Annotated in this window: 51 protein-coding genes (2 of these 51 running past the window's edge); 28 read left to right on the top strand and 23 right to left on the bottom strand. The window is 74.2% G+C overall.

Annotation, left to right across the window (positions count from 1 at the left end; genetic code table 11):
- A protein-coding gene (locus IEY37_RS10585) for an ABC transporter permease (protein WP_188941455.1) crosses the window boundary here: on the bottom strand, positions 1 to 427 show its 5' end (the start). 434 nt of this gene lie to the left of the window's left edge; only the first 427 of its 861 coding nucleotides appear in the window; its start codon is at positions 425 to 427; its stop codon lies off the left edge, out of view.
- Positions 424 to 1,413, bottom strand: coding sequence for an ATP-binding cassette domain-containing protein (locus IEY37_RS10580; RefSeq protein ID WP_188941454.1), 990 nt, complete (start codon positions 1,411 to 1,413; stop codon positions 424 to 426). The genes IEY37_RS10585 and IEY37_RS10580 overlap by 4 nt, the downstream gene beginning before the upstream one ends.
- 257 nt (positions 1,414 to 1,670) lie before the next feature.
- Between IEY37_RS10580 and IEY37_RS10575 the strand changes: the two genes are divergently transcribed.
- From IEY37_RS10575 to IEY37_RS10565, 3 genes are all read left to right on the top strand, one after another.
- Entirely contained in the window at positions 1,671 to 2,762 is a 1,092-nt protein-coding gene (locus IEY37_RS10575; RefSeq protein WP_188941554.1) for an LLM class flavin-dependent oxidoreductase, read from the top strand.
- A gap of 87 nt (positions 2,763 to 2,849) precedes the next feature.
- A complete protein-coding gene (locus tag IEY37_RS10570) occupies positions 2,850 to 3,326 on the top strand; it encodes a hypothetical protein (protein WP_188941453.1) in 477 nt (158 codons plus the stop codon).
- Positions 3,323 to 3,880 (top strand): hypothetical protein, encoded by a 558-nt coding sequence (locus IEY37_RS10565; protein WP_188941452.1) that lies wholly within the window; start codon positions 3,323 to 3,325, stop codon positions 3,878 to 3,880. Before IEY37_RS10570 ends, IEY37_RS10565 begins: the two co-directional genes overlap by 4 nt.
- Before the next feature lie 9 nt (positions 3,881 to 3,889).
- Here IEY37_RS10565 and IEY37_RS10560 read toward each other — a convergent pair whose 3' ends face one another.
- Positions 3,890 to 4,504 carry a sigma-70 family RNA polymerase sigma factor gene (locus IEY37_RS10560; RefSeq protein ID WP_188941451.1) on the bottom strand — a complete coding sequence of 205 codons (615 nt, stop codon included), beginning with the start codon at positions 4,502 to 4,504 and terminating at the stop codon, positions 3,890 to 3,892.
- Positions 4,505 to 4,775: 271 nt separating this feature from the next.
- Between IEY37_RS10560 and IEY37_RS10555 the strand changes: the two genes are divergently transcribed.
- On the top strand, positions 4,776 to 5,702 hold the full coding sequence (locus IEY37_RS10555) for a phosphotransferase (protein WP_188941450.1): 927 nt from the start codon (positions 4,776 to 4,778) through the stop codon (positions 5,700 to 5,702).
- Between the two features lie 90 nt (positions 5,703 to 5,792).
- Here the strand turns inward: IEY37_RS10555 and malQ are convergent, their stop codons facing one another.
- The 3 genes from malQ to IEY37_RS10540 all read right to left on the bottom strand — a co-directional run bounded on the left by malQ (position 5,793) and on the right by IEY37_RS10540 (position 9,794).
- Positions 5,793 to 7,979, bottom strand: coding sequence for a 4-alpha-glucanotransferase (gene malQ, locus IEY37_RS10550; RefSeq protein WP_188941449.1), 2,187 nt, complete (start codon positions 7,977 to 7,979; stop codon positions 5,793 to 5,795).
- Positions 7,980 to 8,139: 160 nt separating this feature from the next.
- Entirely contained in the window at positions 8,140 to 9,468 is a 1,329-nt protein-coding gene (locus tag IEY37_RS10545) for an AI-2E family transporter (RefSeq protein WP_188941448.1), read from the bottom strand.
- Positions 9,465 to 9,794 carry a GNAT family N-acetyltransferase gene (locus IEY37_RS10540; protein ID WP_188941447.1) on the bottom strand — a complete coding sequence of 110 codons (330 nt, stop codon included), beginning with the start codon at positions 9,792 to 9,794 and terminating at the stop codon, positions 9,465 to 9,467. The genes IEY37_RS10545 and IEY37_RS10540 overlap by 4 nt, the downstream gene beginning before the upstream one ends.
- 295 nt (positions 9,795 to 10,089) lie before the next feature.
- Between IEY37_RS10540 and IEY37_RS22070 the strand changes: the two genes are divergently transcribed.
- From IEY37_RS22070 to IEY37_RS10515, 6 genes are all read left to right on the top strand, one after another.
- On the top strand, positions 10,090 to 11,193 hold the full coding sequence (locus IEY37_RS22070; protein ID WP_229674266.1) for an ABC transporter substrate-binding protein: 1,104 nt from the start codon (positions 10,090 to 10,092) through the stop codon (positions 11,191 to 11,193).
- An 11-nt stretch (positions 11,194 to 11,204) separates the two neighbouring features.
- Complete coding sequence (locus IEY37_RS22065; protein ID WP_229674265.1) at positions 11,205 to 12,083, top strand: amino acid ABC transporter permease; 879 nt, start codon at positions 11,205 to 11,207, stop codon at positions 12,081 to 12,083.
- Positions 12,080 to 12,841 carry an amino acid ABC transporter ATP-binding protein gene (locus IEY37_RS10530; RefSeq protein ID WP_188941446.1) on the top strand — a complete coding sequence of 254 codons (762 nt, stop codon included), beginning with the start codon at positions 12,080 to 12,082 and terminating at the stop codon, positions 12,839 to 12,841. The genes IEY37_RS22065 and IEY37_RS10530 overlap by 4 nt, the downstream gene beginning before the upstream one ends.
- Positions 12,842 to 12,919: 78 nt before the next feature.
- On the top strand, positions 12,920 to 14,011 hold the full coding sequence (locus IEY37_RS10525) for a spore photoproduct lyase family protein (protein ID WP_188941445.1): 1,092 nt from the start codon (positions 12,920 to 12,922) through the stop codon (positions 14,009 to 14,011).
- Between the two features lie 169 nt (positions 14,012 to 14,180).
- Positions 14,181 to 14,777, top strand: coding sequence for a FluC/FEX family fluoride channel (locus tag IEY37_RS10520; RefSeq protein ID WP_229674264.1), 597 nt, complete (start codon positions 14,181 to 14,183; stop codon positions 14,775 to 14,777).
- Positions 14,774 to 15,145 carry a fluoride efflux transporter FluC gene (locus tag IEY37_RS10515; protein ID WP_188941444.1) on the top strand — a complete coding sequence of 124 codons (372 nt, stop codon included), beginning with the start codon at positions 14,774 to 14,776 and terminating at the stop codon, positions 15,143 to 15,145. The genes IEY37_RS10520 and IEY37_RS10515 overlap by 4 nt, the downstream gene beginning before the upstream one ends.
- A gap of 67 nt (positions 15,146 to 15,212) precedes the next feature.
- On the opposite strand, the gene gnd is transcribed toward IEY37_RS10515, so the two are convergent.
- Positions 15,213 to 16,292, bottom strand: a complete 1,080-nt coding sequence (gene gnd, locus IEY37_RS10510) for a phosphogluconate dehydrogenase (NAD(+)-dependent, decarboxylating) (protein WP_188941443.1) — start codon at positions 16,290 to 16,292, stop codon at positions 15,213 to 15,215.
- A 293-nt stretch (positions 16,293 to 16,585) separates the two neighbouring features.
- On the opposite strand from gnd, the gene IEY37_RS10505 reads away from it, so the two are divergent.
- Positions 16,586 to 18,250, top strand: coding sequence for an FAD-binding dehydrogenase (locus tag IEY37_RS10505; protein ID WP_188941442.1), 1,665 nt, complete (start codon positions 16,586 to 16,588; stop codon positions 18,248 to 18,250).
- Positions 18,251 to 18,420: 170 nt separating this feature from the next.
- Positions 18,421 to 19,545, top strand: a complete 1,125-nt coding sequence (locus tag IEY37_RS10500) for a sugar kinase (RefSeq protein ID WP_188941441.1) — start codon at positions 18,421 to 18,423, stop codon at positions 19,543 to 19,545.
- A 77-nt stretch (positions 19,546 to 19,622) separates the two neighbouring features.
- Here the strand turns inward: IEY37_RS10500 and IEY37_RS10495 are convergent, their stop codons facing one another.
- The gene (locus IEY37_RS10495; protein WP_188941440.1) at positions 19,623 to 20,825 is read right to left on the bottom strand and encodes an acyltransferase family protein; all 1,203 of its coding nucleotides are present in this window, start codon (positions 20,823 to 20,825) and stop codon (positions 19,623 to 19,625) included.
- Between the two features lie 296 nt (positions 20,826 to 21,121).
- On the opposite strand from IEY37_RS10495, the gene IEY37_RS10490 reads away from it, so the two are divergent.
- From IEY37_RS10490 to IEY37_RS10475, 4 genes are all read left to right on the top strand, one after another.
- A complete protein-coding gene (locus IEY37_RS10490; protein ID WP_373298305.1) occupies positions 21,122 to 22,222 on the top strand; it encodes a DMT family transporter in 1,101 nt (366 codons plus the stop codon).
- Positions 22,223 to 22,521: 299 nt separating this feature from the next.
- Positions 22,522 to 23,313: an LLM class F420-dependent oxidoreductase gene (locus IEY37_RS10485; RefSeq protein WP_188941439.1), complete on the top strand. Its 792-nt coding sequence runs from the start codon at positions 22,522 to 22,524 to the stop codon at positions 23,311 to 23,313.
- Between the two features lie 351 nt (positions 23,314 to 23,664).
- The gene (locus IEY37_RS10480) at positions 23,665 to 24,597 is read left to right on the top strand and encodes an alpha/beta hydrolase (RefSeq protein WP_188941438.1); all 933 of its coding nucleotides are present in this window, start codon (positions 23,665 to 23,667) and stop codon (positions 24,595 to 24,597) included.
- A gap of 44 nt (positions 24,598 to 24,641) precedes the next feature.
- Positions 24,642 to 25,136: a GNAT family N-acetyltransferase gene (locus tag IEY37_RS10475; RefSeq protein WP_188941551.1), complete on the top strand. Its 495-nt coding sequence runs from the start codon at positions 24,642 to 24,644 to the stop codon at positions 25,134 to 25,136.
- Positions 25,137 to 25,214: 78 nt separating this feature from the next.
- Here the strand turns inward: IEY37_RS10475 and IEY37_RS10470 are convergent, their stop codons facing one another.
- Positions 25,215 to 26,651, bottom strand: a complete 1,437-nt coding sequence (locus IEY37_RS10470; RefSeq protein ID WP_229674261.1) for a GH1 family beta-glucosidase — start codon at positions 26,649 to 26,651, stop codon at positions 25,215 to 25,217.
- 183 nt (positions 26,652 to 26,834) lie between these two features.
- On the opposite strand from IEY37_RS10470, the gene IEY37_RS10465 reads away from it, so the two are divergent.
- Positions 26,835 to 27,410 (top strand): GNAT family N-acetyltransferase, encoded by a 576-nt coding sequence (locus IEY37_RS10465; protein WP_188941436.1) that lies wholly within the window; start codon positions 26,835 to 26,837, stop codon positions 27,408 to 27,410.
- Between the two features lie 85 nt (positions 27,411 to 27,495).
- Entirely contained in the window at positions 27,496 to 28,596 is a 1,101-nt protein-coding gene (locus IEY37_RS10460) for a DNA glycosylase AlkZ-like family protein (protein WP_188941435.1), read from the top strand.
- A 28-nt stretch (positions 28,597 to 28,624) separates the two neighbouring features.
- Here the strand turns inward: IEY37_RS10460 and IEY37_RS10455 are convergent, their stop codons facing one another.
- Complete coding sequence (locus IEY37_RS10455) at positions 28,625 to 29,590, bottom strand: class I SAM-dependent methyltransferase (protein WP_188941434.1); 966 nt, start codon at positions 29,588 to 29,590, stop codon at positions 28,625 to 28,627.
- Between the two features lie 48 nt (positions 29,591 to 29,638).
- Here IEY37_RS10455 and IEY37_RS10450 point away from each other — a divergent pair, with 48 nt between their 5' ends.
- On the top strand, positions 29,639 to 30,208 hold the full coding sequence (locus IEY37_RS10450; RefSeq protein WP_188941433.1) for a helix-turn-helix domain-containing protein: 570 nt from the start codon (positions 29,639 to 29,641) through the stop codon (positions 30,206 to 30,208).
- A 102-nt stretch (positions 30,209 to 30,310) separates the two neighbouring features.
- Here IEY37_RS10450 and IEY37_RS10445 read toward each other — a convergent pair whose 3' ends face one another.
- Positions 30,311 to 31,036: a type 1 glutamine amidotransferase family protein gene (locus IEY37_RS10445; protein ID WP_188941432.1), complete on the bottom strand. Its 726-nt coding sequence runs from the start codon at positions 31,034 to 31,036 to the stop codon at positions 30,311 to 30,313.
- Between the two features lie 272 nt (positions 31,037 to 31,308).
- On the bottom strand, positions 31,309 to 31,749 hold the full coding sequence (locus tag IEY37_RS10440; protein WP_188941431.1) for a TIGR03618 family F420-dependent PPOX class oxidoreductase: 441 nt from the start codon (positions 31,747 to 31,749) through the stop codon (positions 31,309 to 31,311).
- 285 nt (positions 31,750 to 32,034) lie between these two features.
- On the opposite strand from IEY37_RS10440, the gene IEY37_RS10435 reads away from it, so the two are divergent.
- The 4 genes from IEY37_RS10435 to IEY37_RS10420 all read left to right on the top strand — a co-directional run bounded on the left by IEY37_RS10435 (position 32,035) and on the right by IEY37_RS10420 (position 37,782).
- The gene (locus IEY37_RS10435; RefSeq protein WP_188941430.1) at positions 32,035 to 32,571 is read left to right on the top strand and encodes a MarR family winged helix-turn-helix transcriptional regulator; all 537 of its coding nucleotides are present in this window, start codon (positions 32,035 to 32,037) and stop codon (positions 32,569 to 32,571) included.
- 119 nt (positions 32,572 to 32,690) lie between these two features.
- On the top strand, positions 32,691 to 35,405 hold the full coding sequence (locus tag IEY37_RS10430; RefSeq protein ID WP_188941550.1) for an MFS transporter: 2,715 nt from the start codon (positions 32,691 to 32,693) through the stop codon (positions 35,403 to 35,405).
- Positions 35,406 to 35,461: 56 nt separating this feature from the next.
- A complete protein-coding gene (locus IEY37_RS10425; protein WP_188941429.1) occupies positions 35,462 to 36,346 on the top strand; it encodes a YceI family protein in 885 nt (294 codons plus the stop codon).
- A gap of 62 nt (positions 36,347 to 36,408) precedes the next feature.
- Positions 36,409 to 37,782: an MATE family efflux transporter gene (locus tag IEY37_RS10420; RefSeq protein WP_229674259.1), complete on the top strand. Its 1,374-nt coding sequence runs from the start codon at positions 36,409 to 36,411 to the stop codon at positions 37,780 to 37,782.
- A gap of 111 nt (positions 37,783 to 37,893) precedes the next feature.
- On the opposite strand, the gene IEY37_RS10415 is transcribed toward IEY37_RS10420, so the two are convergent.
- A complete protein-coding gene (locus IEY37_RS10415) occupies positions 37,894 to 38,412 on the bottom strand; it encodes a hypothetical protein (protein WP_188941428.1) in 519 nt (172 codons plus the stop codon).
- A 4-nt stretch (positions 38,413 to 38,416) separates the two neighbouring features.
- Between IEY37_RS10415 and IEY37_RS10410 the strand changes: the two genes are divergently transcribed.
- Entirely contained in the window at positions 38,417 to 38,695 is a 279-nt protein-coding gene (locus tag IEY37_RS10410) for a hypothetical protein (RefSeq protein WP_188941427.1), read from the top strand.
- A gap of 113 nt (positions 38,696 to 38,808) precedes the next feature.
- Here IEY37_RS10410 and IEY37_RS10405 read toward each other — a convergent pair whose 3' ends face one another.
- Entirely contained in the window at positions 38,809 to 39,789 is a 981-nt protein-coding gene (locus tag IEY37_RS10405; RefSeq protein WP_188941426.1) for an aldo/keto reductase, read from the bottom strand.
- Positions 39,790 to 39,952: 163 nt separating this feature from the next.
- On the opposite strand from IEY37_RS10405, the gene IEY37_RS10400 reads away from it, so the two are divergent.
- Together IEY37_RS10400 and IEY37_RS10395 are read left to right on the top strand one after the other, a co-directional pair.
- The gene (locus IEY37_RS10400) at positions 39,953 to 40,516 is read left to right on the top strand and encodes a TIGR03086 family metal-binding protein (RefSeq protein ID WP_188941425.1); all 564 of its coding nucleotides are present in this window, start codon (positions 39,953 to 39,955) and stop codon (positions 40,514 to 40,516) included.
- Positions 40,517 to 40,606: 90 nt separating this feature from the next.
- Positions 40,607 to 41,572: a hypothetical protein gene (locus tag IEY37_RS10395; RefSeq protein WP_188941424.1), complete on the top strand. Its 966-nt coding sequence runs from the start codon at positions 40,607 to 40,609 to the stop codon at positions 41,570 to 41,572.
- 8 nt (positions 41,573 to 41,580) lie between these two features.
- On the opposite strand, the gene IEY37_RS10390 is transcribed toward IEY37_RS10395, so the two are convergent.
- Positions 41,581 to 44,103 (bottom strand): ATP-dependent DNA ligase, encoded by a 2,523-nt coding sequence (locus tag IEY37_RS10390; RefSeq protein WP_188941548.1) that lies wholly within the window; start codon positions 44,101 to 44,103, stop codon positions 41,581 to 41,583.
- A 93-nt stretch (positions 44,104 to 44,196) separates the two neighbouring features.
- Here IEY37_RS10390 and ku point away from each other — a divergent pair, with 93 nt between their 5' ends.
- Positions 44,197 to 45,276, top strand: a complete 1,080-nt coding sequence (ku, locus tag IEY37_RS10385) for a non-homologous end joining protein Ku (protein WP_188941423.1) — start codon at positions 44,197 to 44,199, stop codon at positions 45,274 to 45,276.
- 100 nt (positions 45,277 to 45,376) lie between these two features.
- Here the strand turns inward: ku and pepD are convergent, their stop codons facing one another.
- The 8 genes from pepD to IEY37_RS10345 all read right to left on the bottom strand — a co-directional run bounded on the left by pepD (position 45,377) and on the right by IEY37_RS10345 (position 56,527).
- Complete coding sequence (gene pepD, locus IEY37_RS10380; protein WP_188941422.1) at positions 45,377 to 46,840, bottom strand: beta-Ala-His dipeptidase; 1,464 nt, start codon at positions 46,838 to 46,840, stop codon at positions 45,377 to 45,379.
- A gap of 63 nt (positions 46,841 to 46,903) precedes the next feature.
- Positions 46,904 to 47,914 (bottom strand): ABC transporter permease, encoded by a 1,011-nt coding sequence (locus IEY37_RS10375; RefSeq protein WP_188941421.1) that lies wholly within the window; start codon positions 47,912 to 47,914, stop codon positions 46,904 to 46,906.
- Positions 47,915 to 47,919: 5 nt separating this feature from the next.
- A complete protein-coding gene (locus IEY37_RS10370) occupies positions 47,920 to 49,467 on the bottom strand; it encodes a sugar ABC transporter ATP-binding protein (RefSeq protein WP_188941420.1) in 1,548 nt (515 codons plus the stop codon).
- Positions 49,464 to 50,534 carry an ABC transporter permease gene (locus IEY37_RS10365; protein ID WP_188941419.1) on the bottom strand — a complete coding sequence of 357 codons (1,071 nt, stop codon included), beginning with the start codon at positions 50,532 to 50,534 and terminating at the stop codon, positions 49,464 to 49,466. The genes IEY37_RS10370 and IEY37_RS10365 overlap by 4 nt, the downstream gene beginning before the upstream one ends.
- A gap of 113 nt (positions 50,535 to 50,647) precedes the next feature.
- A complete protein-coding gene (locus tag IEY37_RS10360) occupies positions 50,648 to 51,799 on the bottom strand; it encodes a sugar ABC transporter substrate-binding protein (RefSeq protein WP_188941418.1) in 1,152 nt (383 codons plus the stop codon).
- Positions 51,800 to 52,038: 239 nt separating this feature from the next.
- Positions 52,039 to 53,277, bottom strand: coding sequence for an epoxide hydrolase family protein (locus IEY37_RS10355; RefSeq protein ID WP_188941417.1), 1,239 nt, complete (start codon positions 53,275 to 53,277; stop codon positions 52,039 to 52,041).
- 613 nt (positions 53,278 to 53,890) lie between these two features.
- A complete protein-coding gene (locus IEY37_RS10350) occupies positions 53,891 to 54,985 on the bottom strand; it encodes a carboxylate-amine ligase (RefSeq protein WP_229674258.1) in 1,095 nt (364 codons plus the stop codon).
- A 42-nt stretch (positions 54,986 to 55,027) separates the two neighbouring features.
- Positions 55,028 to 56,527 carry a purine-cytosine permease family protein gene (locus IEY37_RS10345; protein ID WP_188941416.1) on the bottom strand — a complete coding sequence of 500 codons (1,500 nt, stop codon included), beginning with the start codon at positions 56,525 to 56,527 and terminating at the stop codon, positions 55,028 to 55,030.
- A 260-nt stretch (positions 56,528 to 56,787) separates the two neighbouring features.
- On the opposite strand from IEY37_RS10345, the gene IEY37_RS10340 reads away from it, so the two are divergent.
- Positions 56,788 to 57,235, top strand: the 5' portion of a protein-coding gene (locus tag IEY37_RS10340; protein ID WP_188941415.1) for a glycoside hydrolase domain-containing protein. 413 nt of this gene lie beyond the right edge of the window; only the first 448 of its 861 coding nucleotides appear in the window; it begins with the start codon at positions 56,788 to 56,790; the stop codon falls past the right edge of the window.

Here is a 57,235-nt window from a genome sequence, read left to right as displayed (position 1 = left end):
CCGCGACCACCGCGCCGACCAGCGGCGCCGACCGGGCGATGGGCAGCGACCGGAACCTGTCGAACACCCCCTTGCCGATGTCGGCGTTCAGGTTCTGGCCCAGCGCCACCCCGGCCATGGCGATGGACTGGCCGAGCAGGCCGGGCAGCAGGAACTGCAGGTACTGGTGCTGGGACCCGCCGGCGATGGCGCCGCCGAAGATGTAGGTGAACAGCGCCAGGAAGATGACCGGTTGCACGGTGACGTCGATGAGCGCCTCGGGCGTCCGCCAGGTCTTGATCAGGCTGCGGCGAGCCAGCGCCAGCACGTGCCGGACGAACCGCATCGGCCCGGCACCCGGTGCGGCGGTGACCGTCCCGGCCGGGACGGGGTCGCCGCCGTCGGGCCGGCGAAGCGGCGCGGCGGTCGCCGGCGTGGTGGTGGTCATGCTGCGTCCTCCTCGGACTGCACGTCCGCCGACGGTGCGGCGGGGGACGGGTCCCGGGCGGGCTTGCCGGTGAGGGTCAGGAAGACCTCGTCCAGGGTGGGCAGGTGCAGGGACAGCTCGAGCACGGAGATGGCGCGGCCGGCGAGCGCGGCGACGACCTCGGCCAACGCGGACTCGTCGAGGACCGGCACCGTGAGGGCGTGCCGGGAGCTGACCTCGGGAGCGCCCCGGCCGACCGCCGCCAGTACCGCGGCGACGTCCGCCGTGCGGTCCGGATCCGCCGGGCGCACCCGGATCCGCAGGCCGCCGACGACACGCTTGAGCCCGTCCGGGGTGTCGTGGGCGATGACCCGGCCGTGGTCGATGACGCTGATGCGGTCGGCCAGCGCGTCGGCCTCCTCCAGGTACTGCGTGGTGAGCAGCACCGTGGAGCCGTCCGCCACCAGCCGCCGCACCACGTCCCACATGTCCTCGCGCTTGGCCGGGTCCAGACCGGTCGTCGGCTCGTCGAGGAAGATGACGGACGGGCGGCCGACCAGGCTGGCGGCCAGGTCGAGCCGCCGGCGCATGCCGCCGGAGTAGGTCTTCGCGGGTCGGCCGGCGGCCTCGGTGAGGTCGAACCAGTCGAGCAGCTCGTCGGCCCTGGCCCTGGCGGCGCGGCTGGGCAGGTCGAGCAGGGTGCCGATGAGGACCAGGTTCTGCACGCCGGTGAGGTCCTCGTCCACCGAGGCGTACTGCCCGGTCAGGCCGATCGACTGGCGCACCTGGTGTGCCTGCCGCCGGACGTCGAAGCCGGCGACCCGGGCGGACCCGGCGTCGGCGCGCAGCAGCGTGGCCAGCACCCGGACCGCCGTGGTCTTGCCCGCGCCGTTGGGGCCGAGGACGCCCAGCACGGTGCCGGCCTCGGCGGACAGGTCGACGCCGTCCAGTGCCCTGGTCCGGCCGAAGTTCTTGACGAGGCCGTGCGCCTCCATGATCGGTGCCATGTCGGTTCCTCCTCCACGGGCGGCCCGCACCGGGCGGTACGGGCGGTCCGCAACACCGACGACGGTGCCGGGGCCTCCTGGCACGCCGCGCACGCGGCGCTGACACGGCGAGCACCCGTCCTGCCGCGCTGACCGATCCGGGCGTTCCACGCATACCCACCCCGGATCGGGGGCATACCGGAACCTGTTCACCGTCGAACCAGCCAGGAGGCCCCGTGGCACCCGAACCGGCATCCACCGTCAACCGCAGGCGCTTCCTGACCGGGACCGCCGCCGTCGCCGCGACGGCCACCGCCGGGACCGTGCTGCCCGGGCAGGCCCAGGCTGCGGCGGCCCCCTCGGGTGTGGCAGCCGCCGCGCCGGACCACTGCCACCGCCGCCGGCTGGGCTACGTGCTCTCGCACGAGCAGTTCCCGACCGACGCGCTGCGGTCCTTCGCGTCCGCGGCGGACGCCGCCGGTTTCGCCTCGGTCTGGGCCAGCGACCACATCCAGCCGTGGCAGCCGAACGAGGGTCACTCGATGTTCCCCTGGAACACCCTCGCCCTGGTCGGCCGTGACACCAGGCACCTGCACTTCGGCACGGGTGTCACCTGCCCCACGTACCGGCACCACCCCACCCAGGTGGCCCAGGCCTGGGCGTCCCTGGGCATCGAGAACCCCGGGCGGGTCTTCCTCGGTGTGGGCACCGGCGAGGCGCTCAACGAGCAGGCGTCCACCGGCGCCTTCGGCAGGTATCCCGAACGCGCCGCGCGGCTGGTCGAGGCGGTCACCTTGATCCGGCGGCTGTGGACCGGGCAGCGGGTGACCTTCCAGGGGCGGTACTTCCGCACGCAGGGCCTCAAGTTGTGGGACCTGCCGCGCCGGCCGGTCCCCATCCACATCGCCGCGAGCGGCCCGAAGAGCGCCTACCTCGCGGGTCGGTACGGCGACGGGTGGATCACCGGCTCGGCGGATTTCCTCAAGAAGCCGCTGCGGGACGCGTTCGCCCGCGGTGCCCGCGCTGCCGGCAAGGACCCGGACGCGATGCCGAAGCTGGTCGAGACGTTCGTCGTCGTGGGCGGGCAGGCCGAGGCCGAGTACGCGGCCACGCGGTGGCGCTTCACGGTGGACCCGTGGAGCGACCTGGTCTACGTGCCCGACCCGGCGCGCATCCAGCAGCTGGCGGCGCAGCGCTGGCCGCTGTCGCGGGTCTACCGCGACTGGCCGGTCAGCACGGACCCGGCCGTCCACATCGCGGCCGTCCGCAAGCTGGTCGGGATGGGCGCCACCCCGTTCATCCACTCCGGCCAGCAGGACCAGAAGCGGGTCATCGACTTCTACGGCCGGTACGTGCTGCCGCACGTGTAGTCCCGCCGGCCGGGAACGGCGGCACGGCTGGCGGTGCGGGCGCCGGTGCAGGTTTCCCGCTCCACGGACGCGGGCACTGTGCCCGCCATGACCCTCGGAGTGCTCGCCGGCGCAGCCGCCGGGGCGGCCGGCACCACGGCGCTCAACGCGGCGACCTACCTCGACATGGCGCTACGCGGCCGTCCGGCCAGCGGGACGCCGCAGCAATTGGTCGAGACCATGGCCGCCGACGCCCACGTGCCGATCCCCGGTTCCGGCGATAGTCGGGACAACCGCCTGTCCGGTCTCGGGCCGCTGTTCGGTACGGGCGTCGGGGTCGCCGTGGGCACGGCCGCCGGCGTGGTGCAGCGGGCGCTGCACCGCCGTGGGCGGCGCCTGCCCGCCCCGGTCGCGGTGGTCGCCCTCGCGGCCGCCGCGATGCTGCTGTCCGACGCGCCCCTCAAGCTCTTCGGCATCAGCGACCCGGCGACCTGGAAGCCGGCCGACTGGCTCAGCGACGCCCTGCCCCACCTGGCCTATGGCGCCACCACGTATGCCACCCTGCTCGGGACGGAGGCCTTGTGAGCCTGTGGACGTCGGCCGCCCTCGCCGGCGCCGCCACCGGGGGCAGGTCCTTCACCGGACTGGCCGCGCTCGCCCTGGCCGCGCCCGCGGACGCGCCGCGGCAGCCGGACCGGACGCTCGACAAGCCCTGGGCCAGGGCCGTCCTGGTGGCCGCTGCGGTCGGCGAGCTCGTCGCGGACAAGCTGCCGCGGACGCCCAGCCGGCTGGCGCCGCCGGTGCTGGTCGGACGGCTGGTCAACGCCGCGGTGTGCGGGTTGGTGCTCGCCCGGCGGGACGTGCCGGCCTCGCGCACCGACGTCCCGCAGGTGTTCCCGCAGGAGCGGGACGCGGACACCTCGGACACCTCGCCGACGTCCTCGGTCACCACCAAGCCGGTCCGGATGGCACCGATGGCCGGTGCGGCGGCGGTGTCGATGGCGGCGGCCGCAGCGGCCTCGTTCCTGGGGGTGCACTGGCGGGCGCTGGCCGCCCGGCGCTTCCGGACCGACGCCGTCGGCGCGGGTCTGGAGGACGCGCTGACCGTCGCCCTGGCGGCGGCGGCAGCCCGTCGCTGAGCCGGCCCGTCAGGACGTCGACTGCCCGACGACCGTCCGCAGCCGGACCAGGCCGTCCCGGATGCGGGTCTTGACCGTCGCCGGGGGGACGGACAGCCGGAGCCCGATCTGCTCGTGGCTGAGCTGGCCGAAGTACATGAGCTCGATGGACTGGCGCTGCAGCGTGGTCAGTCCGGCGAGGCCGGCCCGCACCTGGGCGTGCTCGTGCCGCAGCAGCACCTGCTCGGCGACCGAGTCGTGCTCCCGGGCGTACCCGGTCTCCGCGTCCACCCGGTCCCGCCGGCGGGCCGCGGCCGTGGACCGCACCCGGTCGACCGCCCGGGAGTGGGTCAGCATGCCGATCCACGACACGGCCGACCCGCGGCCTGCGGCGAAGTCCGCCGCGTTGCGCCAGATGTGCAGGAACACCTCCTGCGCGACCTCCTCGGCGTGACTGGGGTCTCGGAGCACGGCCAGCGCCGTCCGCCGCACGGACGACCCGAACCGCGCGTAGAGCTCGTCGAAGGCGCGATGGTCACTCTGCGCGATCAGCCCGAGCAACTGCTCCGGCGTCCGGCCGCCCAGGCCGGACGCCGCATCGGCACGGTCGAGCACCACGGTGGCGGAGCGGTCTGCGCTGGTCATGGCATTGATTGTGCGCCAATGTGACCGTCCGTGGCAAGTCCTCACGCTGGGTCAATTTCTTCCGACGCCCAGGCAGGCACCGCTCGGGGGCAAATCTTGACACGGACAGTGACGGGGCGGTGTGGCGCACCGTGACTGCCACGAGTCCGTTGACCCGCCGTCACCCGCGGCCGCCACCGGCGTCCGTGGCAAGGATCGGCCGCACCACCCGCCCGGCCGTTCCCGGCCGGGTGATTCGCCCGGGCGGAGCACCGCGGGGCAGGCTGGACGGATGCGTCCGGACCTCGCCCGATGGGCGCGCGCAGCTCTGCCCGGCCGGCGTGTCGAGCCCGTCGAGGTGGTCGAGGTCGGATGGGACCACCGCGTGTTGCGGGCCGCCGTCGACGGACGGCCGTGGATCTTCCGCTTTCCGCGTCGCCCCGACGTCCTGCCCGACGTGGCGCGGGAGCGGCACCTGCTGGCGTTGCTCCGGGACCGGTTGCCCGTGCCGGTCCCGCACTGGCAGGTGGACACCACCGTCGCGGGGCAGGCGGTGCTGGGCTACCCGGAACTGCCGGGCCACCCGGCCGGCGACGAGCCGGCGTCGGACGGGGTGTTCCGCTTCCGCCTGCCCGTCCCGCCGCCCGACGGCTATGCCCGCACCCTGGGCGCCGCTCTGGCCGCCCTGCACCGTTTCCCGGCGGACGAGGTGGCCGACGCGATCGGCCCACCGCCGGCCGCGGGGGGTGCCGGCCGGCTGCGGCAGCTGCTCGGGGACGTCGAGCGGGCGGTCGACGTCCCCGGCACGCTGCGCCGCTGGTGGCTCGACGCCCTGGACGGCCGGCTCGGCGGGGCCGTCCCCACCTGCCTGGTGCACGGCGACGTGCACCCGGGACACACCCTCGTCGACGACCGCGGCCTGCTCACCGGCCTCATCGACTGGACCGACGCCGGCTGGGGCGACCCCGCGGCGGATTTCGTCGATCCCCGGCACGCCTTCGGCGCCGGATTCGCCGACCGGCTGCTGGACCGGTACGCCGCGGCCGGCGGGACGGTCGATCCCGGGCTGCGGCACCGCATGGCGACGCTGCAGGCGTTCGGTCCGCTGCACCAGGCGGCCTTCGGGCTGTCCGCCGGATCGCCGCACCACGTCCGGCTCGCGACGGTCCGGATGGCGGCGTCGGCGGCGCGACTGGCGGACGGGCTGCCGCCGGTGTGACGGCGGCTGCGGGCCGACGGCGGCCACCGGACCGCGGCCGTCCGACGCCGGCCACCGGACGGCGCGCGGTGGCCGGCGCCGGGCGTCGGCTCAGTCCCGGACCGACTCCGCCAGCCGCGCGGCCCGCTCGCTGGTGAAGACCTCGTCCAGCAGGACCGGGACGCCGTCCGGGCCGGAGAGCGGGATCCGCCAGTTCGGGTACTCGTCCAGCGTCCCGGGCTGGTTCTGCGTCCGCCGGTCCCCCACCATGTCGGTGAGCGAGACGGCGAGCAGCCGGGCCGGCGTCAGCGTCAGGTAGCGGTGCAGGCCGACGACCACCGACTCCAGCTCCGCCTCGGCGGTCCCGTCCCCCGGGTCGGTGACGTGGTCCGTGGCGCCCGCGGCGGCGGCGGTGACGAGCCCGCGCCCGCGGACCTCGTCCAGCCAGGCGCTCCGCTCCGCGGTCGCCGCGGCCAGCTCCTCCTCCACCGGCCGGGTGAGCAGGCCCAGCCGCTCCCGGAGCCGGACGTGCTCGCCCTCCAGGTACCCGGCCGTCGGCGGCAGGTCGTGCGTGGTCACCGACGCCAGGCAGTACTCCCGCCACCGCTCGCCCGGCAGCAGCCCCGGCCGCCCGGTGGCGTCCCGCGGGCCGTCCAGGTCGTACTCGAACCACAGGATCGAGGTGCCCAGGAGGCCCCGGTCCGCCAGGTACCGGCGCACCCACGGCTCCACCGTGCCCAGGTCCTCACCGACGACCAGCGCGCCGGCCCGCTGCGCCTCCAACGCCAGGATGCCGACCAGGGCGTCGTGGTCGTAGCGGACGTAGGTGCCCGCCGTCGGGTCCATGCCCTCCGGGATCCACCACAGCCGGAACAGGCCGATGATGTGGTCCACCCGCAGGCCACCGGCCCAGCGCAGCACCGTCGAGACCATCGCCCGGAACGGCGCGTAGTCGGTCTCGGCCAGCCGGTCCGGACGCCACGGCGGCTGCTGCCAGTCCTGGCCGTTCTGGTTGTAGGCGTCCGGCGGCGCGCCGACCGTGACGCCCAGGGCGAACACGTCCTGCAGACCCCAGGCGTCCGCGCCGTCCGGGTTCACGCCCACCGCGAGGTCGTGCAGCACGCCGAGCGACATGCCGGCCCGTCGCGCCGCGAGCTGCGCGCCGGCCAGCTGCTCGTCCAGCACCCACTGCAGCCAGCAGTGGAAGTCCACCCGGTCCAGGCGTTCGGCGCGGAACCGGACCGCACCGGGCTCGTCGGGACGGCGCAGTTCCGCCGGCCAGGTCCGCCACCGGGGCCCGTGCACCTCGGCGATCGCGCACCAGGTCGCCCAGTCGACCAGCCCGACGCCCTCCCGGTCCCGGTAGGTCCGGAACGCCAGCTCCCGGCCGGCCGACCGCGGCACCTCGAACACCGCCTCGAGCAGCGCCCGCTTGGCCAGCCACGCGGCGTCGCGGTCGAGTTCCGGCGCGGCCGGGTCCAGTTCCCGGCGGGCCCGCTCCGCGGCGGCCCGCTGGCCGTCCGGCAGCCCGGCGTACTCCGGGATGCGCTCGGGGCGCAGGTAGAGCGGGTTGGCGAAGCGTCGGCTGGTGGGCAGGTACGGCGACGGCTCGAGCGGCGGCGTCGGTTGCGCCGCGTGCAGCGGGTTCACCAGGACGAATCCCGCGCCGTGGACGGCACCCGACCACGTCGCCAGGTCCGCGAGGTCCGCCAGGTCACCGGTGCCCCAGGACTGCGCGCTGCGGGCGCTGTAGAGCTGCGCGGCCACTCCCCAGCTGCGCCGGCCGCGCACCCGCTCCGGCACCCCGACCCAGCGCGGCGTCACGGCCAGCAGCGTGCTGGCCTCCGTGCCGGCCGACCAGGCGTGGATCCGGTGGTAGCCGACCGGCAGGGTGCCCGGCACCTCGAACGACGCCCGACCCACCAGCCGGTCGCCGACCGTCCTCGGCGGGGTGTGGTCGGGCACCTGCCGCAGGTCACCGAGGAAGCCGCCGTCCTCGCCGACCACCCAGACGGCGACCCGTTCCCCGTGGTCGACGTGCACCGGGACGACCCGGACCTCGCCCTCCCGCACGACCTGGCAGGTGGGCAGCATCCGGGACCACTCGCGATCGGTGCGCTCGGCCAGCGACGCGGCCACCGCCTCGCCCGACGAGGTGTCGATGCCCATCGCGGTCAGCACGCCGCGCAGCGTCTGCGCGGACACCGGGTGGGTGCGGTCCTGCCAGTCGGTGAACTCGGTCGCCACGGACAGCCGGCCGGCCAGGTCACGGAGCAGGTCGTCGGGGATGTCGGCCATGCAGGTCCCTTTCCGGGCAGGCGGCGCCCCTTGCGACGCCGGACACGGGGCGGGCACCGGTCCCCTTGGACACGGCGGTGCCGACGCGCGGGTGGCCGGTCGCCGCCCGTCCGGTTGCCCGTGGCGGCCCGGCGAAACCGCCGCCGGGCCCCGCCCCGGGCTAGTGCCGCTCCTGCATCGGCATGACGACCTCACGCATGATCAGCTGGACGCCCGCGGCCACCGGCACGGCCAGCAGCGCGCCCGTGACGCCGAGCAGCGCGCCGCCGATGAGGATGGCGAGCACCACCGCCAGCGTCGAGATGTCGACCTGCCGCCGCATCACCCGCGGGTACAGCCAGTACGCCTCGAACAGGTGCTGGCAGACGTAGAAGGCGGCGGCGACGATGCCCAGCGTCAGCGACTGCGAGAGCCCGATGAGCGTCATGCTCAGGCCTACGATGATCGGCCCGACGACCGGGACGAAGTCGAGCAGCGCCGCGCCGAGCGCGATCGCCCACGGGTACGGAAGGCCGGCGACCGCGGCGAACAGCCCGGCCACCACGCCCGCCTGGATGGCCACGATGGTCGCGCCGGCCAGGTAGCCGCCCATCTGCTTGAGGATCTTCTCGCCCAGATCGGTCACCCGGGCCCGCCGCGAGGCGGGTGCCAGCCGGAACGCCCCGGCCTTGATCCTCGGGAAGCCGGCGAGGAAGAACAGCGCCAGCACCAGGCAGACGAACAGGTCACCGGCGATGCCGGCCACCGTGACGCCGACGCTGACGATGGTGCTGGCCGCGCCGCCGGTGAGGTTCTTGATGAAGTCGGAGTTCTGCAGCTGCTGGATGATGCCGAACTTGGCGTCCAGGTTCTTGATCGTCGGCGCGTCCTGCAGCCGCTCGAGCAGCGACGGCACCGACGTGATGAACGCAGACACCTCGGTGACGATGGGCGGGATGATCGCGTAGGCGGCACCGGCCAGGGCGATCAGCATGCCGAGGAAGACCGCGGTGACCGCCAGGCCGCGGCGCAGACCGCGCCGGACCAGCCAGCCGACCGCCGGGTCGAGCCCGATCGCCAGGATCGCCGCGACCGCGATGACGATCAGCGTGCTCTGCAGGCTGTCGACGACCAGGAAGGTGATGTAGGCCAGGATCAGCCCGAGCCCGGCCAGGAAACCGATCCGGAACGGCTGCGCGACGGTCCGGCTGCGGTGCGACTCCCGGTCGCCGTCGGTCTCGATCGCCCGGGCCGCGGCGACCGCGGCCATGGCGGCCTCGGCCGCCTCGTGCGCGCGGGCGGACCGCTCGGCGGTCACCCGGGACCCGACGGTCGACAGCACGGTGCGCAGGCCGGCCCGGCGCTGGCGCAGCGCCGCGGCGTCCGCCGGCGGCCCGCCGGCCGGGGTCCGCCCGTCCGCGCGGTCCAGCTCGATCAGGGCCTCGTCCAGCGCCTTGACCAGCCGGTCGTCGCCGTCGTCCGGGCCGCCGCCGTGCTCGACCGCGCTCACGCCGACTCCTGCACCAGGTCCAGGTACCCGGGGTGGCGCTGCAGCCACACCGGGATGTACGGGCAGCTCGGCACGATCCGCACGCCGGCCTCACGGGCGGCGTCCATGACGGCGGTCACCAGGCGGGACGAGACACCGGTGCCGCGCACCGACGGGTCCGCCCAGGTGTGCAGCAGGTCCCAGGCGCCGTCCTCGGGCCGGTAGTCCAGGTGGGCCACCTCGCGGCCGTCCTCGAGCGCCCGGAACCGGCCGCCGGACCGGCTGCCGTCGGGGAGATGTTCGACGCTCCACCCGGTCGGGGTGGCCCTGCTGTGCTCGGCTGTCATGGTTCCTCGCGTCGGGGTCCGCGGACGGCCGGCCAGCTGACCGGCGGGTGGCTCCCGGCCGGCGAACGGGCGACGCGGGCGACCTGCCGCGTCCCGTCTCCGCACCCGCGATGATCCCACAGCGCCCGGTCGGCGCACCTGACCTGCCGGCCCGCACCACCGCTCCGGTGGCCACCGGCGCGTCCGCGGTGGTCCCGGGTGGGCGGTCCCGGTCCGTATGCTCCCGGTTGCACGTCGCCGTGCCGCCGGATGCCGCGCGGCACCGGTCGCCCGTCCCGCCGCACCCGGAGACCCGATGATCCGACGTTCGTCCACGCTGCCGCTCACCGCCCTGGTGCTGTCCCTGGGGCTGACGCTCGCCGCCTGCGGCTCGTCGTCGACCGGCGGGGGTTCCACCTCGAGCGCCACGGTCGCCTCGTCCACGGCGTCGACAGGGTCCCCAGCGTCCACAGTGTCCACAGCGTCGACGGCGTCCTCGGCGTCGACGGGGTCCACAGCGTCCCCGGCGTCCACCGGGGCCGGCGGGTCCTCGGCCGGCGTCCCGACCGCGGCCGGGTCGTCCGGCTCGTCCGCGGCGACCTCCGGTTCCGCCGCCCCGTCCGGGTCGGGGTCGTCGGCGGCCTCCGGCACCGGCTCGGCCGGCATCGCCGGGTGCACGCCCGCCGAGCTCAAGACCCAGAAGGCGGGAACCCTGACCGTCGCCACCTCCGAGCCGGCGTACGAGCCGTGGATGGTCGAGGACGACCCCACCAACGGCAAGGGCTTCGAGTCGGCCGTCGCCTACGCCGTCGCGGACCGGCTCGGGTACGGCAAGAATCAGGTCGCCTGGACGCGGGTGGCGTTCAACGCCGCGATCTCCCCCGCGCCGAAGGCGTTCGACTTCGACATCAACCAGTTCTCGATCACCGAGGACCGCCGCAAGGCCGTCGACTTCTCGTCCGGCTACTACGACGTGACGCAGGCCGTGGTGACCGTCAAGGGCTCGCCCGTCGCCGGGGCCAAGAGCATCGCCGACCTCAGGTCCGCCAAGCTCGGCGCGCAGATCGGCACCACCAGCCTCACGGCGCTGAAGTCGCAGATCGGACCGTCCGGCAGCCCTGCGGTGTTCCAGACCAACGACGCGGCCGTGCAGGCCCTGAAGAACGGGCAGATCGACGGCCTGGTGGTGGACCTGCCCACCGCCTTCTACCTGGCCTCGGCGGAACTGGACGACGGTGTGCTGGTGGGCCAGCTGCCGGCCACCGGCGGCGCTCCCGAACAGTTCGGCCTGCTGCTGGAGAAGGACTCCGCGCTGACGTCGTGCGTCAGCAAGGCCGTCGACGCGCTGCGCGCCGACGGCACGCTCGCCCAGCTCTCGACCCGGTGGCTGGCCCAGGCCGGCGCCCCGGTGCTGCAGTAGCTGTCGGGCCGGTGTCCACCCGCGGCACCGCACCGGGCGACGCGTGGGTGCCGTCGCCGGTGCAGCAGGAGCGGCTGGCGTACCGCCGGCGACGCAGCCGACGGTCCGCCCTGATCGCCGCGGTCTCCACCGTGGTGGTGCTCGGCGCCGTGGCCGTGGCCGTGGTGCACACCCGCGGCTGGCCGCAGTTCCGCCACGCCTTCTTCGACCTGTCCTACGGGGTCCAGGTGCTGCCGGACATCGCCAAGGGCCTCTGGCTGAACGTCCGCATCATGGTGGTCTGCGAGGTGGTCATCCTCGTGCTCGCGCTGCTGCTGGCGCTGGCCCGGTCGCTGCGCGGGCCGGCGTTCTTCCCGCTGCGCGCGCTGTCGACCGTGTACACCGACGTCTTCCGCGGCCTGCCGGCGCTGCTGGTGATCTTCCTGCTGGGCTTCGGGGTGCCCTCCCTGCGGATCGGCTGGCTGACCTCGAACGCCCTGGTCTGGGGCAGCATCGGGCTGATCCTGACCTACAGCGCCTACGTCGCCGAGGTGTTCCGCGCCGGGATCGAATCGGTGCACCCGTCGCAGCGGGCGGCGGCGCGGTCCCTGGGTCTGACCCACGCGCAGACCATGCGGCACGTCGTGCTGCCCCAGGCCGTCCGCCGGGTGGTGCCACCGCTGCTCAACGACCTGGTGTCGCTGCAGAAGGACACGGCGCTGGTCGCCGTGCTCGGCACCGTCTACTACGACGCCGTGCTGCAGGCGCAGATCGACATCGCCGAGTCCTTCAACTACACGCCGTACGTGGTGGCCGGTCTGCTGTTCCTGGTGCTGACCATCCCGCTGACCCGGCTCACCGACTGGGTGGCCCGCCGCCAGGGCTGGGCCGGCGCGACGGGGCCGGTGTGACCGCGGGACGAGCCGGGCCCGTGCTCGAGGTGGACCGGTTGCGCAAGAGCTACGGCGGCCGGGTGGTCCTGTCCGACCTGTCGCTGTCCGTGGCCTCGCACCGCTGCCTGGCGCTCATCGGCGCATCCGGGTCCGGCAAGTCGACGCTGCTGCGGTGCATCAACCTCCTGGAGACCGTCGACGACGGAACCGTCCGGCTCGAGGGCCGCGACATCACCGACCCGCGGGTCCGGCCCGACGAGGTGCGGGCCCGCGTCGGCATCGTGTTCCAGGCGTTCAACCTGTTCCCGCACATGAGCGTGCTGGACAACGTCACGCTGGCGCCGCGGCGGGTGCACGGCGTGCCCCGGCCGGCCGCCGAGGAGCAGGCCCTGGCGATGCTGGACCGGGTCGGCCTGGCGTCCCGGGCGCGCGCCCGCCCGGACGAGCTGTCCGGCGGCCAGCAGCAGCGCGTGGCCATCGCCCGGGCACTGGTGACCAACCCGGTGCTGATGCTGTTCGACGAGGTGACCAGCGCCCTGGACCCGGAGCTGGTCGGCGAGGTGCTGTCGCTGCTGGCAGAGCTCAAGGCGGACGGCACGACGATGGTGGTGGCCACGCACGAGATGGGCTTCGCCCGGCAGGTCGCCGACGAGGTGGCGTTCCTCGCCGACGGCACGGTCGCCGAGCAGGGGCCTCCCGAGCAGCTGTTCACCGATCCCGTCGACCCGCGGACCCAGCGGTTCCTGCGCCGGATCATCGAGGCCGGCCGGCTCTGAGCCTCCGGCCCGCCGCGGGGTGCCGCCCGTCGGGCCTGGTCACCGGGGACTGTCGGTGGTCCCGGGTAGACAAGGGCCATGACAACGTCCGTGACCGCACCGGCCCCGGCGGCGACCCCGCTGCTGCAGGTGCGCCGGCTCTGGGCGGAGCCGGAGGCCCTGGCCAGCGCCCGGGGCCAGCAGATCCGCGCCCGTTTCCCCGCCGCCGAGATCGTCGAGGTGCCCTCGCACTGGCAGATCGAGGAGCTCTACGGAAACGCCGGCAACGTCGACCGGTGGGTCCGGGTGAAGACCGAGGACCTGGTGATGGGCGTCAAGAAGTCGCTGAGCGCCCGGCCCAACAGCCGGTCGTCGGACTGGATCGCCCCGTCGCTGTCCAACGGCTGCGCCATGGCCTGCGCGTACTGCTACGTGCCGCGCCGCAAGGGCTACGCCAACCCGATCACCGTCTTCACCAACATCGACAAGATCATCGGGTACCTGGGCCGGCACGTCCGGCGGCAGGGCGACAAGGTCGAACCGAACCAGTGCGACCCGCTGGCCTGGGTCTACGACATCGGCGAGAACAGCGACTGCTCGGTCGACGCGCTGGTCAGCGACAACGTCGCCGACCTGGTGACCGCGTTCCGGGACTGGCCGACCGCCAAGGCCAGCTTCGCGACCAAGTACGTCAACCGCCAGCTGCTCGAGCTGGATCCGCGCGGCCGCACCCGCGTCCGCTTCTCGCTCATGCCGGAGGCGGACGCCAAGATGCTGGACATCCGCACCTCGCCGATCCGGGACCGGATCGCCGCCATCGACGACTTCGTCGCGGCCGGCTACGAGGTGCACGTGAACCTCTCGCCCGTGGTGCTGAGGGACGGTTGGGAGCAGGCGTGGGCGGAGCTGCTGCAGCAGCTCGACGACGCCACCGGTGACGCCTTCAAGGCACAGGCGGCGGCGGAGATCATCCTGATGACCCACAACCGGCAGCTGCACGAGGTGAACCTGGGCTGGCACCCCAAGGCCGAGGATCTGCTGTGGCGGCCGGAGCTGCAGCAGCCCAAGCTGTCGCAGAACGGCCAGTGGAACGTGCGCTACCGCAACAACGTCAAGGCGCAGGGGGTGGCCAGGATCCAGGAGTTGATCGGCGAGCACGCCCCGTGGCTCCGCGTCCGCTACGCCTTCTGAGCAGCGCCGCGGCCCCGTCCTAGGCTGGCCCCGACCGCGCCCCGGCGCGGAGCGGTGGTGGGGCTCACCGGCTCGAACCGCCGACGCCTCCGCCCGCGGGCGGACGAGCGCGGCCGACGGTCCCTGACACGCGGCGCGCGTGCGCGCCCAGGCGAAGGGAGCGCCGTCCGTGCCAGATGGCCCGACGCCCGCCGACCCACCGGCCCGACCGACCGCCGACCCGCTGCCGGGACCGGCGTCGCCGTCCGGCGCCGCCGGCGGTGGGGGCGGGGCAGCCGACCCGGTCGATCCGGACCTGCCCCCGGCCGTCGCCTCCACCACGGAGACCCGGGCCGCCCCGCGGACGGCCGCGGTGGTGGCGGTGGTCGCCGCCGGCGGCATCCTCGGTGCGCTCGCCCGCTACCAGGCGCAACGCTGGTGGCCGGCGCCACCGGCCGGTGTCGACATCACGGTGCTGGCGGTCAACCTCCTGGGCTGTCTCGTCATCGGCGTGCTCGCCACCTGGATCGCCGACCTCCGCGAGTCCCACCCCCTGCTGCGGCCGTTCTGGGTGACCGGCGTCCTCGGGGGCTTCACCACCTTCTCCACCTTCGCGGTCGAGATCGACGGGCACCTGCAGGCCGGCCGAGCCTGGGCGGCGGCGGTGACCCTGCTGGCCACCGCGGTCGGTGCCGTCGCTGCCGCAGCGGGCGGCCGGGCCGTGCTGCTCGCGCTCCACCGCCGCCGGGTCGCGCGGTTGCGGGCGGCCGGGGCGGCGTCGCGGTGACCGGCTACCTGTGGGTGGCGCTGGGCGCGGCGGTCGGTGCGCCGCTGCGGTACCTGACCGACCGCTGGGTACAGCGCCGGCACCGGTCCCGGATGCCGTGGGGCACCTGGGTGGTCAACGTCGCGGGCAGCGCCGTGCTCGGCGCGGTCACCGGTCTGGTCTCGTCCGGGCTGGTCGGGGCGGACGTCTCGCTGCTGCTCGGCACCGGCCTGTGCGGTGCCCTGACCACCTGGTCGACGCTGGCCTTCGAGACGGTCCGGCTCGCCGAGCAGCGCGCCTTCGTGGTGTCCGCCGCGAACCTGGCGAGCTCGATCGCGGTCGGGGTGGCGGCAGCGGCGCTCGGCCGGCTGGTCGGGTCGATGTGGTGACGGCCGGACGCGACCGCGGCCCCGGTCCCGCACCGGGACCAGGGCAGCGTCGAGCCGTGTCGAGGGGTCAGGCCTGCTGGTCCCCGCCGGAGCCGCCGTGGTCGGCCTTGGCCGTGCCGGCCTCCAGCGAGTCGCCGGAGGGCAGCTCGTTGTGGCCGCCGAATTGCTGACGCATCGCGGAGAGCACCTGGTTGGCGAAGTGGTCCTCGCCGCGGGAGGCGAAGCGCTCGAACAGCGACGCGGACAGCACCGGGACCGGGACGCCGATGTCGATGGCCGCCTTGACGGTCCAGCGGCCCTCGCCCGAGTCGGAGACCCGGCCGGCCAGCCCCTGCAGCGTCGGGTTGGCCTGCAGCGCGGCCGCGGTCAGGTCCAGCAGCCACGACGCGATCACCGAGCCGCGGCGCCACAGCTCGGCGACCTTGGCGGTGTCCACGTCGAACTGGTAGTACTCGGGCTCCTCGAGCGGCGCGACCTCCGCCGAGTGCGACGCCTCCCGGACGCCGGCGTCGGCGTTGTCCAGCACGTTCAGTCCTTCGGCGAAGGCGGCCATGATGCCGTACTCGATGCCGTTGTGGACCATCTTGACGAAGTGCCCGGCGCCCGACGGGCCGCAGTGCAGGTAGCCCTGCTCCTCGGGGGCCAGGTCGCCGCTGCGGCCCGGGGTGCGCGGGATGTCACCGACACCCGGGGCGATGGTCTTCAGGACCGGCTCGATCTGCTCGATGGCCTCGTCGTCGCCGCCGACCATCAGGCAGTAGCCGCGCTCCAGGCCGAAGACGCCGCCACTGGTGCCGATGTCGACGTAGTGGATGCCCTTCTCGCGCAGCTTGGCCGCCCGGCGGACGTCGTCCCGGTAGTTGGAGTTGCCGCCGTCGATGATGATGTCGCCCTCGTCGAACAGCTCACTGAGCTGCTGCACGGTCTGGCCGGTGATGCCCGCCGGGATCATCACCCAGGCCGCGCGCGGGGTGGTCAGCTTGTCGCGGAACTCCTCCAGGGTCCGCGCGCCGGTGGCGCCCTCCTTCTCCAGCGCCGCGACCGACTCCGGGCTGACGTCGTAGACCACGCACTCGTGCCCGTCCCGCATGAGCCGGCGCACGATGTTCGCGCCCATCCGCCCGAGCCCCACCATCCCCAGTTGCATGTGCTGCACCCCTTCGACGCCTCGGCCGCGACGAGCGCGGAACGCAGCCATTGTGACGGATCCGTCACCGGTCACCACGGCGACCCCGGTCGGAGGTCGCCGTCCGTCCCCGGGTGGCTGTCGGTCCGTTCCGTTACCGTCGTCCACGTCCCGACGGGGCCGCCCCAGGCCCGGGTCGGAGCCCGCGGAGCTGCGGGCGCGGACGGAGGTCGACGGTGGTGGATCGGACCGGGCGGCTGGGGCGTGGCCGGTGGCATCGCCGGTCCGCCGCCGACGAGGCCGGGACCGCACGCGTGGCCGCCCCCGACCGCACCGACGTGCTCGTGGTCGGGGCCGGGTTGGCCGGTCTGGTGGCGGCCGCGGAGGCGGCCGACGCCGGGCGGCGGGTCGTCGTCGTGGACCAGGAGCCCCCGGCGTCGCTGGGCGGACAGGCCTGGTGGTCGCTCGGCGGCCTGTTCCTGGTCGACAGCCCGGAGCAGCGGCGGCTGGGCATCCGGGACAGCGCGCAGCTGGCGCTGGACGACTGGCTGGGCACCGCCGGCTTCGACCGCCCGGAGGACTTCTGGCCGGAGCAGTGGGCCAGGGCGTACGTGGAATGGGCGGCCGGCGAGCAGCGGTCCTGGCTCCGCGCCCAGGGCATCGGCCTCTTCCCCGTCGTGCAGTGGGCCGAGCGCGGCGGTCACCAGGCCGGCGGCCCGGGCAACTCGGTCCCGCGCTTCCACCTGGTCTGGGGCACCGGCCCCGGGGTGCTGACGCCGTTCGTCCGGCGAGTCACCGAGCACGTCCGGGCCGGCCGGGTGCGGATGCTGTTCCGGTACCGCGTCACGTCGCTGGCCGTGCACGACGGGCGGGTGACGGGGGCGTCCGGGGAGGTCCTGGTGCCGGACGGCGCGGCGCGCGGAGCGCCGTCGAGCCGGGAGGTCGCCGGCGAGTGGTCCATCGCCGCCGGCGCTGTGGTGGTCGCCTCCGGCGGCATCGGCGCCAACCACGAGCTGGTGCGGCGCAACTGGCCGGCCGGTCACGGCGCGGCGCCCGCGACACTGCTCTCCGGAGTCCCGGACTCGACCGACGGCCTGATGCTGGGCGTCGCGGCCACGGCCGGCGGCCGGTTGATCAACGAGGACCGGATGTGGCACTACCCGGAGGGCATCACCAACCACTCGCCGGTGTGGACCGCCCACGGCATCCGCATCCTGTCCGGGCCGAGCCCGCTGTGGCTCGACGCGCACGGCCACCGGCTGCCGTCACCGCTGTTCCCAGGATTCGACGCGCTCGGCGCCCTGCGCCACGTCACCGCGTCGGGTCACGACCACTCCTGGTTCCTGCTCGACCACCGCACGATCGGACCCGAGTTCGGGCTCTCCGGGTCGGAGCAGAACCTGGACATGACCGGCCGGTCCGTGCGCAAGCTGCTCACCGAGCGCGCCGGAGGCAAGGTCACGCCCGCCGTCCGGGCCTTCCTCGACCGCGGCCCCGACTTCCTGACCGCCGGCACGGTCCCCGAGCTGGCCGAGCGGATGAACCGCCTCGTCGGCCAACCCCTGGTGGACGGACGCGAGCTGGAGCGGACCGTCCGGCTGCGCGACGAGCAGGTGCGCACCGGGCTGGGCAAGGATCCGCAGGTGGTGGCCACCGCACTCGCCCGGCGCTACGTCGGCGACCGGCGGATGCGCACGGTCGAGCCGCACGTGCTGCTGGACCCGGCCGGCGGTCCGCTCGTCGCCGTACGGCTGCACGTCCTGACCCGCAAGACGCTCGGCGGCCTGGAGACCGACCTGTCCGGCCGGGTGATGCGGGCGGACGGGGCCGTGCTCGACGGGCTGTACGCCGCCGGCGAGGCGGCCGGCTTCGGCGGCGGCGGCCTGCACGGCTACCGGGCGCTGGAGGGCACCTTCCTCGGCGGCTGCCTGTTCAGCGGCCGCACGGCCGGGCGGGCCGCGGCCGCCGACACCGCCTGACCGTGACCGGCCGCGGCCGGCGGCACGTCCCCGCTCGATCGACCCCGCCCGGGCTGCCCCGGCACCCGAACGCTGCGCGTCGCCCGCTCCGCAGCCGCGGAGGAGCACCGATGCCCTAGCGTCAGCCCTCCCCCGTCCGCGCGTCGTCGTCACCCTGGAGCGTCCTGGACATGTCGAGCCACCTGCCCGGGACCACCGACGCATCCCCCGCCGCGACCGGGCAGGTCGGACCGGGCACGGGCGCGCGGGGGTCGGCGCTCGTCGCGAAGGCCCGCGATGCGGCGTCGGACCCGTCCGCGGCCGTCGACACCACCGGCCCGCTGGACGCGGTCACCTTCGGCGAGGTGATGGCCATGTTCATCGCGCAGGACCCCGGCCCGCTCGAGGAGGTCGTCGCCTTCCGCCGCTCGCTGGCCGGCGCCGAGGCGAACGTCGCCACCGGCCTGGCCCGGCTCGGTCACCGCGTCGGCTGGCTGGGACGGGTCGGTGACGAACCCTTCGGCCGGTACGCGGTGTCGGAGCTGGCCGCCGCCGGCATCGACGTCGCCGGCGTCACCGTGGACGAGCAGGCGCCCACCGGCCTGCTGGTCAAGAGCCGCGCGGACGGCGGCGACCCGCAGGTCGTCTACTTCCGGCGCAACTCCGCGGGCAGCCGGCTCGCGCCGTCCGCGGCGGCCGACGGCTACCTCGCCCGCGCCCGGCACGTGCACGTCACCGGGATCTCGCTGGCGGTGTCGGCCAGCAGCCGCGAGTTCGCCTTCCGCGCCGTCGACATCGCCCGGGCGACCGGCGCCACGGTGTCGTTCGACCCGAACCTGCGGCCCTCGCTGTGGTCCGGACCCGACGAGATGGTGCGCGAGGTCAACCGGATGGCGGCACTCGCCGACTGGGTGCTCCCCGGGGTGGCGGAGGGCCGGGTGCTCACCGGCCGCGACGCACCGGACGGCATCGCCGGGTTCTACCGGGACCTCGGCGCGTCCCTGGTGGTCGTCAAGGACGGCGGGCGCGGGGCCACCGCCTTCACCGACGCCGGGCCGCTGCACCGTCCGGTATTCCCGGTGACGGTGGTCGACACGGTCGGCGCCGGCGACGGCTTCGCCGCCGGCCTGATCAGCGGCCACCTGGACGGCCTCGGCCTGGCCGCGCAGCTGGAACGGGCCGCCGCGGTGGGCGCCCTGGCGACCACCAGCCCCGGGGACCGGGACGGCCTGCCGACCCGCGCCGAGCTGGACCTGTTCCTGACGGACGCCACGTCCGGTGTGCGCGGCGTCCGGGCCCGGCCCGTGCCGGCCTGATCGCCGGCCCGATCGCCGGCGGGGTCGAGGCCGCCGGGGCCGGACCGCCGCGGCCCGGCATCGCCGGCCGGCGCCCGTCAGACCCGGACGGTGTCCGGCAGCATCCGCCGCGCCGTCCGCCGGCACGGCTCCTCCACCCAGCGCCACAGCACCCAGGCGAAGACCCAGGCCGCCACGACGGCGCCGACCGCGAGCGCCGCGAGCAGTGCCCGGCCCGGGTGCAACCGGGCGACCGCCTCGACGTACGCGCCGATCACCAGCGGGTGCGACAGGTACAGCGCGAAGGACACCCGACCGCCGAGCACCAGCGGCCGGGTGGACAGCAGCCGGGCCAGCGGGTCCCGCGGGCACAGTGCCAGGCCGCCGATCAGCAGCACGAACAGCGGGAGCACGACCACGGTCTCGGTCGGCGCGATCAGGTCCACGCCCCGGTACAGCTCCTCCTGCCCCGGCCGCACCCGGCGCACCGGATCGAACGCCGTCACCAGATACAGCACGCCGACAGTCGCAACGGCGGCGATGGTGGGCGCCGGCAGCCGGGACGGGCGGCCGCGCTCCAGCCGGCCCCGCACCAGCACGCACAGCAGCGCGCCGACCCAGAACTCGGCCAGCACCCGCACCGCGAGCACGCCGGGTGAGAGCACGTAGCCGTCGGACGAGAACAACAGGATGGTGTCGTCCTGCATGCTCGCGCCGACGAGGATCACCGGCAGCTGCAGCACGACGACCCAGGCCACGACGGTGCGGCGGCGGGCCACCGCGGCGAACCGCCCGAGCAGCACGACGCCCACCGAGAAGGACAGGTACGCCAGCCACTCCGCGCTGATCGACCAGTCCACGCCGTTCCAGTCCAACGGGTGCGCGGTCCACCCCTGCAGCAGCAGCAGGTGCTGCAGGAACCGGCCGGGGTCGACCTGCCCGGCCGCGGCGACGTCGCCGGTCCACAGCTGGACCAGGAAGTAGCCGCCGAACAGCAGCAGCACGAACGCGGTCAGCGGCCACACCCGGCCGATGCGCAGCCACAGGAAGCCCAGCGCCTTACGCCAGTCGTAGCCGTCGGTCATCGGAACCAGATGCGTGACCGTCAGGATGAAGCCGCTGAGCACGAAGAACAGGTCGACGCCCAGGTAGCCGACGTTCATCAGCGGGGCCACGACGCGCAGCCCCGGGAAGGCGTCGATCAGCTCGGTGCGGAAGTGGCGGGTCACCACCCAGAACGCCGCGACCGCCCGGATCCCGGTCAGCGGCGCGATCAGCCTCCGTGGGGACGGCTCCGTCACCGGGTCAGCGTAGGAGGGCCTCCCGGCGGGGTCGCGAGCCGACCCGCCGGTCGGCCGCCGGCGCGATGGTCCGGCGCGCGGCGCGCCGGCCGGCGGGGCGCGCCGGCCGACGGGCGGCGCGCCGCTCCGGCCCCTGCCGCCGGACCGTCCGCGCGCTGGCCGCCGGCCCGATCCTCCGGCTTTCGCCCGCGGGGCCCGGTCCGCCACGATGGGGAAACCGACCTGTCCACCGAACGGAGCGAGACGTGCGGCACCCGACGACCGGACCCGGGGCAGGAGGCGACGCCGCCGACGCGGTGTCCCTCGCCGGGACGGTCCCCGGTGCCGGTGCCGGTGTCCGCAGCGTCCTGGCCGCGGCGGTCCTCTGGGGGACGACGGGCACCGCAGCGACGTTCGCGCCGGGGGTCGGCCCGCTGGCCGTCGGCGCCGTGGCGATGGGCGTCGGCGGCCTGCTGCAGGCCGCTGCCGCCGGCCGCCCGATAACCCGGGCACGCACGGCTCTGCGGTCACGGCACCGGTCGGTCCTCGTGGGAGCGGTGGCCGTGGCCGTCTACCCGCTGGCCTTCTACTCGTCGATGCGGCTCGCCGGCGTCGCGGTCGGAACCGTCGTCTCGATCGGGTCGGCGCCGCTGGCCTCCGCCGTGATCGAGCGGGTGGCGGACCGGCGCCGGCTGTCCGCCCGCTGGGCGCTCGCCGCGGCGCTCGGCTTGACCGGCACCGTCCTGGTGTGCCTGCGCGGCGCCCCGCCAGGCACGGCCGGACCGTCGTCGTGGCCCGTGGTGCTCGGCGTGTTCCTGGGCCTGGTCGCCGGCGGCACCTACGCGGTGTACTCGTGGGCCGCGCACCGGCTGATGTCCGCCGGCGTCCCGACCCGCGCCGTCATGGGCGCCGTGTTCGGGCTCGGCGGCCTGCTCCTGGTGCCGGTCATGGTCGCCACCGGCGGTCCGCTCGTCGCGGACTGGCGCAACGCCGCCGTCGGCGCGTACCTGGCCGTCGTGCCGATGTTCGCCGGGTACGTGCTGTTCGGCCGCGGGCTGGCCCGGGTGCCGGCGAGCACCGCGACCACGCTGTCGCTGCTCGAGCCCGCCGTCGCGGCGGTGCTCGCCGTGCTCGTCGTCGGGGAGCGGCTTGCGGTGGCGGGCTGGGCGGGCCTGGTGCTGGTCGTCGCCTGCCTCGGTGTCCTCGCCTTGCCGCCGCGCCGGCGGGTGCCGGCCGGGCCGCCGGACCAGGTGTCTGTCGAGCTGCCGGACCGGGTGCCGGACGAGCTGCCGGACCGGGTGCCGGACGAGCTGCCGGACCGGGTGCCGGACGAGGCGGCCCCCCCGGCGGGCGAGGAACCGAAAGGTGTCCGCCGCGCCGACCACGTCTCCGCGACGGCGGCGGAGCCCGCGGACTGACGCCGGCTCGACGGTGCACCCACGCACCGCGACGGCGGCGGACCCCGCGGACTGGCGCCGGCTCGACGATGCACCCTCGCACTGCGACGGCGGCGGACCCCGCGGACTGGCGCCGGCTCGACGGTGCACCCGCGCATGGCGACGGTGGCCGCCGGTGGCGGGTCCCGGGCACCCCGGTGCGCGCCCCGCGAAGGTCCGCCGGGGCCCCGGTGCGGCTCCGGGCGACGGACCGCCGGCGCACCGGGCGGCCGGCCACCCCGGATCGGCGCGCCTGCCGCCCGGGCGGGGAGGATGACCCCATGACGCAGAGCCCCGCGCACCCCATCCGCATCGGCGTGCAACTGCAGCCGCAGCACGCCGACTACCGCCAGATCCGCGACGCCGTCCGTCGGGCCGAGGACATGGGCGTCGACGTGATCTTCAACTGGGACCACTTCTATCCGCTCGGCGGCGATCCCGACGGCAAGCACTTCGAGTGCTGGACCATGCTCGGGGCCTGGGCCGAGCAGACCGAACGCGTCCAGATCGGCGCGCTCGTCACCTGCGGCGGGTACCGCAACCCCGACCTGCTGGCGGACATGGCCAGGACCGTCGACCACATGTCGGACGGCCGGCTGATCCTCGGCATCGGCGGCGGCTGGTTCGAGAAGGACTACCAGAACTACGGGTACGAGTTCGGCACCGCCGGCTCACGGCTGCAGTTGCTGGGCGAGTACCTGCCGCGCATCCGGAACCGCTTCGGCCAGCTCAACCCGGCGCCCACCCGCGACATCCCCGTGCTGATCGGTGGCGGCGGCGAGCGCAAGACCCTGCGGCTGGTGGCCGAGTACGCACACATCTGGCACGCGTTCGGCGACACCGAGACGCTGGCCCGCAAGTCGCGGATCCTCGACGAGCACTGCGCGGCGGTCGGCCGGCCGGGCGCCGAGATCGAGCGCTCCACCGCGCTGCCGGGCGGGCAGTCCCCGGATGCCGAGGTCGACAAGCTGGTCGCCCTCGGGTTCAGCCTGTTCACCGTCGGGGTGTCCGGTCCGGACTACGACCTGTCGACGGTGCAGCCCTGGCTCGACTGGCGCGACCGGCGCGGCTGAGCAGTCCGGGGATCGGCGGCGGGGCCGGTCGGGTTGACGGGGTCGGTCAGGCCGGTCGGGTTGTGCGGCCCGGTCGGCCTGGTCGGACCGGTCGGGTTGGCCGGGCCGGTCCGGCCGGGCCGGGCCGGTGGTTGGGCCGGTGGTCACCGGGCGTCCACAGGTTCTTCACATCACGAACTGGTCTCGACGGCAACAAAACGCCCACCGGCTCCGTATAACAGCGTGGGCAGCGTGGCACCGTTCGTCGGGCGCCCGGACGTGCACCAGCGGGACGCCGCGGATGCCGACCGGGCCACCCGCCCCGCTTGCTCGACCCGCGCCAGCCCAATGGGGGAATCGATGCTTCCGGCAGTGCAGAGTTCCGTGGATCTCTTCGACGACGAGGATTCACCGCTCGCCGATCTCGAGCACCCCGCCTACGCCGGCATCCGGCTGCCCGACGGCCGGGCACTGACCTGGGCCGAGTACGGCAGCCCGCGCGGCTTCCCGTGCATCCTGCTGCCCGACGACGGCTCGTCGCGGCTCGCGCCGAGCTGGCTGCTCCACGACTCCGCGCTGCCGTCCGCCGTCCGGCTGCTGGCCGTCGACCGTCCCGGGAGCGGCGCCTCCGACGCCGTCGGGCTGGGCGGTCACCACGACCCCGCCTCGGACCTGCGTCGGCTGATCGAGACCCTCGCGGTCGGGCGCGTCGCGCTGATCGGCATCGGCCGCGGCGCGGACGAGGCGTTCGCCGTCGCCGCCCGGCACCCGCAGCTCGTCGCCTCGGTCACCGGGGTGTCCGTCAGGCTCGAGCGGCCGGCGGCCCGGCGCGGCCTGCGCCGGCGGCTGCGCGGCGGCCGGGGCGGTCAGCCGGTCGCCGGCATCTTCGCGCAGTGGGCGGCGGCCGCCGCGGGCGCCGACCTCGCCGAGGAGGCCACCTGGCAGCGGGCCGTCGAACGGATGCCGGAGGCGGCCCGCACGGCGCTCGGCGACCGGTGGCGCGAGGCCGACTTCCGCGCCGCGGTGGCGGCGGACGCCGTCGAGGGCCGGCACGAGTGGTCGGGCATCGACGAGGCGGTCCAGGTGGCGCCGTGGGCGCAGGACCCGGCGTCGATCAACGTCCCGGTACACCTGTGGCACGGCCGGCACGAGTGGCCGTCCACCCTCGGTGACGTCCAGTCGGCGGTGGGCGGCCGGCCCGGCTGGCGCGTGTCGCCGGTGTCCGGGCCCAGCGCCGCCCTGGGCTTCTGGCCGCAGATCCTCCAGGACGCGGTCACGTCCTTCCGCCCGCTCTCCCCCGCCTGAGCCCTCGGGCCGGCACCGTGCGAGCCGCGCCGGACGGGCCGACCCTGCACGGCGAGCGGGTCCTGCTGCGCCCGGTGCAGGACGCGGACCGCGCCGTCCTGGTCGCCATCCGATCCCGGCCCGAGGTGGCCCGGTGGTGGGGCCCGCCGGAGACCGACGAGTGGCCGCTGGACGGCGACGAGGACGAGCACAGGTTCACCGTCGTCGCCGACGGGCGGGTCGTCGGCCTCGTGCAGTACGGCGAGGAGCCCGACCCGATGTACCGGCATGCCGGCATCGACGTGTTCCTGTCCCCGGACGTGCACGGCCGCGGACTGGGCCGTGATGCGGTCCGCACGCTGGCCCGCCACCTGATCGACGACCTCGGGCACCACCGGTTGGTCATCGACCCGGCGGCCGACAACATCGCCGCCGTCCGGGCCTACGCCGCGGTCGGGTTCCGGTCGGTCGGCCGCATGCGCCGCTACGAGCGGGACCCCGACGGGCACGGCTGGCGCGACGGGCTGCTCATGGACATGCTGGCCGACGAGCTGCAGTGACCGGCGGCACCGGCCGCCGGCGTCCGTCAGCGGCGGCAGCGGTCGCTCCCGTCCTGCGGCGACCGGTGGCGGGTCCGGTCACTCGGCGGTGGCCGCGACCTCCTGGTCAGGCAGCTGCGACGTGCGCACCAGCTCCCGGTACCAGTACGCCGAGTCCTTCCAGGTCCGCTCCAGCGTCTCGTAGTCGACGCGGATGATGCCGAAGCGGCGGTCGTAGCCGTAACCCCACTCGAAGTTGTCCAGCAGCGACCAGACGAAGTAGCCCCGCACGTCGGCGCCCGCCTCGATGGCGGCGCCGACCGCGTCGAGGTGCCGGTACAGGTAGTCCACCCGCTCCTCGTCGTGGATCCGCCCGTCCGGGGACACCGTGTCGTCGAAGGCGGCCCCGTTCTCGGTGACCATCAGGGGCAGCCGCGGGTACCGGGCGCTCACCGTGGTCAGCAGCTCGGTGAACGCCTCCGGGTCGATGTTCCAGCCCATGGCCGTGTGCGGCCCGGGCTGCGGCAGGAACTCGACGTCGTCCGCGCCGACCCATGGGCTGGCCTCGGAGTTCCCGTGGCCGTCGGCCTGCTGGCGCTCCCCCGAGCCGTCGTAGTGCCGGACCCGGCTCGACGAGTAGTAGTTGACGCCCAGCACCGTCAGCGGCTGGCGGATGATCTCCAGGTCGCCGTCCTGGACGAAGCTCCAGTCGGTGATCGAGCTGGTCTGCTCCAGCAGCTCCGGCGGGTAGGCGCCGTCGAGCATCGGCCCGAGGAATGCCTCGTTGCCGAGGTTGTCGATCTTCGCGACGGCCGCGCGGTCCGCCGCCGAGTCCGGGTCATCGGGCCGCGTGACGTGCAGGTTCAACGTCACCGACACCTGGGTGCCGGCACCGACGACGTCGCGGATGGTCCGCGCGGCCAGGCCATGGGCCAGGTTCAGGTGGTGCACGGCCTTGAGCGCGGCCTCTGGATCGGTGATGCCGGGAGCGTGCACCCCCGACCCGTAGCCCAGGTAGGCCGAGCACCAGGGCTCGTTCAGCGTCGTCCACATCCAGATGCGGTCGCCGAACGCCTCGGCCATCCGCCGCGCGTAGTCGGCGAAGTGGTAGGCGGTGTTCCGGTTGGTCCACCCGCCGGCGTCCTCCAGCTCCTGCGGCAGGTCCCAGTGGTAGAGCGTGGCCACCGGCCGGACGCCCTCGGCGAGCAGCGCGTCCACCAACGTCGTGTAGAACGCCAGGCCCTCGAGGTTCCAGTCGCCGCTGCCGCCCGGCTGCACCCGCGGCCAGGCGATCGAGAAGCGGTAGGCGCGCAGGCCGAGACGGGAGATGTGCTCGATGTCCTCGGCCCAGCGGTGGTAGTGGTCGTCCGCCACGTCGCCGGTGTCGCCGTTGAGCGTCCGCCCCGGCGTGTGCGAGTAGGTGTCCCAGATCGACGGCCCGCGGCCGCCCTCGTGCACCGCTCCCTCGATCTGGTAGGAGGCGGTGGCCGACCCCCAGGTGAAACCGTCCGGGAACGTCCGTGCCGGGCTCGTCACTGCTGTCCTCCAGCGGTCCAGTGCGGCACCGCCCGTTGCCGCGGGCGGTTCGTGTCGGGACAGGCTATCGGTGGCCCCCGACACACTCCCCGGTCGCCCGGTTCGCCGGGCGGCACCGGTCGCCCGGACCGGCGGTCCGGTCGCGGAAGCGGCGCCGGGTCCCGGCCGTGCCACCATCCCCCGGTGACCGTGTTCGCCGACAAACCGACCCTGCAGGGGTCCCGGGTCCTGCTCCGCCCGTTCCGGCCTTCGGACGTCGACGCGATGGGCCCCGTCCTGGCCGACCCGGACGTGCTCCGGCTCACCGGCTCGGTGCACAGCACCGACGAGGCGCTGGGCCGGCCGGCGGAGCTGGACCTCCGGACGCGCCGCTGGTACGAGACCCGGGCCGAGCAGACCGACAGGTTGGACCTGGCCGTGGTGGATCGCGAGCGGGACCGGTGCGTCGGCGAGGTGGTCCTCAACGAGTGGGACGCCGCGAACCTGTCCTGCAACTTCCGCATCCTGCTGGGCCTGGAGGGCCGCGACCGGGGCCTGGGCACCGAGGCGATCCGCATGCTGCTCGACCACGCCTTCGCCGCCACCCCCGTGCACCGCATCGGGCTCGAGGTCCTGGACGTCAACCCGCGCGCCCGGCACGTCTACCAGCGCTGCGGCTTCCGCGAGGAGGGCCGGCTGAGGGCTGCGTTCCGGTTCGACGGGCAGTGGGTCGACAGCGTGCTGATGTCGGTGCTGCGGGAGGACCGGGAGCCCGGCTGAACCGGCCACCCCCGATCCGCGGTCGGGGGCACGGCGCGTCCCGTCGCCGGGGCGGCTGTCGGACGGGGTCGCTACGGTGCCGCGCATGGTCCACCAGCTGTCCCGGCAGGACGCCCGCCGCATCGCCGTACGGGCCCAGCTGCTCGATGCCGCCCGGCCCGCCGGCCTGCTACCGGCGGTCCGGCACATCACCCTGCTGCAACTGGATCCGACGGCCGCGGTGGCCCCCAGCGCGGACCTGGTGGCGTGGAGCCGGCTCGGCCGCCGGTACGACCGGTCCGACCTGGTCACCGCCCTGCGGGAGCGCACCCTCGTGGAGCTGCGGGCCACCCTCCGCCCCGCCGAGGACCTGGCGCTGTACCGCGCGGGGATGGCGGCGTGGCCGGGCGCCGAACCGCTCGCCCCCTGGCGGGTGATCCAGCGCGACTGGGTCCGGGCCAACGACGGGTGTCGCCGGGACATCCTGCGCCGGCTCACCGCGGACGGCCCTCTGACGTCGCGGCAACTGCCCGACACCTGCGCGGTGCCGTGGCGGTCCACCGGCTGGACGAACGACCGCAACGTGACCCAGCTGCTCGAGTTCATGGTCAGCCGTGGCGAGGTGGCGGTGGCCGGCCGGGCTGGCCGCGAGCGCCTCTGGGACCTGGCGGAGCGGGTGTACCCGGACGACCCGGTGCCCGACCTGGACGAGGCCCGGCGCCTGCAGAACCACCGCCGCCTCACGGCCCTCGGCATCGCCCGGTCCCGCGGGCCCGAGTGCGCGGTGGAGCCGCTCGACGTCGCCGACGCCGGCGAGGAGGCCGTGGTCGACGGGGTCCGCGGGACCTGGCGGGTGGACCCCGCGCAGCTCGGCCAGCCGTTCACCGGCCGGGCGGCGCTGCTGTCGCCGTTCGACCGACTGCTGCACGACCGCAAGCGCATGGCCGAGCTGTTCGGGTACGAGTACGCGCTCGAGATGTACAAGCCGGTCGCCGCCCGCCGCTGGGGCTACTACGCGTTGCCCGTGCTGTACGGCGACCGGCTGGTGGGCAAGCTGGACGCCGCCGCGGACCGCCGCGCCGGGGTCCTCCGGATCCGGGCGGTGCACTGGGACGTCGACCCCGCCCCGGAGCTGGTCGCCGAGGTCGACCGGGAAATCGAGGACCTGGCCGGTTGGCTGGACCTCGAGCCGGTCCGGGAGGGGTGAGCTCTGGCCGGCCGCCGCGGGCGCCGGGTCACCGACCGGCGAGCCACCCCAGTCGCCGGCTGCGCACCACGACGTCGTCCCGACCGGCGAGCCCGCCGGAGCCCGCGGGGCCGTCGCCGTCCAGCAGCCGGTCGAGCGGGGCCAGCTCCGCCGCGGTCAGCCGGTCCGCCACCGCGGCCCGGATCCGCCGCAGGGTCAGCTCGGCGTACCGCGTCGCCTCCGCGGACAGCGGGCCGCGGACGGCCAGCTCCCAAGTGTGCTCCCGCAGGACGGCGAAGCCGTCGGCGCGCAGCCGGGAACCCCAGTCGTCGCCCAGGTGCGGCAGGTCCTCCTGGCGCCGGCGGGTCAGCTCGGCACGGCACCGGCGTTCCGACTCCGCCAGCGCGGGATCGGCGGCGTCCTGCAGGAACCAGGGCATGTCGTCCATCTCGACCGCGGCCAGCACCCCGTCCGGGGTCAGCGTCCGCAGGACGTCGGCGAGCACCCGGTCCGGGTCGGCCATGTGATGCAGCGACGACGACGCCCACACCAGGTCCACCGGTCCGGTGTCCGGCCAGCCCTGGTCCAGGTCCGCCTCCCGGGTCTCCACCCGGTCGGCGTACCCGGCACGGGCGGCACCAGCACGCAGCCGGTCGAGCATCTCCGCGGAGCTGTCCACGGCCACCACCGTGGCCTCCGGGAACCGGTGGAGCAGCGCCATGGTGCCGGTGCCGGTGCCCGCGCCCAGGTCGACGATCCGGCGCGGCACGGCGGGCGTCCCCGCGGCGATCCAGTCGGTCACCCCCGGCAGGAAGTCGGGGAACGTCCGGCCGTCGAGGTCGAGGATGTCGGCGAGGGCACCGTCGGCCTGGGTGTCGTGGGTGTGCGGCGCGCCGCCGGGCCCGCCGTGGTGCCCACCGTCCACCGGTGGCTGGTGTCCCGGTCTCTGGTGGTGGGCGTGCCCGTGGTGCTCATCGGGCGTCGTCGACGGCTGGTCCTGCGGTGCGTGCGGCATGCCACGACGGTACGGACGTCCTTGCCGGACAGGCCTACCATCGTGCGCGTGACGCAAGACGATGTCGACGAGCTGGTCCGCGGCCGGATCCGGGCGATCCGCTCGGCCCGCGGATGGTCGCTGGACCAGGTGGCGGGCCGGTCCGGGCTCAGCGCGTCGACGCTCAGCCGCATCGAGACCGGCCACCGGCGGATCGGGCTGGACCAGTTGACCGCGATCGCGCGGGCGCTCGGCGCCTCGCTGGACGAACTCGTCGCGCCGGGCAGCGACGAGGACGTCGTCATCAAGCCCCACCGGGACGAGGACCGCGGGGTCACCACGTGGGTGGTGCAGGAGGAGTCGGGGCCGCACGGCATGACCGTGGCGAAGATCCGGTTGACCCGACCGGCACCGCGGGGCCCGGTCGACGCCTTACGCGCGCACCCGGGGCGGGACTGGTTCACCGTGCTCTCCGGGACGGCCGAACTCGCGCTGGGGCCGCGCATCGTCACGGTCAGGACGGGGCAGGCCGCGTCGTTCTCCACGATGGTCCCGCACGCCTTCGGCGCGGTGGGCGGCGCCGCGGAGATCCTGGCGATCTTCGACCGGCCCGGGGAGCAGACCCACCTGACCGAATGAGGCGGCTCGGCGGGCGCCTGCCCCGCCGGCGCGCGTCGGGCAGCGCGGCGGTCGCCGGCACGCTCGGCACCGACGGCGGTCGGCCGTCCGGCGCCCGCGGTGTCAGACCCGGCCGGTGACCCGGTGCACGTCACCGGCGCCGGTCCGGATCCAGCGGCCGTCCGTCCAGACCAGCGCGGTGTCCTCGTCGATCGCCACGCCCGAGCCGACGGCCCCGCTCCCCACCGCGTACTCGAGCCGCGGCAGGGTGCCCCACTGGGCGGCGTGCACCTCGACCGCGAAGCCGACGAGGCCGAGCCCGTCCACGACGGTCACCTCGTCGAGGTCCTCGCCGGCCTCCTCCGGGCACACCGGCCGCCCGTCGGCGCGCCAGCCGCCGACGACCGCCCGGTCGGCCGCGACCGCGGCACCCGCGGAGAAACCCGCGTAGGCGCGCGGACCGTCAGCGAGCCACGCCCGGAGCTCGGACCGGGCGGGCACCAGAGCGTCCGCGTAGGCCGGCGTCAGGCCGCCGCAGACCAGCAGCGCGTCCGCGTCGGCCAGCGCCGCGACGTCCAGCCGGCCACCGAGCGGCACCAGCACCGGGAACGGCCGGCACGGCGCGGTCCGGCCCAGCACGGTGGTCCACCGGTCGGCCTGCTCGGCGCCGTCCCCCTCGTCCAGCACGACGCAGGCCACGGCGGCATCCCGACCGGCCGCGGCCAGGAACGGACCCCAGACCTGCAGGGCCGCGGCGGCGGTCCAGCCGCCGCCGATCAGGGAGACGTGCCCGGGCACGGACGGCGCGGGCAGGTCCGGCTCGAGGGCGCCGACGGGCGGGTGCGTCATGCGATGCACTGTAAGGGCCGCCCGACGGACTCCCGCGGACATCGATCCGGAGGACGACGACGGCCGCCCGGTGCGGGTGCACCGGACGGCCGTCGGACGTTGAGCCGGCCCGGCAGCCGCCTCTCGGCGAGTGACCGCTCGTAGCGGCGAGGGGTGAGGCCCGGGGGCATGGACCGGAACCGACATCCAGATCAACGTCCCCGGGGCGCCCGCATTCCCGCCCGCCCGGGCAGGCACGGTGACGCCGGTCACCCGCTCCGCCCAGGCCCGGATCACCTCTGCGTGGTCCACCCCGATCCGGTGACGGACAGCGGGTGCAGCGTCAGCACGAGCCGCCGGTCCGCCACCATCGCGGCGAAGAACTCCTCCGGGTCCGGGTGCGGGCGGGTGTCGACCGCGTCGTGCAGGGCGAGCAGATCGCGGCCGGCGGCGTCCCCGGGTTCCGTGCTCACCGGCCCCAGCTCCGCCGTGCACGACACCGACGCGTAGCTCCAGAAGTCCGAGCCGAGGACGTGCAGCACCGCACGGGCATCCCGGGCCAGGTTCCGGGTCTTCGCCCGGTCCGCCGTGACCGAGACCTGGAAGGCCGACCCGTCGAACCGGGCGGTCACGTTGGACGACTGCGGCGACCCGTCCGACCGGAGGGTGATCAGGACGGCGTTCCGGTGCTCGGCGAGCCAGCGCCGGGCGTCGTCGGTGAGGGGTTCGGCCATCGCGGGGCCTCCGTTTCGGTGCAGGACGCATGCCCCGGCCAGTCTGCCCGGCCGGCCGGACGACGGTCGCGCGCCGGCGCGCCCCGCACCTTCCGTTGCCGCCGCTGCCGTCGTGCCACTGCCGTCACGCCGCTGCCGTCGCCGCCGAGCGCTGCAGTCCCACCACGCCGCGCCGTCACTGTCGCTCCCCAGGCCGCTGTGCGGTCTCCGTGAAGCGACGCCTAGTTGATTGCATGTGCAAAGCAATCGGCGCTATAGTCACTTAGCAGAGCGAAGGAGAGTTGCGTGGCCGTCAGCGTCGAGAGCTGCACCAGGTTGATCGAGGTACTGCCGGTCCTCGCGCTGCTCAAGCGCGACGTCCGCAGCGGCACGTCCGCGCAGCTGATCCCGGCACTGCCCGCCCTGTCGGTGCTGGCCGTCGCCGGTGACATCCGTCCCAGCGATCTGGCCGAACGACTGTCGGTGGACACCTCGGTGGCGAGCCGGCAGGTCGCCAGCCTGGTCGCTCTCGGGCTCGTCGAACGGCATCCCGATCCGGCCGACCACCGCGCGCACCGCCTGCGCCTCACCGACGCCGGCCGGTCCCGGCTCGAGGAGATCCGCGACTCGGTCGCCCGGCGCATCTCGTCCCGGCTGTCCGCCTGGGACGAGGCGGACCTGTCCGCCTTGACGGACCTGCTCGAGCGACTCGGCGCCACCATCCGGGCGAGTGACGACTGTTCGCCGGGGGAAACGTCCCCGGCGAGACCGCTCGCCGCACCGGAGCCTGCCGACGGCTCCGGGCCACCGACCGTCCTGGCAGCCGGACGCGCCGCCACCTAGGCCGTCCGTCGCCCTCGACCACCCCCACGCCAGCGACACCCTGGAGCGCTCGAATGTCCACCACCGCCACCCGCACCACCGCCCCGCCCGCGGCGCCGCCGAACAACGGCCGCGTCGACATGAGCCACCGGCAGATCCTGGAGGCCCTCTCGGGCCTGCTGCTCGGGCTGTTCGTGGCGATCCTGTCGTCGACCGTCGTCTCGAACGCCCTGCCGACGATCATCGGCAACCTCGGGGGCGGCCAGGCGGCCTACACCTGGGTGGTCACCGCCAGCCTGCTGGCCACCACGGCCACCACCCCGATCTGGGGCAAGCTGTCCGACCTGTTCAGCAAGAAGCTGCTCGTCCAGCTGTCGCTGGTGGTCTTCGTGCTCGGGTCGGCGATCGCCGGCCTGTCCCAGTCGTCCGGCATGCTGATCGGCGCCCGGGTCATCCAGGGCCTGGGTGTCGGCGGCCTCACCGCGCTGACCCAGGTCTGCCTGGCGATGATGATCCCGCCGCGGGAGCGGGGCCGGTACAGCGGCTACATGGGGGCCGTCTTCGCGGTCGGCACCGTGGCGGGCCCGCTCGTCGGTGGCGTCATCGTCGACACGTCGTGGCTGGGCTGGCGGTGGTGCTTCTACGTGGGCGTGCCGTTCGCCGTCATCGCCATCCTCGTGCTGCAGAAGACCCTGCACCTGCCGACGTTCCGCCGCGACGACGTCCGGATCGACTGGCTGGGCGCGTTCCTGATCATGGCCTCGGTGTCCCTGCTGCTGATCTGGGTCACGCTGGCCGGCCACAACTACGACTGGATCTCCTGGCAGAGCTTCGTCATGGTCCCCGGCGCCATCCTGCTCGGCGTGCTGGCGGTCCTCGTCGAGTCGCGGGCCAAGGAACCGATCCTGCCGCCGTGGCTGTTCCAGTCCCGCACCATCGTGCTGGCCATCGTCGGCAGCCTGTTCGTCGGCATCGCCATGTTCGGCGCGACGGTCTACCTGAGCCAGTACTTCCAGCTGTCCCGCGGCGACTCGCCGACCCAGTCCGGCATCAGCACCATGCCCTTGATCCTCGGCCTGTTCGTCTCGTCCCTGGTCTCCGGCCGGATCATCACCCGGACCGGCCGGTGGAAGCGCTGGCTGGTGTCCGGGACCGTCGTCATGACGATCGGCTTCGGACTCATGGGCATGCTGCGGTCGGACACCCCCTACTGGTGGATCGCACTGTTCATGGCGCTGATCGGCATCGGCGTCGGCATGACCATGCAGAACCTGGTGCTGTCGGTGCAGAACGTGGTGCCGGTCAACCAGCTCGGCGTGGCCAGCGCCGGCGTCGCGTTCTTCCGCAGCCTCGGTGGCGCGGTGGGCGTCTCCGTGCTCGGCGCGGTGCTCGCCAACCGGGTCAACGCCCACATCCGGGAGGGCCTCACCGCCATCGGCGTGCCCGTCCCGGCCAGCACCGGCACCGAGATCCCCGACCTGTCGACACTGCCCGCCCCGGTCGCGGCGGTCATCGAGCGGTCCTACGGCATCGGCTTCGGCGACATCTTCCTCATCGCGGCGCCGCTGGCGCTGCTGGCGGTGCTGGCCGTCCTGTTCATCAAGGAGATCCCGCTCCGGACGAGCAACGCGCTGCCCGGCCAGGCGGCGGGGCAGGGCACCGAGCAGCTCGTGGAGGCGACCGAGGCCGGCGCGCTGGCCGGCGGTGTCGGCACCGAGCCGGTCGTCGCGGATCTGGCCGACCCCGACCGCCAGGCGCAGAGCTCGGCCACCGCACGCACCCGGACGGTGCCGGCCGGCGCGGTGTCGGCCGCGCTGCCGTCCGACGGCAACGGCCGGCTCGACGGCACCCTGCACCGCGCGGTCGACAGCTCGGTCAACGGCTCGGCCAACGGTGCGGTCAACGGCTCCACCAACGGTGCGGTGAACGGCTCGACCAACGGTGCGATCAACGGCGCGACCAACGGGGCGGTCGGCATCCCCAGCGCCACCGGCGCCACGGCCCACCCGTTGAGCAACGCCGGGACGATCTCCGGCACGGTGACGGGCTCGGGCGGGGCGCTGGCCGGCACGGCCCTGACCCTGATGGACGACGGCGGCCGCGAGGTGGCCCGCACCCGCACCGAGCCGGACGGCAGCTTCCGCGTCCCGGTGCCCACGGGCGGCAGCTACCTCCTGGTGGCCACGGCCGCCGGCCACCGGCCGGTCGCGGCGTCCGTCACGGTCGCCGACGGCGAGGTCCGGCGGGACCTGGCACTGGTCGCCGCCTGCACCGTGCGCGGTGTGGTGCGCGACGACGAGGGTCGCCCGCGCGCCGGCGCGACGGTCACCGTCACCGATGCCCGCGGCGAGGTGGTCGCCTCGGTGGTGACCGGTCCGGCCGGCCAGTTCGCGATGACCGACCTCTACGCCGGCGCCTACATCGTCACCGCCTTCGCCGGCGGCAGCATCCCCGAGGCCCGGCGGGTCACCCTGTCCGACGCCGGCGAGGTGGACGCCGACCTGACCTTGATCCGCACCGGCACGCTCACCGGGACGGTGTCGGCGCGGTCGTCGGACCGGCCGGTGGCCGAGGCCGCGGTCACGGTGCTCGACTCCACCGGCGCCATCCTGGAGTCCACGGTCACCGGACCCGACGGAGGCTACGAGTTCGCCGGTCTGGTGCCGGGCGACTACACCCTCGTCGCCAGCGGGTACGCCCCGGTGGCCACGGCGGTCCGGCTGGCCGGCGGCGACCTGGAGCGGCACGATCTCGAGCTGAGCCACGACGACGACGCGGGCACCCTGCGGCACGGGCGGCACGCCCTTCCCGAGTCCGCACCGTCGGCCCCGTCGGTACCGTCCGAGCTGCGGTGACCGCCGGCCTCCCGCCGGCGGCCCGGCCGGCCCGACTCCCGACCGAACGGACCGCCATGACGCACTCGCTGCCCGGTGACCGCGCCGAGCCGGCCGACCGACCGGCCCCCGGCACCGGCGAACCGGCGGCCGGCGCCGCCGAGCTGCAGGGCACCGTCACGTCGGTCGACGGCTGGCCGCTGGCCGGCGTCACCGTGACGGCCGTCGCCGGCACCGGCGTCCAGGTCGGGTGGGCCGTCACCGACGACGTGGGCGCCTACCGCCTCGCGGTGTCCGGCACCGGGCGGGTGACGCTCGTGGTGGCGGCCGCCGGGCTGGAGCCGCGCGCCGTGCCCGTGGCCGTCCGGGCGGGCCGGGCCGCGCTGGCCCCGGTGACGCTGGTCAGCAGCGCGGCCGGGGACCTGCCGCCGGCGGGCCGCTGGGTCATCGACCCGGCGCACTCCGTCGTCCGCGCGACCGCCCGGCACCTCGGGCTGTCCCGGGTGGAGGGCCGGTTCGCCGATTTCGACGGCGTCATCGAGATCCGCTACCCGCTCGAGCAGTCGGCCGTCGAGGTGTCGATCGCCACCGCGAGCATCGGCACCGGCAACGCCGACCGGGACCGGCACCTGCGCTCGGCAGACTTCCTGGACGTCGAGCGGTTCCCGCACATGACGTACCGGAGCACGGCCGTCGCCGCCGCGTCGGACGGCCACTGGCGCATCGACGGCGTGCTGACCATCCGGGACATCTCGCGACCGGTGCCGCTGGACATGACGTACGTCGGTTCCGAGGCGGACCCGTGGGGCGCCACCCGCTCGGCGTTCGTCGCGACGGCCCAGCTGGCCCGGCGCGACTACGAGATGTCCTGGAACCTGGGCCTGCCGGGCGGGCTGTCACTGGTCGGCCCGACGTTGCGGATCGACCTGGACGTCCAGGCCGTGCTGGACCCGCAGGGCTGAGTCCAGCCGTCGCGCCGCCCCCGGTCGGATGCTCGGCGCGGGCCGGCCGCAAGGATCGACCCGTGGACGTGACCGACACCGGGGACCCCGGTACCGACCGGCCGGGCGCGGCCGTCGGGACGGTCTCCGGCCGGGAGATCCTGCGCCTGGCCGTGCCCGCCCTGGGGGCGCTGCTCGCCGAGCCGACGTTCCTGGCCGTCGACGTGGCCATCATCGGCCACCTGGGCACCGCGGCGCTGGCCGGCGTGGGTGTGGCCGCGGTGGCCCTGTCCACGGTCGTCGGGCTGGCCGTCTTCCTGGCGTACGGGACGACGGCCCAGGTGGCGCGGGCGGTCGGCGCCGGCCGGCCGGGCAGCGCGTACGAGTCCGGGGTGGCCGGGCTGTACCTGGCCGCCGTCCTCGGTGTGGCCGTCGCCGTCGCCGGCGTCCCGCTCGCTCCGCTGGTGGTGTCCGCGCTGGGCGCCCACGGGGAGGCCGCGGCGCTCGGGGCGCTGTACCTGCGGATCTCGCTGGCCGGGGTGCCGGGGACGCTCGTCGTCCTGGCGGCCACCGGGGTGATCCGGGGTCTTCAGGACACCCGGACCCCGCTGGTCGTCGCGGTCGCCGGGGCGGTGGTGAACACGGTGGTGAACGTGCTGCTCGTGCTCGTCCTCCGGCTGGGGGTCGGCGGTTCGGCGGCGGGCACGGCGGCGGTGCAGACGGCCATGGCGGTGGTGCTCGCGGCCGTCGTCGTCCGGGGCGCCCGCCGGTCCAGGACCGCCGTGTCCCCGCACTGGGGCCGGGTCGCCGCGGTCGGGCGGGACGGCATCGCACTGTTCGTCCGGACGGCGACGCTGCGGGTGGCGATCCTGGTGGCGACGGCGGTGGCAGCCCGGCAGGGCGTCGTCGCACTGGCCGGCCACCAGGTGGTGACCGCGGTGTGGAACTGGCTGGCGCTGGCGCTGGACGCCCTGGCCATCGCGGCGCAGGCGTTGACCGGCCGCGCGCTCGGCGCGGGTGACGCGCCGGCGGCGAGAGCCGCCACGGACCGGCTGGTGCGGTGGGGGTGCAGCGCGGGCGCCGTGCTGGGCGCCTGCGTGCTCGCCGGCTGCGTGGCGCTGCCCCAGCTCTTCTCCGCCGACCCGGGGGTCCGGTCCGCGGTCACCGCAGCACTGGTCGCGGTCGCCGTCGCGCTCCCGCTCGGCGGGTACGTGTTCGTCCTGGACGGGGTGCTCATCGGTGCCGGTGACGGGCGGTACCTGGCGTGGGCGGGCGTCGCTTCGCTGCTGGCCTTCCTTCCCGCCGCGGTCGCGGTGGCGCTGTCCGCCCCACGCGCCGGAACCGGCCTGGTCTGGCTGTGGGCGGCGTACCTCGGGGTGTACCTGGTGGCGCGCGCCGTCACTCTGGGACTGCGGTACCGCCGCGACGGCTGGCTCGTGCTGGGCGCCGGCCGCTGACCCGGGAGGCGGCCCGGCGGACCGGACAAGTCGGCACCGGCCTGACCGGAACGCCGCCGCCGGCCGCCCGGGTTGGCTAGCATCCGCCCGGGCGGACGCCGAGGCCGTCGGTCAGGGGGATGTCGTGCACCGGAACCTGCCGCGCCCCACGGCCCCGGACCCTCGCGCCGGCCACCGCCGGGCCACCACCGGGCGCCGGGTGCGGGGCGGAGCCGTCGCAGCCGCCGTCGTGCTCGCCGGCGCGGCGATGGCCGGCTGCAGCTCGGACGCCGGCGGCACGGCCACCGCGCTGCCGCTGTCCACCGTGCTCACCACGGTGCCGGTGACCTCGACCGCGGTCACCACCGTCACCTCCACGGACGTGGTGAGCAGCACGGCCAGCGTCACCGAGACCAGCCGGACCACCAGCACAGCCGTGGTCAGCCGGACGTCGACCGTGACCGCCACCCGGCCGCCGTCCACCACGCCGACGTCCCGGACGTCGGCGACCACCGGCACCGCCAGTCGCTGGCCCGCGGACACCGACCACATCGGCGTCGCCCCGTCGCCGGCGTTCCCCACCTCGCTGGCCGGATTCCGCCGGTCCGCGGCGTGGACGGTGACCGTGCGGGCGTTCACCGGCACGGTCACCCCGGTGGACGGCCCCGACGGGGGACGCTTCCCGTCGACCATGAACGGCTGCGACACGCAGCGCTTCCTGGTCCGCTGGCAGGCGCAGAGCACGGGCCCGTCCATCCGGGCCGGGTCCGTGGACGCGGCCGGCGACGCGGGCCCGTCCGTCACCGGTAACGGCGGCTGGATGGACGTGGACAGCTGCCAGACGCCGACGCTGGAGATGGTCGCCGAGCCGGGCAGCGGCACCATCGCCGACGTCGACGTGCAGGTCCAGCAGTGGGTGACCACCGCGGGCTGACCGGCAGCTTGGGCACCGGTCGCGTGCCGGGGACCGCCGGTCGGCACGCCCGACGGTGTGCGACCGCACCAACCGGACCCGCCCTGGCGGTTCACGGCCGGCAGCGGCGCGCTTCAGCGGCTGGCGGTGTCCAGCAGGGCCAGCTGGTCGGCGGTCAGCGCGAGCGTGGCGCCGGCCAGCAGGTCCGGCACCTGCTCGACCCGGCTCGCGCTGGCGATCGGTGCGACGACGGTGGGCTGCGCCGCGAGCCAGGCCAGCGACACCACGGTCGGCGACGTCCCGGTCTGCTCGGACACCTCGTCGAGCGCCGCCAGCACCGCGCGGCCCCGGTCGTCCAGCCGCTTGGTGGCGTTCGCCGCCCGCGGGCTGTCCACGGCGGCGCCGCCGTCCCGGTACTTGCCGGTCAGGAAGCCGCCGGCCAGCGCGGCGTACGGCACGCAGCCTAGGCCCTCGGCCGCGACCGCCGAGGCCAGCTCGCCCTCGTAGGCGTCGCGGTTGACCAGGTTGTACAGCGGCTGTAGGGCGACGAACCGGGCGACGCCCAGGCCGTCCGCGATGCGCAGCGCCGACGTCAGCCTCTCCGGCGTGTAGTTCGAGGCGGCGACGTACCGGACGGCGCCCTCGGCGACGAGCTCGCCGAAGGCGGCGACGGTCTCCTCCTGCGGGGTGTCGGGGTCGTCGCGGTGCGCGTAGTACAGGTCGATCCGGTCGGTGCCCAGCCGCTGCAGCGACGCCTGCACGCCGGTGCGGATGCTCGAGCGGGACAGGCCGGGGACGGCGGCGTGGCTGCCGACCTTGGTCGCGATCACCAGGTCGTCGCGGTTGCCGCGGGCCGCCATCCAGCGGCCGAGCACCGACTCGGACTCGCCGCCGGAGTGGCCGGGCACCCAGGCCGAGTACACGTCGGCGGTGTCGATGAAGTTGCCGCCACCGGCCACGTAGGCGTCCAGGACGGCGAACGAGGCCTCCTCGTCGGCGGTCCACCCGAAGACGTTGCCGCCCAGGGTGACGGGGAACACCTCGAGGTCGGTGTGCGGGACGGGCCTGCGGGCGCCCTGCGTCGTCGACGTCCCACCCGGCGTGGACACGGTCATCGCTGCTCCTCTGCTCGACGCGGTCGCCGGGGCCCCGGCGCCACACTGCCGGTCAACCCGTGCCCGGCAGCGGCCGTTCCGATCCGCGCCGTGAAGAGTTTCACACCGGCGAAGGACAGGACCCGGCGTCGCACCGCCGTGCCCGCGGTGGTCGACTGTGCCGGTGCAGACCCTCGACGCCCACCGCAGCGCCCTGCGCCAGTTCGGCGACCGGGTCGCCCAGGTCCGGGACGACCAGTGGGGCGCTCCGACGCCGGACCCCGGCTGGACGGTGCGCGACCTGGTCGGACACCTGACCGGCGAGCAGCTGTGGGTGCCCGAGCTGCTGGCCGGGCGGACGGTGCGGGAGATCGGCGACCGCTTCTCCGGCGACGTGCTGGGGGACGACCCGGTCGCCGCCTGGACGGCCGCGGCCACCGCGGCCCGGGCCGCCTGGACCGAGCCGGGTGCCCTGGACCGGACCGTGCAGCTGTCGGCCGGACCGACACCGGCCCTGGACTACCTGCAGGAGATGACGCTCGACCTGGCCGTGCATGCCTGGGACCTGGCGCGCGCCATCGGGGCGACCGAGGACATGCCCAACGACCTGGTGTCCGAGGTGCTCGACCTGGCCCGGCGGATCGTCCCGCGGTACGCCGACGCCGGGATCTTCGCCGCTGCCCTCGACGTCGCGAGCTGCACCGACGACCTGACCGAGCTCCTGGCGCTGACCGGGCGCCGGCGGTAGCCGTAGGACCGGTCCGCCGAGCCGGGTATCACGGCGCCTGCGGGAGGCGTCCTGCAGGTCGACCCGCCCACCCGCACCCCGGAGGCCGCCGTGACCACCGTCTCCCCCGCACCCACCGCCGCTGCCGTCGCCGACCCGGAGCCGCACCTCGCCGTGCTCCGCGGCGAACTCGACCGCACCGCCCGCGAGACCGCGGAGCTGGAAACGTTTGTCGCCGATGACCGGGACGACCTCGCGGCCGTCGACGACCCGCGGGCGCTGGCGGAGGTGGGCGCGCGGCACGAGCGGTACGACGGGATGGCCCGGCTGGTCGACGCCCGCGACCTCGACCGGCTGCGCACCCACCACTCGCCGCTGCTCGACGTCACCGACGCGCTCCGCGGGGGTCTGCACCGACTGGACGCCCCGCGGCTGCGGGTGTTCGGCACCTCCGACTACCGCTACGGGTGGACCTGGCGCAGCGATCACCGCTTCCAGGACACGACGGACCTGCTGCAGGACACGCTCGAGCAGGACGAGTCCTACGACCTGGCGCGCGGCACCGTGCACCTGCGGCACCGGCTGAGCAACCACCGGTCGGAGATCAAGTCGTTCCTGGGCTTCCCGTACCGGCCGAACCTGGCCGTCGGGTACGCCGACATCCGGCCGTACTTCCGGTACTCGGTCGGCGGCTGGGTCGACGCGCTGGACACCCTGCACTGGCCGGGTGGCACGGCCGACCGTTGCCGGTCCTACACCTACGGCGAGATCTACCTGACCAGCACCGCGGCGGACGGTAGCGACGCCCGGACGGAGGGCCCGGTCCGGGTGCGCTCGACGTACGACGCGGCCAGCCAGGGCTCGTTCCACAGCATCGGCACCGACGGGGTGCTGACCGTCGGCGACGGCCTGCACCTCGAGGCCGTCGTCATCGACAGCCGCAGCTACATCGTGTGGGTCGGCGCGTATGCGTGGGCATGGAGCCGGATCGTGCCGCGGCTGGCCACGTCCCAGGTGCTCGCCGTCGACGACGCCTCGGTGCCGTTCGTCGTCGTCGAGGAACGGCCGATCGCCTAGGCGGCGCCTCAGCTCTCGCGGACGATCTGGTCGGGATCCTTGTCCGGCCGCAGCCCGCGCCAGCTCGGCTGGCGCAGGATGCCGTCCCTGGTCCACTCCGCGAACACCACCTCGCCGACCAGCTCGGGCTCGACCCACCGGGCGTCCCGGACGTCGGCGGTCGGCAGCGGCGTGGTCACCGGCGAGCTGCGCCGGGCCAGCGGGGTCAGCCGGCGCAGCAGGTCCGCCAGGACCGCGTCGGAGAAGCCGGTGCCGACCCGACCCGCGTAGTCCAGGCCGCCGGCCCCGTCCGGGATGGCCAGCAGCAGGGCGCCGATGCCGCCCTCCCGGCGGCCGGCGCCCGGGCGCCACCCGACCACCACGACCTCCTGCGTGCGCTGGTTCTTGATCTTGAGCCAGTCCCGGGACCGCCGGCCGGGCTGGTAGGTGGAGTCGGCGCGCTTGGCCATCACGCCCTCCCACCGCAGCTCGCGGCTGTGCGCGAGGGCGGCCTCCACGTCCCCGTCGAGCTGCGGCGGCACCCGCACGACGTCACCGGCGGGGGCGAGCGCCTCGAGCACCTGCCGGCGCAGGTCGTAGGGGCGCTCCAGCATCGGGACGCCGTCCAGGAAGAGCACGTCGAACACCCAGTACTGCACCGACACCCGCTGGGCCGCCCGCCGCACGTCCGCGGGCCTGGACAGGTTCGCGCGCTGCTGGATGGACGCAAAGTCGGTCCGGCCCGCCTCGTCCAGCGCGACGATCTCGCCGTCCAGCACCGCGACGTGCCCGGCCAGCACTCTGTCCAGGTCCTTGAGCTCGGGAAACGTGACCAAGAAAGGTTTGTCGTTGCGGCTGACCACCCGCAGCGGCCCGTCGCCGACCACGGCGACCGCGCGGAAGCCGTCCCACTTGCCCTCGAACCGCCACCCGCCGCCGGCGACGTCGTCCACCGATCCGGCGGTGGCCAGCATGGGTCGCACGTCCTCGGGCAGGGCGGCGGGCCTGCGCGACCTGCTGCCGGACGGGCGCGGCACCGCCGTGCCGCCGCTCCGCTGGATGATCTTGCGGTCGTCGCCGAACTTGCCGCCGGGGCGGACGTGCACCGCCGGCAGGTCCTCCTGCCCGCGCGTGCGGTGCATCAGCCACTGCGAGCCGCGGGTGCGGATCAGCGCGAACCTGCCGGTGGCCCGCCGGCCGTGCAGCACGACGATCACCTCGTCGTCCCGCCACTTCTCGGTCTCGTAGCGCCCGGAGTCCCAGATGGTCACCCCGCCGCCGCCGTACTCGCCCTCCGGGATGTCGCCGGCGAAGTCGGCGTACTCCAGGGGGTGGTCCTCGGTGTGCACCGCCAGCCGGTTGTGCCGGGTGTCGGTGGGGATGCCGCGGGGCAGCGCCCACGACACCAGGACACCGTCGCGCTCCAGCCGGAAGTCCCAGTGCAGGGCGGTGGCGTGGTGCTCCTGGATGACGAACGTGTCGTCGTCGCCGCGCGGCAGGTCGCCCCGCTCGGGCACCGGCTCCGGGGTCCGGTCGGCGGACCGCTTCGCCCGGTACAGGTCCAGCTTGGCGCCGCCGCCGCCGTCGCCGCCGCCGCCGTCGTCGCCGTCGCGCCGGCCACGGGCCGCTGACGCCGGTGCGGACCCGCCGGTCGCCGGGACGGGCCCGTCCAGCGCGGCGAGCAGGTCGCCGTCGCGGGCGAGCCGGTCCAGGACCTCGAGGTGGTCCAGGTGCCGCAGGTCCGGGTCGTCGAGCTCGTCCCAGGTGCGCGGCGCGGCGACCGTCGGGTGGTCCCGTCCACGCAGCGAGTACGGCGCGATCGTCGTCTTGGCGGCGTTGTTCTGCGACCAGTCGATGAACACCTTCCCGGGGCGCAGCGCCTTCGCCATCCGGGAGACCACCAGGTCCGGTCGTTCCCGCTCGACCGTCTCGGCCAGCCCGTGCGCCCAGTCCGATACCTCGTCCGAGCTCCGGCTGCCGTCGACGGCGGCGTACAGGTGCAGTCCCTTGGACCCGCTGGTCACCGGATACGTCGGGAAGCCCTCGTCCAGCAGCAGCTGCCGCAGGATGCGCGCCACCTCCGCGCACTCGACCAGCCCGACGCCCGGGCCGGGATCCAGGTCGAACACCACGCGGTCCGGCTCGGCCCGCCGGTCCCCCCGACCGTCCTGGACGACCCGCCACTGCGGCACGTGCAGCTCCAGTGCGGCGCTCTGCGCCAGCCAGGTGAGCACGGCAGGCGAGTCGACCAGCGGGTAGGTCACCGAGTCCCGCTTGTGCGTCAGGGTGGCGCGCGGTACCCACGACGGCGCGCCGGGATCCATGTTCTTGGCGAAGAACGGCGGCGCGTCCACCCCGTCCGGCCAGCGCTTGCGGGTCACCGCCCGCCCGGCGACGTGCGGCAGCAGCGCCGGCGCCACCTGCGCGTAGTAGCCGATCACCTCGGCCTTGGTGGTGCCGGTGGCCGGGTACAGGACCTTGGACAGCCGGGAGATCTTCAGCCGCCGGCCGTCGACCTGGACGGTGGCCTCGTCGGCGGACTGGGCGGCGATGACGGCCTCCGTTCGGCGCGTGCTGCGGCACCTGGAACGCAGCGGCCGGGCGACCGGACCGGCCGGCGCCGCCGGACCGGTCCATCATGGGGCATGCGCTCGATCTGGAAGGGTTCCCTGACCTTCGGCCTGGTCAACGTGCCGGTCAACGTCTACAGCGCGACCGAGGACCACGACGTCCGGTTCCACCAGGTGCACAAGGCCGACGGCGGTCGGATCCGGTACCAGCGGATCTGCGAGAAGGACGGCAAGCAGGTCGAGTTCGCCGACATCGGCAAGGCCTACGAGGCCGACGACGGCCGCACCGTGGTGCTCACCGACGAGGACTTCGAGCAGCTGCCGGTGGCCACCGGACACGAGATCGAGGTCCTGCGGTTCGTGCCCGACGACGAGATCGACCCGGTGCTGTTCGACCGCAGCTACTACCTGGAGCCGTCCGGGTCGTCGGTCAAGGCCTACGTGCTGCTGCGGAGCACGTTGGAGCAGACCGACCGGGTGGCGGTCGTGCACTTCGCCCTGCGCGAGAAGGTCCGGCTCGCGGCGCTGCGGGTCCGCGACGGAGTGCTGATGGTGCAGACCCTGCTGTGGCCGGACGAGGTGCGGCAGGCCGACTTTGCGGCACTGGACACCGACGTCGCGCCGACCCCGGCGGAGGTCAGGGCGGCCGCCGCGCTGGTGGAGAGCTTCGCCGGCAGCTTCGAGCCGGAGGAGTACTCGGACGAGTACCGCGAACAGCTGCAGCAGCTCATCGACGCCAAGCTCGAGGGCACGGAGGCGTTCCCGGACAGTGGGGAGGACGCCGCCGACGACGCGGAGGTCGTCGACCTGCTGGCCGCGCTGCGCCGCAGCGTGGAGGCCGGCCAGGGCGGGAGCGGCACGGGCAGCACCAGGAGCGGCACCGCCAAGAGCACCGCCGGCAACACCCGCTCGGCGAAGACCGGCACTGCGACGAGCACCGCCGCCAAGAGCGGTTCCACGAAGACCGGCACCGCCAAGAGCACTGCCGCAAAGAGCAGCGCCGCCAAGACCCGCTCAGCGAAGACCGGCACCAAGAGCAGCACCGCGACGACCGGTGCCCCGAAGAGCAGCGCCGGCAGGAGCAGCACGAAGGGGAAGAGCACCGGGAAGAACACGACCGGGAGGAGCGGCACCCGGCGTTCCGCCGCAAGCTGACCTCAGGCGCCCGCGCCGAGCCGTCGACCGCCGCCGGTGCCCTGCCGCCGCCACGGGCTCGCGGCGGACCGGCTGTGCGACCGGTCCGCCGCGCCCGGCCTCAGCCGAGCCGGCGCACGACCTCCTGGACCACCGGCCACACCTTGGCGACCGACCGGTGGTTCACCGACTCCTTGGGGTTGTGCAGGTCGTGCAGCTCGGTGCCGATCGAGATGACGTCCAGGCCGGGCACGTTGCGGCTGAACATGCCGAGTTCGAGGCTGCACTGCGACACGTGGACCGCGGCGTCCTCGCCGACCACGTCGCGGTAGGCCGCCCGCGCGGTCGCCAGCAGCGGCGAGTCCTCCCGGTAGGGGAACTCCGGCGCGTCGAGCCCGTAGGTCTGCACGGTCACACCGCCACCGGCCAGGGAACCGAGAGCTCGGACCCGGTCGAGGATCTCGTGCTTGCGGCTGGTCTGCGCGGCGGTGATGGTCGAGGCCAGCGTGGCACCCTGCTCGGAGGGGCGCACGGTGCCGAGGTTGTTGGAGCTCTCCACGACGCCTGGGACGGCCAGGTTCCAGCTGATCACGCCGTTCGGGATGAGCGAGGTCAGCCGGGCGAAGCGCGCACCGGCGGCGGCGGAGAACACCCGGTCCGGCGCGTCGACCTCCTCGAGCTCGACGCGGATCTTCGGGTCGGCGATCGCGTACTCGGTGTGCAGCGCGTCGGCCAGGTCCGCCACGACGGACTCCACGGTCTGGACGTCGGCCGGGCGCAGCGCGAGCACCACCTCGGCGTCGGCCGGGATGGCGTTGTTCTGCGCGCCGCCGAAGGGCCGGGTGATCCGGGCGTCGACCTTCTCCCCCACCGCGTTCAGGGCCCGGGCGAGCAGCAGGATGGCGTTGGCCCGCTCCAGGTGGATGTCGAACTCGCAGTGGCCGCCGTTGAGGCCGCGGACCTTGAGCAGCCGAGTGGCGGAGTGCGTGTCGGGGACCGACTCCCACTCGGCCGGGACGTCGACGGTGAACGTGACGTCGCCGCTGCACCCGGCCAGGATCTCGTCGTCGACGATCCAGTTGAAGTCGATCATCCGGGTGCCGCGCAGCTGGCTGAAGTCGAACTGCGCGGCGCCGGCCTTGCCCTTTTCCTCCATGGCGGTGAGCACCGCCTCGAGGGGCGGATGCGGCAGGTCCTTGGAGTCGAGCAGCGCGAGGATGTACGACACGCCGATGCCGTTGTCCGCGCCGAGCGACGTGCCGTCGGCCTTGATCAGGTCACCGTCCACGACCAGCCGGATCGGGTCGGTGAGGAAGTCGATCTCTACGCCCTCGTCCTTCTCGCACACCATGTCGAGGTGGCCGTGGAGGATGAGCCCGGGAGCGTCCTCCAGGCCGCCCTGGCCCGGCTTGCGCACCAGGACACAGTGCTTGGCGTCCTGGACCGCCTCCAGACCCCGCTCCTGCGCGAACCGGCACACCCAGTCGGCGGCGCCCTTCTCGTTCTCCGAGCCGCGCGGGATGCCCGCCAGGGTTTCGAAGTACTTCAGGACGTCGTACGGCTCGAGCTTCTCCAGGGTGGTCATGACTGCGTTCTCCTCGACGATGGGACGGGTGCTGCAGGTGCGGGACCGGGGCCGCCGGTCGGGCTACTTGACGACACCGCGGCCGCGCGTGGTCGTCAGGGCCACCACCACGATGATCACCAGGCCGTAGACCAGGCTCTGCGCCTCCGGCGGGATGCCGATGGCGGCCGCCCCGATCGGGATCAGACTCACGGTCAGCGCGCCGAACACCACGTTGATCGGGTTCGTGATGCCGCCGGTGATGGCCGTACCGCCCACGATCGCCGACGCGATGGCGGGCAGCAGCAGATCGCTGCCCAGACCGGTGCTGGAGGCGGACCCGGACTGCGCGATGATCATCATCCCGGCGAAGCCGGCCAGCACGCCGGAGATGGCGAATGCGGCGACCTTCAGCGGTCTGGTCCGGATGCCGGCGAACAGCGCGCCGGACTCGTTGAGCCCGATCGCCGTCAGGCTCTGCCCGACGACGGTGAACCGCAGCAGCGCCCACAGCAGGACCGCCAGCAGCACCGCGACCCAGAACATCATCGGCAGGCCGGCGACGGCGTTCTCGTAGAGCGCCGTCACGGTCTCGCCGTTGCCCTCCACGTACACCGTGGTCGAGTCGCTGACGACCAGCGAGGCCGCCTGCAGGATGCCCAGCATCCCGAGGGTCAACGCGAAGCTCGGCACCTGCGTGTAGGCCACCAACCAGCCGTTGACGGCCCCGACCAGCCCGACGATCAGGATGGCCAGGATCGGCGCGACGGGGCCGATCGGACCCAGCATCTTGGCGAGCAGGATCGCCGAGAACAGCGCCATCGCTGCGTTGGACAGGTCGATCGACCCGACGTGCAGCACGATCGCCTGGGCGAGCGCGACGAGCAGCGTCGCCGTGGCGGTCTGCGCGACGACGACCAGGCCGTTGCCGCCGACGAAGCCGGGCGTCAGGATCGCCACCACCGCGAACAGGATCGCGAAGACGGCGAACGGCCCGGCGAGCTGCCAGACCCGGGTGGGGGTGACGGTCCTGCGCCGCACCGGCGTTCCGGTGCTGGCCGGTGCCGGCGGAGCTGCGTTCACGGTGTCGGTCACGGCGGTCACACCATCTTTTCCAGCAGATCGAGGGACGTGGGGTTGTCGCGGCCGGCGTCGAAGCGGGCGGTGACCTCGCCGTCCCGCATGACCAGGATCTCGTCGCCGTGGTCGAGCGCCTCCTCGAGCGTGTCGGCCAGCAGGATGAGCGCCGCACCCCTGTCCCGCGCCGCCCGGATCTGCGCGTTCAGGGTCTCCGCCGCCCCCGGGTCCAACCCGCGCAGCGGGTGGTCCAGGATCATCAGCTTGACGCCGTCCAGATGCAGCCACTTGGCCATGACGACCTTCTGGGCGTTGCCGCCGGAGAACCGGGCGAGGTCCAGATCCGGGTTGCGAGGACGGATGTCGAGGGTCTCGAACCACTCGCCGGCCAGTTTCGCCTGCGCGCGGCGACGCAGCAGGAAGCCCTTTCCGCCGGTCCGGGCCAGGGTCATGTTCTCCTTGGCGTCCAGCCCGCCGACCATGCCCTCGGTCCGCCGCTCGGCCGGCACGTACGCGATACCGGCCCGGGTCGCCTCGGCGGCGCTCCAGCTGCGGACCGTCCGGCCGTCCAGTTCGAACGTCCCGGCGTCGAACGGTTCGACACCGAACAGGGCGCGGCACAGCGACTCCCGACCGGAACCCAGAGTGCCGACGATGGTGACGCAGTGACCGGGCCGGACGTCGAAGGAGACGTCCCGGTACTCCCCCTTGCGGGTCAGCCCGGACACCGACAGCACCGGCGCCGCGGTGTTCCCGCGGGCGGCATCCGGGCGCCTGGTCGCGGTGGCTGCATGCCCGATCATCAACCGGAACAGGTCGTCCTCGGTCACCTCGTCCTTGGCCACGTCGGCGACGAGCTCGCCGGTGCGCATGACGACGATCCGGTCGCAGATGCGCATGATCTCGTCGAGCCGGTGCGACACGAAGATCACCGAACCGATGTGCTTGAGCTGCGCGATCTCCCGCTCGAGGATCGCCGTCTCGTTCCGCTCCAGCACCGATGTCGGCTCGTCCAGGATGACGATCGGGCTGGCGTGGGTCCGCTCGTCGACCCGGAGCGCCCGCGCGATCTCCACCATCTGCCGGTCGACGAAGGACAGCTCCGACACGGTCGCGCGCGGGTCGATGCGGGCGCCGACCCTGGCCAGCACCTGCTCGGCCTCGCGGTTGAGCCGGCCCCAGCGGTACCAGCCGTACCGGGTGGCCGCGTCCTGCGAGCCGAGGGCGTTCATGGCGATGTTCTCGGCCACCGACAGGTTGGTCAACAGCGACTGCTCCTGGTGCACGACGCCGAACCCGGCCGCCACCGCGTCCTGCGGGCGGCGGAACCGCACCGGCCGGCCGGACACCTCGATGGTCCCGGAGTCCGGCTCGTGCAGGCCGGTCAGGATCTTCAGCAGCGTCGACTTGCCGGCGCCGTTCTCGCCGATGAGCCCGACCACCTGGTTGCGGGGGATCTGCAGCGACAGGTTCCGGACGGCCGTGACCGGGCCGAACGACTTCGAGATCCCGGTCAGGGTCAGCGCCGGCGCGTCCGAGGTCTCCGGCGTCCTGGTGAGCGGCTTGCTCATTTCACGATCCTCAGTCTGCTGCGCAGCGGCCACGCCGCCGCCACGATGGCCAGGATGAGCACCAGGCCGGAGACGCCCGACCGGTAGCCGGGGTCGACACCGGCCAGCAGCAGGCCGTTGTTCAGGATGGTCAGCAGGAAGACCCCGAGAACGGTGCGCAGGATCCCGCCCCGACCGCCCGCCAGCGACGTGCCGCCGATCACGACGGCCGCGATCGTCAGGAACAGCGTGCTGCTGCCCGCCGCACCGCTGGCACCGACGGAGGGCGTCCCCTGGCCGAGCTGCAGGATGGCGAGGATGCCGGCCAGTCCACTGAAGGCGCCGGCCAGGACGAACACGTAGAGCTTGATGCGGCGCACCGGGATGCCGTTGCTGCGCGCGATGTCCTCGTTGTTGCCGATCGCGTAGGCGAACCGGCCGAGCTTGGTGTACCGGGTGACGACGACGCCGAGCACGGCCACCACGACCGCCAACCAGAACGAGTGCGGCAGGCCGAGCAGGTTCCGGGTGGGCCACTGCGCGGCGGCGTCCGACAGGTTCGGTTGCGCGCTGGTGCCGAACAGGATGATGCCGATGCCCAGACCGACGAACCAGACGCCCAGCGTCACGATGAAGGAGGGCACCTTCAGCCGGGTGTGGATCAACCCGTTGACGGCACCGAGCGCGGCACCGACCAGGACCGCGAGCACGAACGACAGGAAGCCCAGGTCGGTGGGGCTCTCCACGCCGCCCCGCAGGTGCAGCGTGGTCAGGATGAACGTCATGCCGGCGGCTCCCATGACGCCCTCGACCGACAGGTCGATGCAACCCATGAGGATGACCAGCGTGGCGCCGACGCCGACGATGAGCGGCGTCGCTGCCTGGTCCAGGACCTTCTGCAGGTTCCCGACCGACAGGAAGGTGCTCGGGTTCAGCGCCCCGAACACCACGACGAGGACGACGAGGGCGCCGACCTCGCCGAGGCTGCGGATCTCGAACCTCCGACGGTGGGCGACCGGCGCCGTGCCGGTGGCGGCCGGCTGCCGGTGGTCCTGGGTGACCGGGTTCGCCATCGGCGTACTCCCCATTTCGCGACGGTGCGGGTGCAGGACAGGGAACCGGTCGCGGGCCGGCGACGTGCATCGCCGGCCCGCGAGTGGTCACAGGGAGCTGCGGTGCTCGCAGCTCGACGGGCTCCGGATCAGGACGGGAGCTTCTCCGGGCCCTGCCCGACCAGCGGGGTGGGCTCGACCGACCACGGGTCCTTGGCGTTCACCAGGGTGTCGACCCAGCCGGCCACGTCGTTGTCCCACTTCGTGTACTGCTCGAAGTCCTTGGGCGTGGCGCAGACCAGCTTGAACAGGCTGTCCCGCTTCTCGTGCGGCAGGGTCGACGGGTCGATCTTTCCGGTGGCCGCCAGGTAGGCGGTGTAGAGGCCGATCGAGGCCGCCATGAACCCGCGGTGGAAGGTCTCGCCGACCACCGGGCTGTTCGGCTGCTTCATCAGCGAGACCACGTCGGGGTACAGGCCGTCCGAGACGTACTTGATCTTGTCGTAGACGTTGGCCTTCTTGGTCGCCTGCGTGGCACCGATGATCATGGCGTCGTCCGCGGCCCAGATCCCGTCGATCTGGTTCGGGTACTTGGTGAGCAGGTTCTGCGTCACCGACAAACCGAGCTGCGGGTCCCAGTTGGCCGGCTGCAGATCGAGCAGCTTGATGTTCGGGTAGGCCTTGAGCGCGTTCTTGAAGCCGGCGACACGGGTCTGCGACGTGGTGCTGTCCAGCACGCCGGCCAGGCCGACGACATTGCCCTTGCCGCCGAGACTCTCGGCCAGCGCCTTGCCGGTGCACTCGCCGCTCTCGACGCCGGAGTACTTCTGGAAGGCGACGAAGTTGTTGCCGACGTCCCAGGGCTCGAGGTTGTCCGGCTTGTTCCACCAGATCGTGACGTAGCCGCCGGCCTGCTTGACGGCGTCGACGATCGGCTTGGCGTCGGAGCTGGCCACGGTGTTGACCATCACCACGGCCTTCTTGCCGCGCGCCAGAATCGCCTGGATCTTGCTGATCTCGGTCTGGCTGGAGCCCTGCGAGTCCACGACCTCCAGCGGCACCCCGAGCTTGGCCGAGAGCGCCTTCGCGCCCTCGATCATCGAGGCCATGTACGGATTGGTGGTGTTGATCACCGAGGCCACGAGCACGAGGTCGTCCTTGGCGATGGGGGCCGCGGAACTGCCGCCCCCGCTGCCGCTGTCGCTGGAGGCGTTCGTCTTCGAACAGCCGGCCAGCAGCAGGGTGGCCGCCGTGACGGCCGCCGCGATCCGCGCCAGGCGTCGTCGGGAGGTGCGGTGCATGGGTTCTTCTTTCGGGTCGGTGGTGGGCACGGCCGGAAGGCGGTCAACTGCATGGAAATGCGACGCCCGAATGTCGATGACCAATTGTTGCGACTCGGGGGCGACTGTGTCAAGGCTCACGATCGAGCCGTGACCTGCGAGGACGCTGTCGCGACGGTGGTGTCACCGCCGCGGAATGGGCGCGACGCAGCGGTTCCGCACCGTCGCGCGCGCTCCCGCGGGCGGGACGGCGCGACTGCTCAGCGGAATGTCCGGAAGAACGTCCGCACGTCGTCGACGTAGGTGTCCGGCACCTCGAGCGGCGCGAAGTGGCCGCCCTCGTCGTGCACGCGGTACTGCTGCAGGTTGAAGTAGCGCTCGGTCCACTTACGCGGGGGCTTGTAGATCTCACCGGGGTAGATGCCCACCGCAGTCGGCGCCGTGACCACCGGGAAGCCCTCGTGGGAGGGCCGCCAGGGGTTGCCTCTGCACTCCCAGTAGTACCGCGACGAGGTTCCGCCGGTGTTGGTCAGGAAGTACACCGCGGCCGTGGTGACCAGGTCCTCCTTGGGCCACACCCGCTCGAAGGCCTCGGTCCCGACGCCGCGCTCGGCCAGGCCCCAGAAGTAGCGCTTCTCGGTGATCCAGGCCAGCTGGCCCGCGGGCGAGTCGGCGACCAGCGCGGCCAGCGTCTGCGGCTTGGTCAGCTGCATCTCGCCGTAGCCGCTCTCGTTCTCCACGAACAGCTTTCCGCGCTCGAACCAGCCGTCCTCGCCCTCGCCGTACTGGTCGGCGGCCGGCAGGCCGAGCACCGGGTCGTAGGCCACGTCCGGCGGTGCGTCCGGGTGCTCGGCCAGGTAGTGGCTCAGTTGCGCCGGGAAGTGCGTGTACAGACCGAACAGGTCGTCGGCGTACTTGTGGCCGTGCTGCTGCGCGATCAGCGCGCCCCAGTCGCCACCGGCGGTGGCGTACTTCTCGTACCCGAGCACGTCCTTCATCAAGGTGTTCTCGAGGTCCGCGGTGTGCCAGAAGTTCCAACCGGTCTCGGTCAGCGGCGAGGAGAAACCGTAGCCGGGCAGGGAGATCAGCACGACGTCGAACGAGTCGGCGGGATCCCCGCCGTAGCTCGCCGGGTCGGTCAGCGGACCGATCACCTTGCGCAGGTCCCAGAACGTCCACGGCCAGCCGTGGTGCAGCAGCAGGGGCATCGGGTTCGGTCCCTTGCCCCTGGCGTGGATGAAGTGCAGCGGCACGCCCATCAGGTCGACCTTGAAGTTCGGCAGCTCGTTCATCCGCCGCTCGACGTCGCGCCAGTCGTACTCGTTGATCCAGTAGTCGACCAGCTGGCGGTGGTAGGCGGAGTTGTAGCCGTACCGCCAGTCGTCGTTGGCGAAGTCCTGGGGGAAGCGGGTCCGGCGCAGGCGCTCGTTCATGTCCTGGAGGTCGGCCTCCGGGATCGAGATGGTGAAGCTCTGCACGTCGTGGTCGTCGGTGGCCACGGGGTCTCCCGTCTGTGGGCGGCGCCGGTCGGCGGGTGCACCGGTGCGGGTCGGAGGTGGTGGGACGGCGCGTGGTCGGCCCGGTCCGGGCCCGGCCACGGGGGGTGGCGCGGTGGATGCCGGCGGGGCGGTTGCCTTGCGCGGCCGGCGCCGGCGCGGCCGGGCGATCAGCCCACAGTGCGGGCGTCCTGCGGCACGCCGGTGCTGCCAGGGATCGGGCAGGACCCGTGGTGCGGGAGCGCGGAGGCGGACGGACGGTCGGCCGTCACGGATCTCGGACGGGGTACCGGGTGGACCACAGCGTCTCCTTCACCATCACGACGTCGGAATGGAGGACGCGATCTGCATATTCATGCATCGCGCGGGTGGTGATGCACATGAATATGACCGAAGCCTGGCGCGGTGTCAAGGCATGCAAAGATCGGCCTCCGGGAGCGGCGCGGACCCGCGCGCGCCCCGGACACACACCCCGGTACCCGGACGCGGGGACACGGCGATCTGGCACCCGCGGTGCCGGCCGCACCTGCCTCGGTCGGGCGGTGACCAGGGGCGGTGACCAGGGGCCATCACCAGGGGCCGGGCCGGCGGTGCGTGCGCCGGCGGCTCGACGGGGTCAGGCCAGGGTGCGGGCGGCCGCGTCCGTCACCACGGCCTGCAGCGACCCGGTCCGCCGCAGCACCGCGCGCTGGCGGTCCGCGCCGGTGCCGTCGTGCAGCAGCCGCTGCACGGCGTCGTGGACGCGGTCGGCGTCGTCCCGGCCCAGGGCCGGCTCGACCAGCTGCACCAGGGCGGCCAGCACGTCGCCGGCGGGTCGCAGTCCGGCCCCGCGCGGGTCGACCAGCTCCCCGGACAGGCCGTCACGGGCGGCGCGCCAGGTGGCCGCCCGCAGCAGCTCCGGCCGGAGCTCCGGCACGGGGACGCCGCTGCGCCACTGCTGCGCCAGGACGTCGACCAGGCCCCGGATCAGCAGGGCGACGAGGACGGAGTCCGCCACGTCGGTGCAGACGTCGGCCACCCGCACCTCGACGGTGTCGTACCGGCGGGACAGCCGGGCGTCGAAGTAGACCATCCCGTCGTCCAGGGCGGCTCCGGTGGCGACCAGGTCGGCGACCGCCCGGTCGTACCCCTGCGCGTCACCGAAGCCGGTCGCCGGTCCCGCGCTGGGCCAGGACCCCCAGGCCAGCGTGCGGTAGCTGGCGTAACCGGTGTCCTGGCCCTGCCAGAACGGCGAGTTGGCCGACAGCGCGCGCAGCACCGGCAACCACGGGGCGATCCGGTCCAGCACGCCAACACCCTCGTCCCGGGACGCCACCTCGACGTGGACGTGCTCGCCGCAGGCCAGCTGCTGGCGGGCGAGCACGCCGAACTCGCGGTGCATGCGCCGGTACCGTTCGTCGGCGGTGGGGGTCGGCTGCACCGGCAGCGGGCTGGTCGCCAGGGCCACCAGCCGGACCCCGGTGGCCTGCGCGGCGGCCGCCGCCCGGCCACGCCGCGAGCGCAGGTCGCGCAGCAGCTCCCCGGCGTCGTCGGTCGGCGCCGAACCGATCTCGGCCTGCTCCCGCTTGAACTCCTTCTCGACCGGCTCGTCGTCGCCGGGCGCGGCCCGGCGGGCCACGTCGATGACCGCGGGGGCGGCGGGAGCGGGGCGGCCGTCGTCCGCGGCCAAGAGCAGCAGCTCCTCCTCGACCCCCATGGTGCGCGTCGTCACGGCGACAGTCTGCCCAGCCCGACGGCGCGACCCGCCGGCGGCTCACCGGCCGGCCGGCACGGCCTCCTGTCGCCGCACCCGGCCCGAGGACAGCGCGAGGGTGCCGACGAACCCGACCGCCAGCGCGACCAGGACGCCGAGATTGGCGAACGCCCAGCCGCCCTCCCGGCCGCCGAGACCGAACGGGCCGAGCAGGTACCCCTGCCAGTCCAGCCAGCCGGCGGCGGAGTTCGTCACCAGTCCCCAGCCGAGCGCCGTCCCGATCACCACCAGCAGGACGGCGGCCCACCGGACGGATCCGTAGCGGCCCCGCGCGTCGTAGAGGTCTGCCTCGGCGTAGTCGCGCCGGCGCAGCAGGATGTCGGCCAGCACCACGCCGCACCATGCGGAGACCGGCACTCCGAGGGTGATCAGGAACCCGGTGAACTGCGCCTGGAAGTCGCTGTGCGCCAGGAAGACCACGTACACCGCGCCGACGATCATGATCAGTCCGTCGACCAGCGCCGCCTGGTAGCGCCGCAGCGGGACACCGAGCGAGAGCAGGGCCAGGCCCGACGAGTAGATGTCCAGCACCGCGCCGCCGACCAGGCCGAGCACGGCGACGACCACGAAGACGACCAGGAACCAGGTCGGCAGCAGCTCCGCCAGCGCGCCGATCGGGTCGGCCCCGATCGCCGTCGACAGCTCGCCGGACGACCCGGCCAGCAGGGCGCCGAAGACGACCAGCAGCGCAGGTGCCACCGCGCCGCCGAGCGTGGTCCAGCCGACGATGCCGCGCGCGGATGCGGATCGCGGCAGGTAGCGCGAGTAGTCGGCGGCGGCGTTGACCCACCCGAGGCCGAAGCCGGTCATGACGAACACGAAGCCACCGAGGAACGCCGTGCCGGAGCCGGAGGGCAGCGACGAGACCGCGGACCAGTCGATGTGCCGGACCACGAGCACGGCGTAGACCACCGTCAACACGCCGGTGACGACGGTGATCCACCGTTGCATCCGCATGATGACGTCGAACCCGGCGACGCCGCCGGCGATGGTCAGCGCCACCACGACGATCATGGCGACGACCTGCACCGGAGCGCCGGATCCCCACCCCAGCCGGCCGAAGACCGTCGCGGTGGCCAGGGTGGCCAGGATGATCAGCACCGTCTCCCAGCCGACGGTCAGGATCCACGAGATCAGCGACGGCAGCCTGTTGCCGTGCACGCCGAAGGCCGCCCGGGACAGGACCATCGTCGGCGCCGAACCGCGCCGGCCGGCCACCGCGATGAAGCCGCACAGCAGGAACGACACCGTGACACCGACCAGGCCGATGACGGTGGCCTGCCAGAACGACACCCCGAAGCCGAGGACGAAGGACCCGTACGAGAGCCCGAGCACCGACACGTTCGAGCCGAACCACGGCCAGAACAGGTCCCTGGGGCGGCCCTTGCGCTCCTCGTCGGCGATGACGTTGATGCCGTTGGCCTCGATCACCCCGGTGCCGGCCGCCGTGCCCGCGGTCGCCGTGCCGGTGCCGACCGGCACCGATCCCGTGTTCCCCATGCCGACTCCTGTCCCGCGGGGTGCAGCGTGCGTGTGCTGCTGCGGCGCTGCCAGGCATTGTGCTCGCCGCAGCGGTCCGCGGACCCTCCGGCATCCGGGGCGCCGGCACCGCCCGCGTCCGTCGCCGCGCGCCCGGGCGGCACTCCGGACGCGCCGCGCCCGGCCGGTGCTGCAGCCTCCCGGCGTGCCCGTCGGGCCGTGTTCTGTTCTCATGGTCCGGATCGCCGGGTCCCGTCCCGGGACGACGCCGAGGAGGCAGCGTGAGCATCGACCGTCCCCGCACCCCCGGCGCGCCGCACCGGCGCCGCGCCGGCCGCCTGCTCCGGTCGGTGACCGCCGCCGCCCTCGCGGCCGGTGCCGTGCTGCTGTCCCCCGACGTCGCCGCAGCGGCCCCGGCGCCCGCGCCGGCCTCGCCGGTGGCGCCAGTGGCGGCCTCCCCGGTGGCGCCCGCGGCGGCCTCGCCGGCGGCGCCGGCCACGGTCCGCGCCGCAGCGGCCGGGCCGGCCGTCCGGTTCGTGATCGGGCCCGGCCGGCGCGGGTTCGACTCCTCGCACGTCGAGACACCGGCGCAGCTCGCCTGCCTGCGCAACGCCGGCTACGCGTTCACGATGATCCACGTGACCGGCACCGCCTGGCGCGCCGAACTGGCGGCGGCCAAGGCCATCACCATGCACGCGGTGCTCTACCAGGGCTACGACCCGTCGGCGT

Origin of the sequence: Nakamurella endophytica (assembly GCF_014646215.1) — a bacterium.
Taxonomy (GTDB): Bacteria; Actinomycetota; Actinomycetes; order Mycobacteriales; family Nakamurellaceae; genus Nakamurella; species Nakamurella endophytica.
This window is presented reverse-complemented; position numbering and strand designations above follow the sequence as displayed.

What these genes read in the sequence shown, in the direction of transcription:
- IEY37_RS10580 (WP_188941454.1), bottom strand. Translation starts at nt 1,413, where the DNA reads ATGGCACCGATCATGGAGGCGCACGGCCTCGTCAAGAACTTCGGCCGG.
- IEY37_RS10570 (WP_188941453.1), top strand. Translation starts at nt 2,850, where the DNA reads ATGACCCTCGGAGTGCTCGCCGGCGCAGCCGCCGGGGCGGCCGGCACC.
- IEY37_RS10560 (WP_188941451.1), bottom strand. Translation starts at nt 4,504, where the DNA reads ATGACCAGCGCAGACCGCTCCGCCACCGTGGTGCTCGACCGTGCCGAT.
- IEY37_RS10555 (WP_188941450.1), top strand. Translation starts at nt 4,776, where the DNA reads ATGCGTCCGGACCTCGCCCGATGGGCGCGCGCAGCTCTGCCCGGCCGG.
- malQ (WP_188941449.1), bottom strand. Translation starts at nt 7,979, where the DNA reads ATGGCCGACATCCCCGACGACCTGCTCCGTGACCTGGCCGGCCGGCTG.
- IEY37_RS10540 (WP_188941447.1), bottom strand. Translation starts at nt 9,794, where the DNA reads ATGACAGCCGAGCACAGCAGGGCCACCCCGACCGGGTGGAGCGTCGAA.
- IEY37_RS22070 (WP_229674266.1), top strand. Translation starts at nt 10,090, where the DNA reads ATGATCCGACGTTCGTCCACGCTGCCGCTCACCGCCCTGGTGCTGTCC.
- IEY37_RS10525 (WP_188941445.1), top strand. Translation starts at nt 12,920, where the DNA reads ATGACAACGTCCGTGACCGCACCGGCCCCGGCGGCGACCCCGCTGCTG.
- gnd (WP_188941443.1), bottom strand. Translation starts at nt 16,292, where the DNA reads ATGCAACTGGGGATGGTGGGGCTCGGGCGGATGGGCGCGAACATCGTG.
- IEY37_RS10500 (WP_188941441.1), top strand. Translation starts at nt 18,421, where the DNA reads ATGTCGAGCCACCTGCCCGGGACCACCGACGCATCCCCCGCCGCGACC.
- IEY37_RS10485 (WP_188941439.1), top strand. Translation starts at nt 22,522, where the DNA reads ATGACGCAGAGCCCCGCGCACCCCATCCGCATCGGCGTGCAACTGCAG.
- IEY37_RS10460 (WP_188941435.1), top strand. Translation starts at nt 27,496, where the DNA reads ATGGTCCACCAGCTGTCCCGGCAGGACGCCCGCCGCATCGCCGTACGG.
- IEY37_RS10455 (WP_188941434.1), bottom strand. Translation starts at nt 29,590, where the DNA reads ATGCCGCACGCACCGCAGGACCAGCCGTCGACGACGCCCGATGAGCAC.
- IEY37_RS10445 (WP_188941432.1), bottom strand. Translation starts at nt 31,036, where the DNA reads ATGACGCACCCGCCCGTCGGCGCCCTCGAGCCGGACCTGCCCGCGCCG.
- IEY37_RS10440 (WP_188941431.1), bottom strand. Translation starts at nt 31,749, where the DNA reads ATGGCCGAACCCCTCACCGACGACGCCCGGCGCTGGCTCGCCGAGCAC.
- IEY37_RS10430 (WP_188941550.1), top strand. Translation starts at nt 32,691, where the DNA reads ATGAGCCACCGGCAGATCCTGGAGGCCCTCTCGGGCCTGCTGCTCGGG.
- IEY37_RS10425 (WP_188941429.1), top strand. Translation starts at nt 35,462, where the DNA reads ATGACGCACTCGCTGCCCGGTGACCGCGCCGAGCCGGCCGACCGACCG.
- IEY37_RS10405 (WP_188941426.1), bottom strand. Translation starts at nt 39,789, where the DNA reads ATGACCGTGTCCACGCCGGGTGGGACGTCGACGACGCAGGGCGCCCGC.
- ku (WP_188941423.1), top strand. Translation starts at nt 44,197, where the DNA reads ATGCGCTCGATCTGGAAGGGTTCCCTGACCTTCGGCCTGGTCAACGTG.
- pepD (WP_188941422.1), bottom strand. Translation starts at nt 46,840, where the DNA reads ATGACCACCCTGGAGAAGCTCGAGCCGTACGACGTCCTGAAGTACTTC.
- IEY37_RS10370 (WP_188941420.1), bottom strand. Translation starts at nt 49,467, where the DNA reads ATGAGCAAGCCGCTCACCAGGACGCCGGAGACCTCGGACGCGCCGGCG.
- IEY37_RS10365 (WP_188941419.1), bottom strand. Translation starts at nt 50,534, where the DNA reads ATGGGGAGTACGCCGATGGCGAACCCGGTCACCCAGGACCACCGGCAG.
- IEY37_RS10360 (WP_188941418.1), bottom strand. Translation starts at nt 51,799, where the DNA reads ATGCACCGCACCTCCCGACGACGCCTGGCGCGGATCGCGGCGGCCGTC.
- IEY37_RS10345 (WP_188941416.1), bottom strand. Translation starts at nt 56,527, where the DNA reads ATGGGGAACACGGGATCGGTGCCGGTCGGCACCGGCACGGCGACCGCG.